We start from the raw sequence: 43,500 nt of genomic DNA on the forward strand, positions 1-43,500 counted from the left end.
CCGAACGGGTGACCGTTCGGCGCTTTTGCATTTCTGCTGTCTATCAGCCGTTCTGCGCACGCCGCCGGACGCTGTATTTCTGGCGTCAAACCCTTGATTTCATTGGGGTGGCAGCGTGCCACTAAAAAAATTCGCAAAACCCCCTAAAGCAAACCGCCACGACGACGATAACCATTACGAAGGTTCTCTAGGCCACACACCCGGCAAACGCCAGGGCCGGAAGCCGCAGTACCCAATCCAACGAGGAATTCGTCATGGCTTTGACCGTTAACACCAACACCACCTCTCTGGGCGTTCAGAAAAACCTGAGCCGTGCTTCCGACGCTCTGAGCACCTCGATGACCCGTCTGTCGTCCGGCCTGAAAATCAACAGCGCCAAAGACGACGCCGCCGGCCTGCAGATCGCTACCCGCATGACCTCGCAGATCCGCGGTCAGACCATGGCTATCAAGAACGCCAACGACGGTATCTCCATCGCCCAGACCGCTGAAGGCGCGATGCAAGAGCAGACCAACATCCTGCAGCGTATGCGTGAACTGGCCGTCCAGTCCCGAAACGACTCCAACAGCGAGCAAGACCGTGACGCGCTGGACAAAGAGTTCCAGTCGATGCTGTCGGAAATCGACCGTATCGCCGACTCCACCCAGCTGAACGGCAAGAACCTGCTGGACGGTACCGCTGGCGTCATGACCTTCCAGGTCGGCTCCAACACCGGCACCGCCAACCAGATCACCGTGACTCTCAGTGCCGCGATGAAAACCACCGGTACTGGCGCTGCGCTGACCGCCCTGGCTGGCAAGAGCATCACCGGTGCCAACAGCACCGCCGCCGAAGCCACCTTCACCGCCGCCATCAGCGCCATCGACGAGGCCCTGCAGGCAATCAACACCAACCGTGCTGACCTGGGTGCCGCCCAGAACCGTCTGACCAGCACCATCAACAACCTGCAGAACATCAACGAGAACGCCGAAGCTGCTCGTGGCCGTGTACAGGACACCGACTTCGCTGCCGAAACTGCCCAGCTGACCAAGCAGCAGACCCTGCAGCAAGCTTCGACCTCGGTTCTGGCCCAGGCCAACCAGCTGCCGTCGGCAGTTCTGAAGCTGCTGGGCTAATCTGCCTGATAGCTGCTGGCGGGGGAGTGCACTTGCGGCGCTCCCCCGCCTTTTCATTACGAGGTGGTGGACATGGACATGAGCGTCAAGCTGAACCTGTCTTATCCGGCCGCACGCTCGGCCGAGCAGGTTACCGACAAGCCGGTCTCGCGGCCGTTGGAAACATCCGCTGAGGGCGACAAGCAGGGCGCAGTCAAGGTGCACGACACCGACAACGTCAAGAACGCCGTGTCGCAGATCGAGCAATTCCTGAAAGAAACCCGACGTAATCTTGAGTTTTCCACGGATGAAGAATCCGGCAAGATTGTCGTCAAGGTCATCGCCAGCGAAACCGGCGAGCTGATCCGTCAGATTCCCTCCGAGGAGGCCCTGCGGATCGCCGAAAGCCTGCGCGATGTCAAAAGTGTACTGTTCAACGCCAAGGTCTGACCGGCGGCGAGCACTACGCGACACGAATCATGCCGGCCTTGCAGGAGCAGGGCGGGCGCGTTGAAGAGAGGGGCAGGACATGGCGACAATTACTCCTAGCACAGGCGTGGGCTACGGCCTCGAGATCAGCAAGATCGTGGATGCGTTGGTGAAGTCCGATACTTCGGCCAAGTCCAACCAGATTGCTCGGCAGTCGAGCAATAACTCGGCGATCCTCTCGGGCATCGGCTCTCTGCGCAGCGCCCTGACGGCGTTCCAGGATGCCATGAAGAAGCTCAACGACAAGGATGCGCCTTCCTTCAACGCCTTTGCCGGTACTTCCGCCAACGAAAGCGCGGTCAAGATCAAGACCACCAACAGTGCAGTTGCCGGTACCTACGATATCCGTGTAAGCCAACTGGCCACTGGCTCCAAGGTCGCCAGCCAGCAGTTCGCCGGGGGGGGAAGCTCTGCGATTAGCGAAGGTGAGCTGACCATCAGCCAGAACGGCAAGACCTACAAGGTCAATGTTGCTGCCGGTTCCACGCTGCAAAGCGTGCGCGACCAGATCAACAAGGAGCTGGGCAAGGAAGGTATCACCGCCAACGTCGTCAACGAGGCGGGCGGTTCGCGGCTGGTATTCGGCTCTACCACGACTGGCAAGGGCAGTGACATTTCCGTCGGCGGTATCCCTGAGCTCACCATCGATGGCACGCAGAAGATGGTGGGTACGGGGGGCGGCTTTATCGACGCCCTGGCACAGGATGCCGAGTTCTCCGTCGACGGTTTGAAACTGACCAGCTCCAAGAACGTCGTCGACAACGCGGTCAGTGGCCTGAGCCTCGAGCTTACCGGCACCACTTCGCCCACTGCCACGACCGGGGTCAAGGTGAGTGTGACGCTCGATAACGATGGCCTGAAGAAATCGGTTCAGTCGTTTGTCGATGCTTACAACACCCTGCGCAAGGCTGTTACCGCCCTGACGACACCGACCAAGGACTCTTCCGGTAACGTGACCAGCCTGGGCCCGTTGACCAACGATCCGACCACGCGCTCGTTGCTGAGCGACATCGGCAAGGTGATCGCCGAAGCCGGTTCGGGCACCCAGCTCAATACCCTCAGCCAGCTGGGTATCAACACCCAGAAAGACGGCACGCTTGAGTTCAACAGCACCAAGTTCACCGCTGCACTGAACGACAAGAAGCTTGGCTCGGAGATTCAGGGGCTGTTCACTGCCGACGGTGGCGTTTTCGACCGGATGACCAAGGCCCTCGATCCCTACGTCAAGACCGGCGGTTCGCTGGATTCGCGCAAGACGGCGCTCGACAAGGTGACCAAGAACCTGCAGGACCAGCAGGCTGCGCTGGACCGCCGTACCGAGCTGCTGACCACCTCGCTGACCAAGAAGTACGCAGCGCTCGACACCGTCCTGGGCCTGATGAAGAAGCAGGGCGAGCAGATCGTCTCGATCTTCGATGCGATGAATGCCCAGGCCAAGAAAGGCTGATCGCTAAGCGGCGACAAAAGCCCGGTGACACCTTGCAGGTGTCCCGGGCTTTGTGTTTCATGGCTAAAGTTTTTTGACGAGCTGGCGATACAGCAGGTATACGCAACCTTTTCGCTGCAATGAGGTAGTTCCATGAACCCGATGTTGGCCCTTCGGCAGTACCAGAAAGTCAACGGTGCTGCACAGACTTCCGAAGCCAGTCCGCACCGTCTGGTGCAGATGCTGATGCAGGGCGGTCTTGACCGGATGGCCCAGGCCAAGGGCGCCATAGCGCGCAAGGACGTCGCCCAGAAGGGCATTCTGATCGGCAAGGCCATCGACATCATTGGTGGCCTGCGCGAAGGGCTGGATCTGGAGAATCACGCCGACAGCCTGACCGACCTCGACAACCTGTACCAGTACATGAGCCGTCGCCTGATCGAAGCCAACGTCCACAGCGACCCGGAGATCATCGACGAAGTGGCGCGCCTGCTGATCACGGTCAAGGAAGGCTGGGACGCCATCGGCGAACAAGTGCCGGCAGAGTAATTTCAGGAGGCGCACATGAGCGAAGTGATTGCACGTATCGAAGAGACCCGCGATGCCTTGCTGGCAGCGTTCGCTGAACGCGACTGGGATGCGGTGGGCAAGCTCGACCTGGCATGTCGCGTGTGCGTCGAGGATATCCTGGCCGAAGCGCGGGAAAACGATGCGCAGGTCAGGAGCAGCCTGGATGAATTGCTGACGGTCTATCGCCAATTGATTGAAGTTGCAAGTGGTGAACGTCAATCAATAGTCGACGAGATGGCGCAGATCCGTCAGGCAAAAAACGCGACAAAGGTATACCATTTGTTCAGCTGATCGCTGGGCAATGCAAGAAGCTGCGCGCCATAAATTTGACTGTGTGCTGTTTTTTGACTTAACTAGTGGCTGTTTTCGAAATTTCAGACGTCCGAACACTGACCATTCAGTCGGAATGATGTCGAGCACGCCCTCGGGCGCCGATATGACTAGGGAAGTTAGTATTGAATGTGGCGTGAAACCAAGATCCTCCTGATCGATGACGACAGCGAACGCCGCCGCGATCTGGCGGTGGTCCTGAATTTTCTCGGCGAAGAGAACCTTTCCTGCTCCAGTGCGGACTGGCAGCAGTCGGTAGAGGCGTTGTCTTCGAGCAGGGAAGTCCTGTGTGTGCTGATCGGGGCGGTAAATGCTCCGGCAAGTGTCCTGGGCCTGCTTAAGACAGTGGCTGCGTGGGATGAGTTCCTTCCGGTTCTGCTTCTGGGCGAAATTTCTTCCGCCGAGTTCCCTGAAGACTTGCGCCGGCGCGTGCTGTCCAACCTGGAGATGCCGCCGAGCTACAGCCAGTTGCTCGACTCGCTGCACCGCGCCCAGGTCTATCGTGAAATGTACGACCAGGCCCGCGAGCGCGGTCGTCAGCGCGAACCCAACCTGTTCCGCAGCCTGGTTGGAACCAGCCGGGCGATCCAGCATGTGCGGCAGATGATGCAGCAGGTGGCCGACACCGATGCCAGCGTGCTGATCCTCGGTGAGTCCGGCACGGGCAAGGAAGTGGTGGCGCGCAACCTGCACTACCACTCCAAGCGCCGTGAAGCGCCGTTCGTGCCGGTCAATTGCGGGGCGATTCCGGCCGAGTTGCTCGAAAGCGAGCTGTTCGGGCATGAGAAGGGCGCCTTCACCGGGGCGATCACCAGCCGTGCGGGGCGTTTCGAGCTGGCCAACGGCGGCACCCTGTTCCTCGACGAGATCGGCGACATGCCGTTGCCGATGCAGGTCAAGCTGTTGCGCGTACTGCAGGAGCGCACTTTCGAGCGGGTTGGCAGCAACAAGACCCAGAGCATCGATGTGCGCATTATCGCGGCGACCCACAAGAACCTCGAGAGCATGATCGAGGAGGGGACCTTCCGCGAAGACCTGTACTATCGCCTGAACGTCTTCCCTATCGAAATGGCACCGCTGCGCGAGCGTGTCGAGGACATCCCGCTGCTGATGAACGAGCTGATCTCGCGCATGGAGCACGAGAAGCGCGGCTCTATCCGTTTCAACTCGGCCTCGATCATGTCGCTGTGCCGGCATGGCTGGCCGGGCAACGTCCGTGAGCTGGCCAACCTGGTCGAGCGCATGGCGATCATGCACCCGTACGGGGTGATCGGTGTTGCCGAGCTGCCGAAGAAATTCCGCTACGTCGATGACGAAGACGAGCAGTTGGTCGACAGTCTGCGCAGCGATCTCGAAGAGCGCGTGGCGATCAACGGTCATGCGCCGAACTTCTCCAGCCACGCCATGCTGCCGCCGGAAGGCCTGGACCTGAAGGACTACCTCGGCAGCCTTGAGCAGGGGCTGATCCAGCAAGCCCTGGACGATGCCAACGGTATCGTTGCTCGTGCCGCCGAACGCCTGCGCATCCGTCGAACCACGCTTGTGGAGAAGATGCGCAAGTACGGCATGAGCCGCCAGGGCGGCGAAGACCAGGCCGAAGACTGAAGGCCCGGCCCCTTGCAGGTGCAACCTCGTGTCGCGCCTGCAAGGGGCCGGCGTTCGTTCAGAAACCCCATCCCCGGCACGGCTATTGCTACACCGCAGGCAAAGTACCGTTTTTATGACGGTCAGCCATGCGAGAGAGCACGATGCCCCAGGCCGCCCACATCTCCCGAGCCCCTGAGCAGCAGGGACGCACCCCGGTCGAACAGGAAAGTCGACAAGGGCTCGAGCAGGCGTTCGCCCTGTTCAACCAGGTTTCCTCCCAGCTCAGCGAGTCGTACAACATGCTCGAGGCGCGCGTCAGCGAGCTCAAGGGCGAGTTGGAAGTGGTCAGCGCGCAGCGTATGGCCGAGCTGGGTGAAAAGGAACGTCTGGCCAACCGTTTGCAGCATTTGCTGGATTTGCTGCCTGGCGGGGTGATAGTCATCGATGGCCAGGGCCATGTGCGCGAAGCCAACCCTGCCGCCTGTGAGTTGCTCGGTGCGCCGTTGGTCGGTGAGCTGTGGCGCCAGGTCATCGCCCGCAGCTTCGCGCCGCGAGAAGATGACGGCCATGAGGTGTCGCTGCGTGACGGTCGACGCCTGTCCATTGCCACCCGTTCGCTGGATGCCGAGCCCGGCCAGTTGGTGTTGCTCAACGACCTGACTGAAACCCGTCGCCTGCAGGGGCAACTGGCGCGTCACGAGCGTCTGTCGTCGTTGGGGCGCATGGTCGCGTCGCTGGCCCACCAGATTCGTACGCCGCTGTCGGCGGCGCTGCTCTATGCCAGCCACCTGGCAGACGATGAGGGGGAGCTGGCGCTGGCAACCCGGCAGCGCTTTGCCGGCAGCCTCAAGGAGCGCTTGCACGAGCTCGAGCATCAGGTGCGCGACATGCTGGTGTTCGCTCGCGGCGAGCTGCCGCTGAGTGATCGGCTGACCCCCAAGGCGTTGTTCCAGGTGCTGCAGCAGGCTGCGCAGTCGCATGTGCAGGGGCATGCGGTGCGCTGGCAGTGTGACACGCACCTGGGCGAGTTGCTGTGCAATCGCGACACCTTGGTCGGCGCCTTGCTCAACCTGATCGAAAACGCGCTGCAGGCAAGCCCTGAGCCTGCGCGCCTGAAGGTTCACCTGTTCCGGCGCGGGCTGAGCCTGCATCTGTGCGTCAGTGACGCTGGCAGCGGAATCGACGCGCAACTGCTGGCGCGTCTGGGTGAGCCGTTTCTGACCACCAAGGCCACCGGCACCGGCCTGGGCCTGGCGGTGGTCAAGGCGGTGGTCAAGGCGCATCAGGGTAGCCTGGAGTTGCGTTCGAAGGTCGGCCGCGGCACCTGCGTGCGGGTGGTGCTGCCGCTGATCGGCGGGCAATCGACGGAGGTGTTGTGATGGTCAAGGTGTTGCTGGTCGAGGATGACCGTGTCCTGCGTCAGGCGCTGGGCGATACCCTGGAGATCGGCGGCTTCGACTACCGCGCCGTGGGCAGCGCCGAGGAAGCGCTGGATGCCGTGGCCGAGGACGCCTACGGCCTGGTGGTCAGCGATGTGAACATGCCGGGCATGGACGGCCATCAGTTGCTGGCCAGGTTGCGTCGCCATCATCCACAACTTCCGGTGCTACTGATGACCGCTCATGCTGCGGTCGAGCGTGCCGTGGAGGCGATGCGCCAAGGGGCTGCCGACTATCTGGTCAAGCCGTTCGAGCCCAAGGCACTGCTGAGCCTGGTCGAGCGGCATGCGGCGGGTCGCCTTGATGCCGAGGAAGAAGGGCCGGTGGCTAGCGAGCCGGCCAGCAGGCAGTTGCTCGAACTGGCCGCCCGTGTTGCCCGCAGTGACTCCACGGTGCTGATCTCGGGCGAGTCGGGTACCGGCAAGGAAGTGCTGGCGCGCTACATTCACCAGCAGTCGGGGCGTGCAGCGCAGCCGTTCGTGGCGATCAACTGTGCGGCGATTCCGGACAACATGCTCGAAGCCACGCTGTTCGGTCACGAAAAAGGCGCGTTCACCGGTGCTATCGCGGCCCAAGCGGGCAAGTTCGAGCAGGCCGAAGGCGGCACCCTGTTGCTCGACGAAATTTCCGAAATGCCACTTGGCCTGCAGGCCAAGCTGTTGCGCGTGCTGCAGGAGCGGGAAGTCGAGCGGGTCGGCGGGCGCAAGCCGATCACCCTGGACATCCGCGTGCTGGCCACCACCAACCGTGACCTGGCGGGCGAGGTGGCGGCGGGGCGCTTCCGCGAAGACCTGTACTACCGTCTTTCGGTCTTCCCGCTGGCCTGGCGCCCACTGCGCGAGCGCAGCGCCGATATCCTGCCGCTGGCCGAGCGCCTGCTGGCCAAGCATGTCGGCAAGATGAAGCATGCGCCGGTTCGTCTGTCGGCCGAGGCGCGGGCATGCCTGCAAGCGCACGCATGGCCTGGCAACGTGCGCGAGCTGGACAACGCGCTGCAGCGAGCGCTGATCCTGCAGCAAGGTGGGGTGATCGAGGCGGCGGATTTCTGTCTGGCGGGCGCCATTCCCTTGTCGCCAGTGAGGGATGATATTACTGAGCCATCATCGCTCGAATCGTCCTCGGAGTCCAGTGGCCTGGGCGACGATATGCGTCGTCATGAGTTCCAGATGATCATTGATACCTTGCGCGCCGAACGTGGGCGTCGCAAGGAGGCCGCCGAGCGTCTGGGCATCAGCCCGCGCACGCTGCGCTACAAGCTGGCGCAGATGCGCGATGCGGGGATGGATGTCGAGGCCAGCCTGTACGGGTGAGCGCCTCTGCGGAGTGACTTTGCGAAGGCTGGCACCTTTGTTGCTTTAACCGTTTTACCCGCTGCATCAGTGTCAAAAAAATGCGGCCGCCGGAGAGAGAAGGTCATGAGCCAAGGTGTTGAATTCAATCGTCTGATGTTGGACATGCGCGCGATGCAGGCCGATGCCATGTCGCTGCCCAAGGTCGCCGCTGCGCCTGAGCTCGCCCCGGGCCAGAGCAGCTTCGCCGACATGCTCGGCCAGGCCATCAACAAGGTCAGCGATACCCAGCAGGCATCCAGCCAGTTGGCCAACGCCTTCGAGATCGGCAAGAGCGGCGTCGACCTCACCGACGTGATGATCGCCTCGCAGAAGGCCAGTGTGTCGTTCCAGGCCCTGACCCAGGTGCGCAACAAGCTGGTCCAGGCGTACCAGGACATCATGCAGATGCCGGTTTGAGGACGTATTGAGTCATGGCCGAAGCAGTCGTCGATAACGCCCCCGCCAAGAGTGGCCCGCCCGTGGCCAAGCCGCCGCTGTTCGGCATGGCGTTCCTGGAAAACATCTCGCAGATGCCCGTGCTGCGTCAGGTCGGCCTGCTGGTCGGGCTGGCCGCCAGCGTGGCTATCGGCTTTGCCGTGGTGCTCTGGTCGCAGCAGCCGGATTACCGTCCGCTGTATGGCAGCCTGGCCGGCATGGACACCAAGCAGGTCATGGAAACCCTGGCCGCCGCTGATATTCCCTACACCGTCGAGCCGAATTCCGGTGCACTGCTGGTCAAGGCCGATGACCTCTCCCGTGCCCGCATGAAACTGGCCGCCGCCGGCGTGGCGCCGAGCGACGGCAACATCGGGTTCGAGATCCTCGACAAGGACCAGGGCCTGGGCACCAGCCAGTTCATGGAGGCGACCCGTTACCGTCGCGGCCTGGAAGGCGAATTGGCGCGGACCATCTCCAGCCTGAACAACATCAAGGCTGCACGGGTGCACCTGGCCATTCCGAAAAGCTCGGTATTCGTGCGTGACGAGCGCCGCCCGAGCGCTTCGGTACTGGTCGAGATGTTCCCGGGGCGCAACCTGGAAGCCGGTCAGGTGATGGCGATCGTCAACCTGGTTGCCACCAGCGTGCCGGAGCTGGACAAGTCGCAAGTCACCGTGGTCGACCAGAAGGGCAACCTGCTCTCCGACCAGTTGCAAGACACCTCGCTGACCGTGGCCGGCAAGCAGTTCGATTACACCCGGCGTATGGAAGGCCTGCTCACCCAGCGTGTGCACAATATCCTGCAGCCTGTGCTGGGCAACGACCGCTACAAGGCCGAGGTGTCCGCCGACGTCGACTTCAACGCAGTCGAGTCCACCTCTGAACAGTTCAACCCCGATCAACCTGCCCTGCGCAGCGAGCAGTCGGTGAATGAGCAGCGTGCCAGCAGCCAGGGCCCGCAGGGTGTGCCCGGTGCGCTGAGCAACCAGCCGCCGGCGGGTGCCGCCGCCCCGGAAAACGCCGCTGGCGGTGGTACGCCAGCCGGTGCCATTGCGCCGGGCCAGCCGCTGGTCGATGCCAACGGCCAGCAGATCATGGACCCGGCCACCGGCCAGCCGATGCTCGCGCCATATCCGTCCGACAAGCGTCAGCAGAGCACCAAGAACTTCGAGCTGGACCGCTCCATCAGCCATACCCGCCAGCAGCAAGGTCGCCTGACCCGCCTGTCGGTGGCCGTGGTGGTGGACGACCAGGTCAAGGTCGATGCCAATGGCGAGACCACTCGCGCGCCCTGGGGCGCCGAGGACCTGTCGCGCTTCACTCGCCTGGTGCAGGATGCGGTCGGCTTCGACGCCAGCCGTGGCGACAGCGTGACCGTGATGAACGTGCCGTTCTCCGCCGACCGCGGTGAAGTGCTCGCCGACATTCCGTTCTACTCGCAGCCGTGGTTCTGGGACATCATCAAGCAAGTGCTGGGCGTGGTGTTCATCCTGGTGCTGGTGTTCGGCGTGCTGCGCCCTGTGCTCAACAACATCACCGGTGGCGGCAAGAGTGCGGCCACCGACAGCGACATGGAACTGGGCGGCATGATCGGCCTGGACGGCGAGCTCGGCAACGACCGCGTCAGCCTCGGCGGCCCGAGCAGTATCCTGTTGCCAAGCCCGAGCGAAGGCTACGAGGCGCAACTGAACGCAATCAAGGGCCTGGTGGCCGAAGACCCGGGCCGTGTCGCCCAGGTCGTGAAAGAGTGGATCAACGCCGATGAGTGACAACCGAGCCGTTACCGCCAAGCTGAGCCGCGTCGACAAGGCGGCGATTCTCCTGCTGTCCCTGGGCGAGACCGATGCAGCCCAGGTCCTGCGCCACATGGGGCCCAAGGAAGTGCAGCGGGTCGGCGTCGCCATGGCGCAGATGGGCAATGTGCACCGCGAGCAGGTCGAGCAGGTCATGAGCGAGTTCGTCGAGATCGTCGGCGACCAGACCAGCCTGGGCGTCGGCTCCGACGGCTATATCCGCAAGATGCTCAACCAGGCGCTCGGCGAGGACAAGGCCAACGGCCTGATCGACCGCATCCTGCTCGGCGGCAACACCAGCGGCCTGGACAGCCTGAAGTGGATGGAGCCGCGTGCCGTGGCCGATGTCATCCGCTATGAGCACCCGCAGATCCAGGCCATCGTGGTCGCCTACCTTGATCCCGACCAGGCCGGTGAAGTGTTGAGCAATTTCGACCACAAGGTGCGCCTGGACATCGTCCTGCGCGTTTCGTCGTTGAACACCGTGCAACCGGCGGCACTCAAGGAACTGAACCAGATCCTCGAGAAACAGTTCTCGGGCAACTCCAATGCCGCGCGCACCACCCTGGGTGGCATCAAGCGCGCTGCCGACATCATGAACTTCCTCGACAGTTCCGTGGAAGGCCAGCTGATGGATGCGATCCGCGATATCGACAGCGACCTGTCGGAGCAGATCGAAGACCTGATGTTCGTCTTCAACAACCTGGCCGACGTCGACGACCGTGGTATCCAGGCGCTGCTGCGCGAGGTGTCCTCGGACGTGCTGGTGGTGTCGCTCAAGGGCGCGGACGAGAAGGTCAAGGACAAGATCTTCAAGAACATGTCCAAGCGTGCTTCGGAACTGCTGCGCGACGACCTGGAGGCCAAGGGGCCGGTGCGGGTCAGCGATGTGGAGGCGGCGCAGAAGGAAATCCTCACCATCGCTCGACGCATGGCCGAGGCCGGCGAGATCGTGCTCGGTGGCAAGGGTGCCGAGGAAATGATCTAAGCGATTTCGCGCACCGTGCTGACTGGCGCTGACCCTGTGGGCGCGGGCTTGCCCGCGAAGGCGCCAGGCCAGGCAACGCGTTGCCCCTGCTGACGCATTCGCGGGCAAGCCCGCTCCCACGGGGATCGCGTTGGCCGAACATGGTTTTGAGAACATGACAGCATGTCCACCAAAGAACATCCCAGCGACCTGATCCGCGCCCGCGACCTCGAGGGTGTCGATGTGTGGGCACTGCCCAGCTTCGATCCGCAACCCGAGTTCGAGCCTGAGCCTGAACCCGAGGTGGTCGAGGAAGTCGAGGAAGTGCCGCTGGAGGAAGTCCAGCCGTTGACCCTCGAAGAGCTCGAGGCGATCCGTCAGGAGGCCTACAACGAAGGCTTCGCCACTGGCGAGCGCGAGGGTTTCCACAGCACGCAGCTCAAGGTGCGCCAGGAAGCCGAGGAGGCACTGACGGCCAAGCTGGCAGGCCTGGAGCAACTGATGGCGAACCTGCTCGAGCCCATTGCCGAGCAGGACACCCAGATCGAGAAGTCCCTCGTGCACCTGGTCGTCCATGTCGCCCGTCAGGTGATCGGCCGCGAGCTGCGCAGCGACTCCGGGCAGATCACCCATGTGCTGCGTGAGGCCCTCAAGTTGCTGCCAATGGGCGCCGACAATATTCGCATCCACCTCAATCCCCAGGACTTCGAGCTGGCCAAGGCCTTGCGCGAGCGTCACGAGGAGAGCTGGAAGCTGCTCGAAGACGAGTCCTTGCTGCCGGGTGGTTGCCGCATCGAGACGGCCCACAGCCGCATCGATGCCACCATGGAAACCCGCATGGATAAGGCCGTGGCGCAACTGTTCGAGCAGTCCCACGATCAATCCCTGCATCCGGCGGCACCGGATCTGTCCATTGAGCTGGATGCGCCCGATGCGCCTTGATCGCACCAGTTTCGCCAAGCGCTTGAGTGGTTATGCCGAGGCGGTGAGCCTGCCCGAGCAGCCGGTGGTCGAGGGGCGCCTGCTGCGTATGGTCGGCCTTACCCTCGAAGCCGAAGGCTTGCGCGGGGCGGTAGGCAGCCGCTGCATGGTGATCAACGACGACAGCTACCACCCGGTGCAGGTCGAGGCCGAGGTGATGGGCTTTGCCGGCAGCAAGGTCTTCCTCATGCCGGTCGGCAGTATCGCCGGTATCGCCCCGGGGGCGCGGGTGGTGCCGCTGGATGACAGTGGCCGCCTGCCGATGGGCATGAGCATGCTTGGGCGGGTGCTCGATGGCGCTGGCCGTGCCCTCGATGGCAAGGGCGGGATGAAGGCCGAGGACTGGGTGCCGCTGGATGGTCCGGTGATCAACCCGCTCAACCGCGATCCGATCAGTCAGCCGCTCGACGTGGGCATCCGAAGCATCAACGGCCTGTTGACCGTCGGTCGCGGCCAGCGCCTGGGCCTGTTCGCCGGTACCGGTGTCGGTAAGTCGGTGCTGCTGGGCATGATGACCCGCTTCACCAAGGCCGACATCATCGTCGTCGGGCTGATCGGCGAGCGGGGCCGCGAGGTGAAGGAGTTCATCGAGCACATCCTCGGCGAAGAAGGGCTCAAGCGTTCGGTGGTGGTCGCCTCACCGGCCGACGATGCGCCGCTGATGCGCCTGCGCGCAGCCATGTATTGCACGCGCATCGCCGAGTATTTCCGCGACAAGGGCAAGAATGTCCTGCTGTTGATGGATTCGCTGACCCGTTTTGCCCAGGCGCAGCGGGAAATCGCCTTGGCCATCGGCGAGCCGCCCGCCACCCGTGGCTACCCGCCGTCGGTGTTCGCCAAGTTGCCCAAGCTGGTCGAACGCGCGGGCAATGGCGAGGCCGGCGGGGGTTCGATCACCGCGTTCTATACCGTGCTTTCCGAGGGTGATGACCAGCAGGATCCGATCGCCGACTCGGCGCGTGGCGTGCTGGACGGTCACTTCGTGCTGTCCCGGCGTCTGGCCGAGGAAGGGCATTATCCGGCGATCGACATCGAGGCCTCGATCAGCCGGGTGATGCCGCAGGTGGTGGATGCCGACCATCTGCGCCAGGCGCAGAAATTCAAGCAGTTGTGGTCGCGTTTGTCGCAGAGTCGCGACCTGATCAGCGTCGGTGCCTACGTGGCCGGTGGCGATCCGGAAACCGACCTGGCCATTGCCTTGCAGTCCAAGCTGGTGGCGTTCTTGCGCCAAGGGCTGGACGAGAGTGTCGGCATGGCCGAGAGCGGCGAGCAGTTGGGCGCGGTGTTCGCCCCGCCGGCGGGCGGCTGATAGGCCATGGCCCTGCCCAGTCGTGCCGCGCGCCTGTCGCCGGTGGTGGAGATGGCCGAGGAGGCCGAGCGCAAGGCCGTCCAGCGCATGGGCCATTTCCAGCAATTGGTGGCCCAGGCCCAGGCCAAGCTCGCCGAGCTTGAGCGTTTTCGCGAGGACTACCAGTTGCAGTGGATCAACCGCGGCAGCCAGGGCGTTGGCGGCAGCTGGTTGGTTAACTACCAGCGCTTTCTGGGGCAGTTGGAAACGGCCATGACCCAGCAGCGTCAGAGCCTGACCTGGCACCAGAACAACCTCAAGAACGCCCGTGATGCCTGGCAACAGGCCTATGCCCGGGTCGAGGGCCTGCGCAAGCTGGTGCAGCGATACCTGGACGAGGCTCGTCGGGCAGAAGACAAGCGCGAGCAGAAGTTGCTCGACGAGCTATCGCAGCGGTTGCCGCGGCAGAATCATTTCTAGCTCGACGTTGCTTCAACCCGCTGCGCTTGCGGCCTGGCTGGGCGACTGCTAAACCTTCCTGAGTCGTAGCCATCTCGAAGGAATCGCACGCATGGCAGTCGAATCTGATTTTTCACCGGACGAAAAGCAGTTGACGATCAAGGTCAAGGGCCGTTTCGATTTTGGCAAGCATCAGGAATTTCGTGACGCCTACGAGCGCTTGGATCCGACCCCGAATTCGGTAGTGGTGGATCTCAAGGACGCGACGTATCTGGACAGCTCCGCGCTGGGCATGCTGCTGCTGTTGCGCGATCACGCCGGTGGCGAGCGCTCGGATATCAAAGTGATCAATACCAGTTCGGACGTGCGCAAGATTCTCGCCATTTCCAATTTCGAAAAACTGTTCGACGTCAGCTGAGCCGACCATGCCCGCCGAACAGGGATTGAGGGTGCTGATCGCCGAGGACGGTGCGGCGGATCGCTTGCTGCTCGCGCAGATCGTGCGGCGCCAGGGGCACGAGGTGGTCACTGCCGAAAATGGCGAGCAGGCCGTGGCACTGTTCGCCGAAGAGCGGCCGGACCTGGTGCTGCTCGATGCCTTGATGCCGGTGATGGATGGCTTCGAGGCGGCGCGACGGATCAAGGCCATGGCCGGTGAAGCGCTGGTGCCGATCATCTTCCTCACCTCGATGAACGAGGAGCAGGGGCTGGTGCGTTGCCTGGAGGCCGGCGGCGACGATTTCATGGCCAAACCCTACAGCGCGGTGATTCTGGCCGCCAAGATCGGCGCGATGGATCGCCTGCGCCGGCTGCAGGCCACGGTGCTGGAGCAGCGCGACGAACTGGCCCGTCACCACCATCACCTGCTCAACGAGCAGCGCGTGGCCAAAGCCGTGTTCGACAAGGTCGCCCATTCCGGTTGCCTGAGAAGCAGCAATATCCGCTACCTGCAGTCGCCCTACGCATTGTTCAACGGCGACCTGCTGCTGGCTGCGTTCACACCTTCGGGCGACATGCATGTACTGCTGGGTGATTTCACTGGACACGGCCTGCCGGCGGCTGTTGGGGCGATGCCCCTGGCCGAGGTGTTCTATGGCATGACCGCCAAGGGCTATGGCCTGGTCGAGACGCTGCGCGAGATGAACGCCAAGCTCAAGCGCATCCTGCCGGTGGACATGTTCTGTTGCGCGCTGCTGCTGAACCTGAGTTTCGAGCGTGGCACGGTCGAGGTGTGGAACGGCGGCATGCCCGATGGCTATCGCTTGTCGGCCGCCGGCGAGGTGCTGTCGGTGCTGCAATCGCGGCATTTGCCGCTGGGTATCCTTGCGCCCGAGCAGTTCGACGACCGCACCGACATACTGCCGCTGACGGCGGGGGAGCGAGTGTTCCTGCTCTCCGATGGCGTGGTCGATACCGGCGATGCAAAGGATCGATTGTTTGGCGTGGAGCGTTTGCGTGAGGTGTTGGCGGCCAACCGAGACCCTGGGCAACTGTTCGATGAAGTGATGCAGGCACTGGAGCGTTTTGGCGGTGTGCCGCGAGACGATATCAGCTTGTGCGATATCCGCATGGCTGAGCCAGGTGGCCTGGCACCCGTGGCGCCGGTGTATTCCGACAGCGGTCGTTCCAGCCCACTGGACTGGTCGTTGTCGCTGGTGCTACATGCCGACAGCCTGAAGCGGTTCAATCCGGTTCCCTATCTGTTGCAGTTTCTTCAGGAAATCCACGGTCTGCGCCCGAGCAGTGCGGTGTTGCACAGTGTGCTCGGTGAGCTTTACTCCAACGCACTGGAGCACGGAGTCTTGGGCCTGGACTCGCGGCTCAAGCAGGATGCCGCGGGATTTGCCGAGTACTACCGCGAGCGCGGCCGGCGTCTGACAGCTTTGTCCGAGGGCTTCGTGCGAATAGCGCTGAGAGTGGAACCGATGGCGGCAGGTGGGCGTCTCACAGTGGAAATCAGCGACAGTGGCACGGGTTTTGATATCGAGAAGGTGTTGGCACGCCCGGCGTCGGAAAAAGGTTTGAGTGGGCGTGGGCTGCATCTGGTACAGCGCTTGGGCGTCCGGGCTCAATGGCTCGACCAGGGGCGGCGGGCGCGGGTTGAGTTCGGCTGGTGAGCGGCCCCGGCGATTGAGGCATAATCAAGCTTGATCAAGGAGTGAGCAAGTGACAGACGAGCATATCGATCACAAGGTCCTGAGCGACCTGCGGGAGGTCATGGAAGATGGCTACCTGCAGTTGCTGGAAACCTTCCTGGAAGACTCCGTGTGTCGACTCAGCATGTTGCACGAGGCCAAGGATGCCCACGAGCTGGGTATGGCCGCCCACAGCTTCAAGGGCAGCAGCAGCAACATGGGCGCAGTGGGCTTGGCAGGTCTGTGCCAACAGCTTGAGGAGCGTGTGCGGCAACAGCCTCTGTACGGCATCGAAGACCTGATCAATCAGATTGACCAGGAATTTGTCGAGGTCCAGCGCTTCTACCGCAGCGAGCGTGAGCGGGTTTCTGCAGGCTGATGGCAAAACTGGCGCGAGTTTTGCCTGTCTTCACCCAGATACTATTTCGGTTCACTGGCGTGGAGAGTTTCAATGCCTGTCGCATCCAATCCCTTGTTGCAAGCCGGCCTCGCCAATGCGAACTCGCGGGCGACCAGTTCCGCGACGGACAAAACCTCGCAGGCAGCAGGCAATCAGGGCGGCGGCTTCGATCAGTTGATGGCGCGCCAGCAGCGTGACACGACGCCGGTGCGCAACGACAAGGCCTCGCAACTTGCATTCAAGGATAAGCCTGACTTCAGCGCCGGCGGCAAAGTCGGCAATGACAAATCCCCGTCGGTTGCCGCCAATGGCAAGAATTTGCCAGCCAGCAGCAACAAGGCCGCGCCAACCAGTGACAAGAACACGCCGAGCGACAGCGCCCAGCAGGCTGTTGGCGATGATCTACAGGTTTCCACGCCTGGCGACAGTGCGCCGTCAGGCGACTCGAACTCGCTGGATGCCAACCTGGTCGCAGGGCAGGTGACCGATGCCCTGGCGGGCGCGCAGCTGATCCAGGCTCAGGCCGAGGCCGTGGCGCCCGTGCTGCAGGCCGCGATCCAGCAGCCTGCAGCGCAGGCCGAACCCTTACCCCCTGCGCTCACCGAAGAGGCCGCCAGCGACAGCGACTTCGATCCCGAAGCCGATGCCTTGGCAAACATGCCGACACTGCGCCTGGCCCTGGAGCAGAACGCCCAGGCCAAAGGGACCACTTCGGCCCATGCGTCCGCTTCGGGCGACAAGGCCGCGGCCCAGGATGACAGTGCCCAGGCCAACGTCAATACCTTGGCGAGCCTGGCGGTCAAGCCTGAGGGCGAATCCGAGCGTGGCCAATCACAGCCTGGCGAAAAAGGCTTCTCCGAGCTGTTGTCCAGTGGCCTGAAGGACGTCAAGCATGCTGACAGTGACACCCGTGTGGACGATTTCGCCAATCGCCTGGCCAACCTGACCCAGGCCGTCACACCCAAGACCGCCCACGCCGTGCCGCCGACCAACCCGCTGCACCAGCCGCTGGCGATGAACCAGGGCGCCTGGACGGAGGGCCTGGTCAACCGGGTCATGTATCTGTCCAGCCAGAACCTCAAGTCGGCCGATATCCAGCTCGAACCTGCCGAGCTCGGCCGCCTGGACATTCGTGTCAATGTCGCGGCGGACCAGGCTACCCAGGTCACCTTCATCAGTGGTCACGCCGGCGTGCGCGATGCACTGGACAGCCAGCTGTACCGCCTGCGCGAACTGTTCGCCCAGCAGGGGCTGGCCCAGCCTGACGTCAACGTCGCCGATCAGTCGCGCCAGCAGCAACAGCAAGCCCAGCAGGGTGGGTCGAACCTGTCCGGTGTCGCAGCGCGTCGGGCCGGGGAGGCGGGGGAGGACGGTGAGCTGGCCGATGCTTCACGGCCGGTGGAGCAGCAGGTGGTGATCGGCGACAGTGCGGTCGATTACTACGCCTGATCGTTCGGGGGTCGCGTCTGACACCGGTGCGGGCTTTTGTGAGCAACTGTCTTGCTCAAAATCTAGAAGCCAGCCCAAATCCCTGTGGGAGCGAGCTTGCCCGCGAAAAATACACCGCGCTGCCTAGCACGGGCTACGCCCGTGTTCGCGGGCAAGGCCCGCTCTACCACCTCCTCAAGCCCCCTCGGCCAAATCTGGCATAACACTTGCTCTGCCACGTCATCCTTTCTTGAAACCCCGATGGACGACGGATTATTGGCATGGCGAAGAGCGACGCAGTCAAAGACCCCGCCACTAAAGGCAAACTGAAGCTGATCCTGCTGCTGGTGCTGGCCCTGCTGCTGGCCGTGGGCCTGTCGGTTGGCGCCACCTGGTTCATCATGCACAAGAGCGAGCCTGCGCCTGCAGCCGATCCTGCCGTGGCCAGCGTCAAGCAAGCGGCGATCTACGAGCCCCTGGCGCCGGCCTTCGTGGTCAATTTCAACCAGAACGGCCGCCAGCGCTACATGCAGGTGAGTATCACCCTGCAGGGCCGCAACCAGGCTGACCTCGATGCGCTGAAGGTGCACATGCCGGTGATTCGCAACAATCTGGTGATGATGTTCTCCGGGCAAGGTTTCGACAGTCTGGCCAGCAGTGCCGTGGGCCAGGAAATGCTGCGCCAGAAGGCCACTGCGGTGGTCCAGGAAGTGGCGCAGAAGGAAGTCGGCAAGCCGGTCATCGACCAGTTGCTGTTCACCAATTTCGTATTGCAGTAGGAGCACACTCGATGGCCGTGCAGGACCTGCTGTCCCAGGATGAGATCGATGCCCTGCTGCATGGGGTCGACGATGGGCTGGTACAGACCGAGAGCGCTGCCGAGCCCGGTGGCGTCAAGAGCTACGACCTGACCAGCCAGGACCGGATCGTCCGCGGTCGCATGCCGACCCTGGAGATGATCAACGAGCGCTTCGCCCGTTACACCCGCATCAGCATGTTCAACCTGCTGCGTCGCTCCGCCGACGTGGCGGTGGGCGGTGTGCAGGTGATGAAGTTCGGCGAGTACGTGCATTCGCTGTACGTGCCGACCAGCCTCAACCTGGTCAAGATCAAGCCGCTGCGCGGCACCTCGCTGTTCATCCTCGACGCCAAGCTGGTGTTCAAGCTGGTGGACAACTTCTTCGGTGGCGACGGCCGTCACGCCAAGATCGAAGGCCGAGAGTTCACGCCGACCGAGCTGCGCGTGGTGCGCATGGTCCTGGACCAGTGCTTCGTCGACCTCAAGGAAGCCTGGCAAGCGATCATGCCGGTGAACTTCGAGTACATGAACTCCGAGGTCAACCCGGCCATGGCCAACATCGTCGGGCCCAGCGAGGCGGTGGTGGTCTCGACCTTCCACATCGAGCTCGATGGCGGCGGCGGCGACCTGCACGTGACCATGCCGTACTCGATGATCGAGCCGGTGCGCGAGATGCTCGATGCCGGTTTCCAGTCCGACCTGGACGATCAGGACGAGCGTTGGGTCAAGGCCCTGCGCGAGGACGTGCTGGACGTCAATGTGCCGCTCTCGGCCACCGTTGCCCGTCGTCAGCTCAAGCTGCGCGACATCCTGCACATGCAGCCGGGCGATGTGATTCCGGTAGAGCTGCCCGAACACCTGGTACTGCGCGCCAATGGCGTGCCGTCGTTCAAGGCGCGTCTGGGCTCGCACAAGGGCACCCTGTCGCTGCAGATCATCGACCCGATCGAGCGCCGCTGACGGCGAGCCGGTCGCACTAAGAATTGAAAGCCTGTCGAGGACTTTATGGCTAACGAAAACGAGATCACCTCCCCAGAGGAACAGGCCCTGGCCGATGAGTGGGCGGCAGCCCTGGAAGAAACCGGTGATGCGGGCCAGGCGGACATCGATGCGCTGCTGGCAGCCGACAGTGGCCGCTCCTCCGGCGCAGGTCGCCTGCCTATGGAAGAGTTCGCCAGTTCCCCGCGGCCGAGCGAGAACGTCGGCCTGGAAGGTCCGAACCTGGACGTGATCCTGGACATTCCAGTGAGCATCTCCATGGAAGTGGGCGCCACGGAAATCAGCATTCGCAACCTGCTGCAACTGAACCAGGGTTCGGTCATCGAGCTCGATCGCCTGGCCGGCGAGCCCCTGGACGTACTGGTCAATGGCACGCTGATCGCCCATGGCGAAGTGGTGGTGGTCAACGAGAAGTTCGGCATCCGCCTGACCGACGTGATCAGCCCCAGCGAACGCATCAAGAAGCTGCGCTGAGTGAAGGGCCTGATACGCGGCGTCGCCGCCCTGGGCACATTGCTCGCCAGCGAGGTGGTGATCGCCGCGGCTGATCCCGCGCCGGTGCCGGCCAGCACGGCGACGCCGGGCGGCATGGGCGGGCAACTGGCGCAGATGGTCTTTGGCCTGCTCGTGGTAGTGGGCGCCATCTTCCTGCTCGCCTGGCTGTTGCGCCGCCTGCAGGTGGCGCAGCCGCGCGGCGGGCAGGTGATCGAGATCGTCGGCAGCCGTGCCCTCGGCCCGCGCGACCGCCTGCTGCTGGTGCAGGTGGGCAAGGAGCAGATCCTGATCGGCCACAGCCCTGGCAGCATCGAAGCATTGCACGTCATGGCCGAGCCCGTGGAAGTGCCTGCCGGCGCGCGCCAGGCGGCACCGGAATTCGCCCAGCGGCTGCTCGAGCTGATGGGCAAGGACCAGAAGGACAAGAAGTGATGAGCGGCGCGCTGCGCTTACTGTTGACCCTGGCGCTGTTGCTGGCCGCGCCCGTGGCCCTGGCCGCCGATCCGTTGTCGATCCCGGCCATCACCCTGTCCAATGGGCCGAACGGCCAGCAGGAATATTCGGTCAGCCTGCAGATCCTGCTGATCATGACGGCGCTGAGCTTCATTCCGGCGTTCGTCATCCTGATGACCAGCTTCACCCGCATCATCATCGTCTTCTCCATCCTGCGCCAGGCCCTGGGCCTGCAGCAGACACCGTCGAACCAGTTGCTCACCGGCATGGCGCTGTTCCTGACCATGTTCATCATGGCGCCGGTGTTCGATCGGGTGAATCGTGACGCCTTGCAGCCCTACCTGAACGAACAGATGACCGCCCAGCAGGCGATCGACAAGGCCCAGGGGCCGCTGAAGGACTTCATGCTGGCGCAGACCCGGCAAAGCGACCTGGACCTGTTCATGCGCCTGTCCAAGCGTACCGACATCGCCGGTCCCGACCAGGTGCCGCTGACCATTCTGGTGCCAGCCTTCGTCACCTCCGAGCTCAAGACCGCGTTCCAGATCGGTTTCATGATCTTCATCCCGTTCCTGATCATCGACATGGTGGTCGCCAGTGTGCTGATGGCGATGGGTATGATGATGCTGTCGCCGCTGATCATCTCGCTGCCGTTCAAGATCATGCTGTTCGTCCTGGTCGATGGCTGGGCGTTGATCATGGGTACGCTGGCCGGCAGTTTCGGCGGCGTCTGAGGCCGCTCAAGGAGAATTTTCGATGACCCCGGAAGTAGCCGTCGACCTGTTTCGCGATGCGCTCTGGCTGACGGCCCTCATGGTGGCGGTGCTGGTGGTGCCCAGCCTGCTGGTCGGCCTGCTGGTGGCGATCTTCCAGGCGGCCACGCAGATCAACGAACAGACCCTGAGCTTCCTGCCGCGTCTGCTGGTGATGCTGATCACTCTGATCGTGGTCGGTCCGTGGCTGGTGCAGAAGTTCATGGAATACATGACCGGCCTGTACAGCGGCATTCCGCAGTTGATCGGATGATGAACCCATGCTTGAGCTGAGCGCCGCGCAGATCGGCACCTGGGTCGCCACTTTCATCCTGCCGCTGTTTCGCGTGGCAGCGGTGCTGATGACCATGCCGGTGTTCGGTACGCGCATGCTGCCGGCGCGGATCCGCCTGTACGTGGCGGTGGCGATCACCGTGGTGATCGTGCCGGGCCTGCCGCCGCTGCCCGAGTTCGAGCCGTTGAGCGTGCGCGGCGTGCTGCTGTGCGCCGAGCAGATCATCGTCGGTGCGCTGTTCGGGTTTTCGCTGCAGATGCTGTTCCAGGCCTTCGTCGTTGCCGGGCAGATCGTCGCGATCCAGCTGGGTATGGCGATGGCCTCGATGGTCGATCCGGCCAACGGCGTCAACGTAGCGGTGGTCGGGCAGTTCCTGACCATGCTGGTGAGTGTGCTGTTCCTGCTGATGAACGGCCACTTGGTGGTGATCGAGGTACTGACCGAAAGTTTCACCACGCTGCCGGTGGGCAATGCCCTGGTGGTCGCGCATTTCTGGGAGATCGCCGGGCGTCTGGGCTGGGTGCTGGGTGCGGGCCTGGTGTTGATCCTGCCGGTCATCGCAGCGCTGCTGGTGATCAACATTGCCTTCGGTGTGATGACCCGCGCCGCACCTCAGTTGAACATCTTCTCCATTGGTTTCCCGCTGACCCTGGTGTTGGGGCTGGCCATCTTCTGGGTCGGCCTTGCCGACATCCTCTCGCATTATCAGCAGCTGGCCAGCGAGGCCTTGCAGTGGCTGCGTGAACTGGCACGGGCGCCCTGAGCATGGCAGAGAGCGAGAGCGGTCAGGACAAGACAGAGGAACCCACCGAGAAGCGCAAGCGCGACGCACGGGAAAAGGGTGACATCGCCCGTTCCAAAGAGCTCAACACCTTCGCTGTGACCCTGGGCGGTGCCGGTGCCTTGTTGGCCTTCGGTGGCCACCTTGCCGAAACCCTGATGACGCTGATGCGCGTGAACTTCACCCTGTCGCGCGAAGTGATAGTCGACGAGCGGGCCATGGGTGCCTTCCTGATGGCCTCGGGCAAGATGGCCATCTGGGCCACCCAGCCGGTGCTGGTGTTGCTGTTCGTCGTATCGTTCGTGGCCCCGATCGCCTTGGGAGGCTTTCTGTTTTCCGGCTCCTTGCTGCAGCCCAAGTTCAGCCGGATGAACCCGCTGTCTGGGATCAAGCGCATGTTCTCGCTGAACTCGCTGACCGAACTGCTCAAGGCCGTGGCCAAGTTCTTCCTGGTGCTGGTGGTGGCGCTGGTGGTGCTGGCCAACGACCGCGAGGCGCTGATGGCGATTGCCAAGGAGCCGCTCGAGCAGGCGATCATCCACAGCGTGCAGGTGGTGGGCTGGAGCGCCTTGTGGATGGCGGCGGGTCTACTGCTGATCGCCATCGTCGATGTGCCGTTCCAGCTCTGGCAGACGCACAAGAAGCTGAAGATGACCAAGCAGGAAGTGCGCGACGAATACAAGGATACCGAGGGCAAGCCGGAGGTGAAGCAGCGCATTCGCCAACTGCAGCGCGAGGCGTCGCAGCGCAGGATGATGGCGGCGGTGCCCGAGGCCGATGTGATCATCACCAACCCGACGCACTATGCCGTGGCGCTCAAGTACGACCCGGAGAAGGGCGGTGCGGCGCCGTTGCTGTTGGCCAAGGGCACTGACTTTTTGGCTTTGAAGATCCGCGAGATCGGCCAGGAGCACAAGGTACAGATCCTCGAATCGCCGGCGCTGGCGCGGGCGATCTACTACTCCACGGAGCTTGAGCACGAAATTCCGGCCGGGCTGTACCTGGCAGTGGCGCAGGTGCTGGCGTACGTGTTCCAGATTCGCCAGTACCGCTCGGGCAAGGGCAAGCCGCCCGAGCCGCTGAAGAAGGATTTGCCGATTCCGCCGGACCTGCAGCGCGACAATTGATTCTGCAGGCGCGGGCTTGCCCGCGAAAAGAACACCGCGGTGGACCGCGAAAACACCGCAACAGAGCGCCTGGCCCCGCACCCAGGCAAAGTTGGAAAGCTTCTTGCAAAGCCACGCCCAAGCGCCGTCCAGGCGTCAAAGTTTTGCTTGAAGAGGATACCCGGTGGATCGCGCTCAGTTAATCAGCAACGCCCGTAACAACCTGGCCGGTCTCGGTCGGGGGAACCTGGGTGTGCCGCTGTTGCTGCTGGTGATGCTGGCAATGATGATGTTGCCCATCCCGCCGTTCCTGCTCGATGTGTTCTTCACCTTCAACATCGCGCTGTCGATCGTGGTCCTGCTGGTCTGCGTCTACGCCCTGCGCCCACTGGATTTCGCCGCCTTCCCGACCATCCTGCTGGTGGCGACGCTGCTGCGCCTGGCGCTCAACGTCGCCTCGACTCGAGTGGTCATGCTCCACGGCCAGGAGGGCCACGGAGCGGCGGGCAAGGTGATCCAGGCCTTCGGTGAGGTGGTGATCGGCGGCAACTACGTGGTCGGTGCGGTGGTGTTCGCCATCCTCATGATCATCAACTTCGTCGTGGTGACCAAGGGTGCCGGGCGTATCTCCGAGGTGAGCGCGCGTTTCACCCTCGACGCCATGCCCGGCAAGCAGATGGCGATCGACGCCGACCTCAACGCCGGCTTGATCGACCAGGCCCAGGCCAAGGCGCGTCGCGCCGAGGTGGCCCAGGAGGCCGAGTTCTACGGCTCGATGGACGGTGCCAGCAAGTTCGTGCGTGGCGACGCCATCGCCGGCCTGCTGATCCTGTTCATCAACCTTATCGGCGGCATGCTCATCGGCATGCTGCAGCATGGCATGACCTTCAGCGACGCCGGCAAGGTGTACGCTTTGTTGACCATCGGTGACGGTTTGGTGGCGCAGTTGCCCTCGCTGCTGCTGTCCACTGCGGCCGCGATCATGGTCACCCGCGCCTCGGGCTCCGAGGACATGGGCAAGCTTATCAACCGGCAGATGTTCGATTCGCCCAAGGCGCTGGCTGTTTCCGGCGCGCTGATGGTGGTGATGGGGCTGGTGCCGGGGATGCCGCACATCGCCTTCCTCAGCCTCGGCCTGATGGCCGGTGGTGGCGCCTACCTGGTGTGGAAGAAACAGCAGAAGGCCAAGCTCCTGGCCGTGCAGGAAGCGCAGCGCCAACAGGATCTGCTGCCATCGCCGCAGCGCGCCATGGAAACCAAGGAGCTGGGCTGGGACGACGTGACCCCGATCGACATGATCGGCCTGGAAGTCGGCTATCGCCTGATTCCGCTGGTCGACCGCAACCAGGGCGGCCAGTTGCTGGCGCGGATCAAGGGCGTGCGCAAGAAGCTCTCGCAAGACCTGGGCTTTCTCATGCCCACCGTGCACATTCGCGACAACCTCGACCTGCAGCCCAGTGCCTATCGCCTGACGCTGATGGGGGTGATCCTGGCCGAGGCCGAGATCTACCCGGACCGCGAGCTTGCGATCAACCCTGGGCAGGTGTTCGGCACCCTCAATGGTATCGCCGCGCGCGACCCGGCCTTTGGCCTGGAGGCGGTGTGGATCGATGTGGCCCAGCGCGCCCAGGCGCAGTCCTTGGGTTACACGGTGGTCGATGCCAGCACCGTGGTCGCCACTCACCTCAACCAGATTCTGCAGAAGCACTGCCACGAGCTGATCGGCCATGAAGAGGTTCAGCAGTTGCTGCAGGTGCTGTCCAAGGCATCGCCGAAACTTGCCGAGGAATTGGTGCCGGGTGTCATTTCCTTGTCGGGGTTGCTCAAGGTCCTGCAGGCCCTGCTTGCCGAGCAGGTGCCCGTGCGTGACATCCGCAGCATTGCCGAGGCCATCGCCAACAATGCCGCCAAGAGTCAAGATACCGCCGCGTTGGTGGCTTCGGTGCGGGTCGGCTTGTCCCGCGCCATCGTGCAAAGCATTGTCGGCGTTGAGTCCGAGCTGCCTGTGATCACCCTTGAACCAAGGTTGGAACAGATCTTGCTCAATAGTTTGCAAAGGGCCGGGCAGGGTCAGGAAGACGGTGTTCTTCTTGAACCGAGCATGGCCGAGAAGTTGCAGCGTTCGCTGATCGAGGCGGCGCAGCGCCAGGAGATGCAAGGCCAGCCGGCCATTCTCCTGGTCGCCGGCCCGATCCGTGCCATGCTGTCGAGATTCGGTCGTCTGGCCGTGCCCAACCTGCATGTGCTGGCGTACCAGGAAATACCGGACAACAAGCAAGTCACCATCGTTGCCACCGTGGGCCCTAATGGCTGAGGTAGTGGGTTATGCAAGTTAAGCGTTTTTTCGCCGCCGATATGCGTCAGGCCATGAAACTGGTCCGTGATGAGCTTGGCGCCGATGCCGCGATCATCGGCAACCGGCGTATCGCCGGCGGTGTCGAACTGACGGCCGCGCTGGACTACAAACTGTCCGCCCTGGCCCCACGCGTGCCGAATGTCGAGCTCGAGGACGAGCTGCGCAAGACCCATTCGCGCATCGCCACCGCCCAGGCCGAGCTGGACGGGCGTGGTGACGCCGAGCTCGGCAACCGGCAACTGTTTGCCGGCCTGTCGCTGACCGCGTCCGAGCCACTGGTCGAGCCGCATGTGGAAGCGCCGGTGCCTGCGCCGCCCCCGGCAGCTCCGGCGGTGGACAAGCGCGTATTCGATGCCATGCGTTCGGAGCTTTCGGGCCTGCGCGAGCTGCTCGAAGTGCAGCTCGGCTCGCTTGCCTGGGGCCAGCTGCAGGGCAGCAAGCCGCAGCAGGCCAACCTCTGGCGTCGCTTGCAGCGCCTGGGCCTGTCTGGCCCGATCGCCCGTGAACTGCTCGACCTGGCCGGTGAAATCGAAGACCCGCGCCAGGCCTGGCGCATGGTCCTGGCGCACCTGGCGCGCCTGATCGAGGTGCCTGAGGTCGAGCCGATCGAGGAGGGCGGGGTCATCGCCATGGTCGGCCCGGCCGGCATGGGCAAGACCACCACCCTGGCCAAGCTTGCGGCACGCTACGTGCTCAAGTACGGCTCGCAGCACCTGGCGCTGGTGAGCATGGACAGCTATCGCATCGGTGCCCAGGAGCAGCTCAAGACCCTCGGGCGCATCCTCAATGTGCCGGTGACCTATGTCGATCCGGGCCAGTCGCTGGCCCAGGCCCTGGAACCACTGCTGCGCAAGCGCGTGGTGCTGATCGACACCGCGGGCCTTCAGGCCAGCGATCCGGCCCTGCGCATGCAGCTCGAGTCGCTCGCCAGTCGCGGCATCGCCGCCAAGAACTACCTGGTACTGGCCACCACCAGCCAGAAGCAGGTGCTGACCGCCGCCTATCACAGCTACAAGCGCTGTGGCTTGGCCGGTTGCATCCTGACCAAGCTCGATGAAACGGGCAGCCTCGGCGAAGTGCTGAGCCTGGCCATCAGTCACGAACTGCCCGTGGCCTATCTCACCGATGGTCCGCGCATTCCGGACGACCTGCAGTTGCCGCGCAAGCACCAGTTGGTGAGCCGTGCGGTCAGCGTGCAGTTGCAGGAAGAGCCCAGCGAAGAGGCCATGGCCGACATGTTCGCTGATCTCTACCACAATCCCGATAAGCGCGCGGGTTGAAGATGAACGGCGCAGGGGGTCGACAGCGGCCCTTCAAGTGGGCGGGTCCCACGCGAGACAAGGTAAAGAACAGACATGGGTAGCATGCATCCCGTACAGGTGATCGCCGTCACCGGTGGCAAAGGTGGCGTCGGCAAGACCAACGTTTCAGTGAACCTGTCCCTGGCGCTGGCCGAACTCGGCCGCCGGGTCATGCTGCTGGACGCCGACCTGGGTCTGGCTAACGTCGACGTGCTGCTGGGGCTGACCCCCAAACGTACCCTGGCCGACGTCATCGAAGGACGCTGCGAGCTGCGCGACGTGCTGCTGCAGGGGCCGGGCGGCGTACGCATCGTGCCGGCGGCTTCGGGCACCCAGAGCATGGTGCACCTGGCGCCGGCCCAGCATGCCGGGCTAATCCAGGCGTTCAGCGAGATCGGCGACAACCTCGACGTATTGGTGATCGACACCGCTGCGGGTATCGGTGACTCGGTGGTCAGTTTTGTCCGCGCCGCGCAGGAGGTGCTGCTGGTGGTGTGCGACGAGCCTACCTCGATCACCGATGCCTACGCCCTGATCAAGTTGCTCAACCGCGATTACGGCATGAATCGCTTCCGCGTCCTGGCCAACATGGCGCAGAGCCCGCAGGAAGGGCGCAACCTGTTTGCCAAGCTGACCAAGGTCACTGACCGCTTCCTCGACGTGGCCCTGCAGTACGTCGGCGCCGTGCCCTACGACGAGTGCGTGCGCAAGGCGGTGCAGAAGCAGCGCGCAGTGTACGAGGCCTTCCCGCGCTCCAAGTGCGCCCTGGCCTTCAAGGCCATTGCGCAGAAGGTCGACAGCTGGCCGCTGCCGGCCAACCCGCGTGGGCACCTGGAGTTCTTCGTCGAGCGCCTGGTGCAGCCTACCAGTGCGGGGCCGGTGCTATGAACGCGAGCGGATTCAAGATGTACAGCAAGGCGTCCAAAGACGCCCAGTACGAGCTGGTCGAGCGCTATGCCCCGCTGGTCAAGCGCATCGCCTACCACCTGTTGGCGCGCCTGCCGGCCAACGTGCAGGTCGAGGATCTGATCCAGGCCGGCATGATCGGCCTGCTGGAAGTGGCCAACAAGTACGACGCCAGCAAGGGGGCGAGCTTCGAGACCTATGCCGGCATCCGCATCCGTGGCGCCATGCTCGACGAGGTGCGCAAGGGCGATTGGGCGCCGCGTTCGGTGCACCGCAACACGCGCATGGTCAGTGACGCGATTCGCGCCGTCGAAGCAAGAACCGGTCGTGACGCTAAAGATCACGAGGTTGCTGCCGAACTCCAATTGAGTCTCGACGATTATTACGGGATTCTGAACGATACCTTGGGCAGCCGCCTGTTCAGTTTCGACGACCTGCTGCAGGACGGCGAACACGAAGGGCTGCACGAGGACGGTGCCAGCGGCCAGGTCGAGCCGTGGCGGGATCTGGAAGACGAACGCTTCCAGGCCGCACTGACCGACGCGATCGCCAACCTGCCGGAGCGCGAGCGCCTGGTCCTGGCGCTGTACTACGACGAAGAGTTGAACCTCAAGGAAATCGGGGAAGTGCTGGGGGTCAGCGAGTCGCGTGTCAGCCAGTTGCACAGCCAGTGCGCAGCGCGTCTGCGCAGCCGGTTGGGTGAATGGCGGGCACGGTGAACCCGGGTTCGATGCAGTCGTTTTCCGTGGTGCCGAATTGATTGAGCGCGCGCTTGCCAGACGAGCGCGTTTAAGACTGCTTGGAGGTCTAATTGAACAAAGATATGAAAATCCTCATCGTTGACGACTTCTCGACGATGCGGCGGATCATCAAGAACCTGTTGCGTGATCTGGGCTTCACCAACACCGACGAGGCCGACGATGGCACCACGGCCCTGCCGATGCTCGAAAGCGGTCATTACGACTTCCTGGTGACTGACTGGAACATGCCCGGCATGTCCGGTATCGATCTGCTGCGCAAGGTACGTGCCCACGACCGTCTCAAGGGCATGCCGGTGCTGATGGTGACCGCCGAGGCCAAGCGCGACCAGATCATCGAAGCGGCCCAGGCCGGCGTCAACGGCTACGTGGTCAAGCCTTTCACCGCGCAGGTACTCAAAGAAAAGATCGAGAAGATCTTCGAACGCGTCAACGGCTGAGCCATGTCTGGGGGCGCTATGGAATCAAGAAACGATTCTCTGGGGGAGTTCGAGTCGACCCTGAAGAAGCACGCCGAGCAGCTGGTGCAAAGCCTGGAGCGCGGCCAGTTCGGCGAGGCGGTGCAGCTGATCCACCAGCTCAACCAGACCCGTGACCGTGGCCTTTACCAGGAGGTCGGCAAGCTCACCCGCGAGCTGCACAGCGCCATCGTCAGTTTCCAGATCGATCCGCGCATGCCGCAGGCCGAGGAAGTGTCGCAGATCACCGACGCCACCGAACGGCTGTCCTACGTGGTCCGGCTGACCGAGAACGCGGCCAATCGCACCATGGACCTGGTCGAGCAGAGCACGCCGGTGCTCAACGACCTGGCGAGCGAGGCCCAGACCTTGTCCGTCGACTGGCAGCGCTTCATGCGTCGCGAGGTGGCGGCGCCGGAGTTTCGTGAGCTGGTCAAGCGCGTCGACAGTTTCCTGACGCACAGCGCCGAAGGTAACCGCAAGGTGGCCGGCCACCTCAACGATATTCTCCTCGCTCAGGACTATCAGGACCTGACCGGGCAGGTGATCAAGCGGGTGACCGCACTGGTCACCGAAGTCGAAAGCAATCTGCTCAAGCTCGTGTTGATGGCCAGTCAAGTCGACCGCTTTGCCGGTATCGAACATGACCACGATCAATTGCGTGCTGAAAAAGATGAAGAAAAACATCCAACTCGGGGTGAAGGTCCGCAGATTCATGCCGATAAGCGTGAAGACGTCGTGTCCGGTCAGGACGATGTCGATGATCTGCTGTCCAGCCTGGGTTTTTAGGGAGCACGTTTAATGAGCTTCGGCGCCGATGAAGAAATCCTTCAGGATTTCCTGGTAGAAGCCGGCGAAATCCTCGAGCAACTGTCCGAGCAACTGGTCGAGCTGGAAAGCCGACCTGACGATGCGGACCTGCTCAATGCGATCTTTCGCGGTTTTCACACTGTAAAAGGGGGCGCCGGCTTCCTTCAGCTCAATGAGTTGGTGGAGTGCTGCCACATTGCCGAGAACGTCTTCGACATCCTGCGCAAGGGAGAGCGCAGGGTCGATGCCGAACTGATGGATGTGGTGCTCGAAGCGCTGGATACGGTCAACAGCATGTTTGGCCAGGTTCGCGAGCGCAGCGACATCACCCCGGCCACGCCAGAGCTGCTCGCCGCGCTGTCGCGCCTGGCTGAACCGGCCAGCGCCGATGCCGTGGCACCGGTTGCCGTGGCCGCGGCCGTCGTCGAGGCACCGGCTGCCGAGGCGGACGTCACCGATACCGAATTCGAACAACTGCTCGATTCCCTCGACGCGGTCAAGGCCCAGGCCGAGGCGGCCGAGCAGTCGCAGGGCGAAGCCGTTTCCGGCAGCGCTGACGAGATCACCGACGCCGAGTTCGAATCGCTGCTCGACCAGTTGCATGGCAAGGGTCAGTTCTCGCCGGAAGTCGCGGCGAGCGAGCCGGAGGCTGCAGTCGCGGCGCCGGCCGGTGACGAGATCACCGACGAAGAGTTCGAGGCGCTGCTCGACCAGTTGCATGGCAAGGGCGCTTTTGCCGCCGATGCACTGCCGAGCGTCGAAGCCACCGCCAGCACTGCCACTGCACCGGCGGCCGAACCTGTCGGCGACCATATCACCGACAACGAGTTCGAGGCCCTGCTGGACCAACTGCATGGCAAGGGCAAGTTCAGTGGCGATGCCGTTGCGGCTGAAGCGCCTGCCGTTGCCGTGGCGGCCGCACCTGCTGCCAAGGCTGAAAGCAAACCCGTCGCCAAACCGGCGCCTGCACCCGCGCCAGCCGCCAAGCCTGCCGCCGCTGCGGCGCCTGCACGCGCTGCAGCCCCGGCTGCCGACAAGCACGGCGCCAGCGAGGCGGAAACCACGGTGCGGGTCGATACCGCGCGCCTGGATGAAATCATGAACATGGTCGGCGAACTGGTGTTGGTGCGTAACCGCCTGGTGCGCCTGGGCCTGAACAGCGGCGACGAGGCCATGTCCAAGGCCGTGTCCAACCTGGACGTGGTCACCGCCGACTTGCAGACCGCGGTCATGAAGACCCGCATGCAGCCCATCAAGAAGGTCTTCGGCCGCTTCCCGCGCCTGGTGCGCGACCTGGCCCGCCAGCTCAAGAAAGAAATCAACCTGGAGCTGGTCGGCGAAGAGACCGACCTGGACAAGAACCTGGTCGAGGCCCTGGCCGACCCGCTGGTGCACTTGGTGCGCAACGCGGTCGACCATGGCGTCGAGACCCCCGAAGAGCGCGAGGCCTCCGGCAAGGCGCGCACCGGTCGGGTGGTCCTGTCGGCGGAGCAGGAGGGTGACCACATCCTGCTGTCGATCTCCGACGACGGCAAGGGCATGGACCCGAACGTCCTGCGCGCCAAGGCGGTCGAGAAGGGCCTGATGGACAAGGATGCAGCCGACCGCCTGAGTGAGTCGGATTGCTACAACCTGATCTTCGCCCCGGGCTTCTCGACCAAGACCGAGATTTCCGACGTGTCCGGCCGCGGTGTGGGCATGGATGTGGTGAAGACCAAGATTTCCCAGCTCAACGGCTCGATCAACATCTTCTCGGCCAAGGGCCAGGGCTCGAAGATCATCATCAAGGTGCCACTGACGCTGGCAATCATGCCGACGCTGATGGTGATGCTGGGCAACCAGGCGTTCGCGTTCCCGCTGGTCAACGTCAACGAGATCTTCCACCTCGACCTGTCGCGCACCAACGTGGTCGATGGCCAGGAAGTGGTGATCGTGCGCGACAAGGCGCTGCCGCTGTTCTACCTCAAGCGCTGGCTGGTCCAGGACCAGCAGCATGAGGAGCAGCTCGAAGGGCATGTGGTGATCCTGTCGGTCGGCACTCAGCGTATCGGCTTCGTGGTCGACCAGCTGGTGGGCCAGGAAGAGGTGGTGATCAAGCCGCTGGGCAAGATGCTGCAGGGCACCCCGGGCATGTCCGGCGCCACCATCACCGGTGACGGTCGTATCGCGCTGATCCTCGACGTCCCGAGCATGCTCAAGCGTTACGCCGCCCGGCGTATTTGATTTCGGCGGCGCGACCTGGCGGTTGCGCCGCCTAATGGAGTGTTTATGGCAGTCAAGGTCCTGGTGGTGGATGATTCCGGTTTCTTCCGCCGCCGTGTCTCGGAAATCCTCTCGGCGGACCCGACCATCCAGGTGGTCGGCACCGCGACCAACGGCAAGGAAGCGATCGACCAGGCGCTGGCGCTCAAGCCTGATGTGATCACCATGGACTACGAGATGCCGATGATGGACGGCATTACCGCCGTGCGGCACATCATGCAGCGCTGCCCGACGCCGGTCCTGATGTTCTCTTCGCTCACCCACGAAGGCGCGCGTGTCACCCTCGATGCGCTGGACGCAGGGGCGGTCGATTACCTGCCGAAGAACTTCGAGGATATTTCGCGTAACCCCGAGAAGGTCAAGCAGATGCTGTGCGAGAAGGTCCACACCATCTCGCGCAGCAATCGCCGTTTCAGCAGTTTCGCCAGTCACGCGCCAAGCCCGGTTGCCAGTGCCGCGCCCAGCACCAGCCATGCTCCGGCCAGCACCCTGGGCAGCACTGCCCCGGTTCGTGCTGCGGCACCGGTGCGCGCCGCAGCCAGCCATTCGCCGACGCCCAAGCGCAAGCCCTACAAGCTGGTGGCGATCGGGACCTCCACAGGTGGCCCGGTGGCCCTGCAGCGGGTGCTGACGCAACTGCCCGCCAGCTTCCCGGCACCCATCGTGCTGATCCAGCACATGCCGGCGGCGTTCACCAAGGCCTTTGCCGAGCGCCTCGACAAGCTGTGCAAGATCAGCGTCAAGGAGGCCGAGGACGGTGATGTGCTGCGTCCAGGCCTTGCACTGCTGGCCCCGGGAGGCAAGCAGATGATGGTCGATGGCCGTGGCACGGTGAAGATCCTGCCGGGTGACGAACGCCTGAACTACAAACCCTGCGTAGACATCACCTTCGGCTCGGCGGCCAAGACCTACGGTGACAAGGTGCTTTCGGTCGTGCTGACCGGCATGGGCGCCGACGGACGCGAAGGTGCTCGCCTGCTCAAGCAGGGCGGCAGCACCGTATGGGCCCAGGACGAGGCGAGCTGCGTGATCTACGGCATGCCCATGGCCATCGTCAAGGCCAACCTGGCTGACGCCGTGTACAGCCTGGACGAGATCGGCAAGCACCTCGTAGAGGCCTGTGTCTGATGGATGTTCTCAGCGTTATCGGCCTGATCCTGGCGTTCGTCGCCATCGTCGGTGGCAACTTCCTTGAAGGCGGGCATGTCGGCGCGCTGCTCAACGGCCCGGCCGGGCTGATCGTGATCGGCGGCACCCTGGCCGCAGCGCTGCTGCAGTCGCCGCTGTCGGCGTTCAAGCGTGCGTTGCAGATCCTGCGCTGGATCTTCTTCCCGCCACGGGTCGATCTGGCCGGCGGTATCGACCGTGTCGTCAACTGGAGCCTGACCGCGCGCAAGGAAGGCCTGCTGGGGCTGGAGGGCGTCGCCGATGCCGAACCGGACCCGTACGCACGCAAAGGTTTGCAGCTGCTGGTCGATGGCGCTGAGCCTGAGTCGATCCGCAGCATTCTGGAGGTCGATTTCCTCACCCAGGAGAGCCGTGACATCCAGGCGGCCAAGGTCTTCGAGAGCATGGGCGGCTACGCGCCGACCATCGGCATCATCGGTGCGGTGATGGGCTTGATCCATGTGATGGGCAACCTGGCAGACCCGTCGCAACTGGGTAACGGCATTGCCGTGGCCTTCGTCGCCACCATCTATGGTGTGGCCAGTGCCAACCTGATCCTGCTGCCGGTGGCCAACAAGCTCAAGGCCATCGTCATGCGCCAGTCGCGTTATCGCGAGATGCTGCTCGAGGGGCTGCTGTCGATCGCCGAAGGCGAGAACCCACGCTCGATCGAGCTGAAGCTGCAAGGCTTCATGGAGTAAGCCATGCGTCGTCGTCGCCATACCGAGGAGCACGAGAACCACGAGCGCTGGCTGGTCTCGTACGCTGACTTCATCACCTTGCTGTTCGCCTTTTTCGTGGTGATGTACTCGATCTCCTCGATCAACGAGGGCAAGTACAAGGTCATTTCCCAGGCGCTGATCGGGGTGTTCAACGACCCCGAGCGCAGCCTCAAGCCGATCCCGATCGGCGATGAACGTCCGCTGACGATCAAGCCGGCAGAACCCTTGATCAAGGACAGTGACCAGGTCGATGCGGGCCTGGGGCAGACCAGCGTCGATCCGCTCAAGACCATCACCGACCAGGTGGACGATGCCTTCGGCGACCTGATCAAGTCGAACCAGATGACCGTGCGTGGCAATGAGCTGTGGGTGGAGATCGAACTCAACTCGGCCTTGTTGTTCGGCAGCGGCGACGCCATGCCCAGCGATATCGCCTTCGAGATCATCGAGAAGGTGGCCAGGATTCTCAAACCCTTCGCCAACCCGGTGCATGTCGAAGGCTTCACCGACAATCTGCCGATCCGTACCGCCCAGTACCCGACCAACTGGGAACTGTCCTCGGCGCGGGCCGCGAGCATCGTGCGGCTGCTGGCGATGGAAGGGGTGAACCCGGCGCGCATGGCCTCGGTGGGTTACGGCGAGTATCAGCCGGTCGCCAGCAACGATACCGCTGACGGCCGGGCGCGCAACCGCCGGGTCGTGCTGGTGATTTCGCGCAACCTCGAGGTGCGCCGCAGCCTGACTGGCTCCGGCAGTGCCAATGCCACCCCGGACGCGGCGTTGCGCCGTGCTGGCACACAAAGTGCACCAGCTACGCCAGCCACGACGGTCGGGAGCAATCCCGTCAAATCTCCGTCACCGAATCTATAAAACCGTTCCCGGCGGGACATTTCGCCCATGCTGGGAGGAAGCAACGCACGATGAGAGTCTGGGCAGTAGCCAATCAAAAAGGTGGCGTCGGCAAGACCACCACTACCATCGCCCTGGCCGGCCTGCTGGCCGAGGCGGGCAAGCGCGTGGTCGTCGTCGACCTCGACCCGCACGGCTCGATGACCAGCTATTTCGGGCACAATCCCGACGCTCTGGAGCACAGCTGCTACGACCTGTTCCTGCACAAGGGCGTGGTGCCCGAAGGGCTGCCGGGGCAATTGCTGCTGCCGACCAGCCATGAGCGCATTTCGCTGCTGCCTTCGAGCACTGCACTGGCGGTGCTGGAGCGCCAGTCGCCGGGCCAGAATGGCCTGGGCCTGGTAATCGCCAAGAGTCTGGCGCAGCTATGGCAGGATTTCGACTTTGCCCTGATCGACAGCCCGCCCTTGCTGGGCGTACTGATGGTCAACGCCCTGGCGGCCAGCCAGCAACTGGTGATCCCGGTGCAGACCGAGTTCCTCGCGGTCAAGGGCCTGGAGCGCATGGTCGGCACCCTGGCGATGATCAACCGTTCACGCAAGCAGGCACTGCCCTTCCAGATCGTCCCGACCTTGTTCGACCGCCGCACCCAGGCCTCGCTCGGCACGCTCAAAGTGCTGCGCGACACCTACGGCGAGCAGGTCTGGCAAGGTTATATTCCGGTCGACACGCGCCTGCGCGATGCCAGCCGCAACGGTGTCACGCCCTCGCAGTTCGACGGCAAGAGCCGCGGTGTGACCGCCTACCGGGCGCTGCTCAAGCACCTGCTGACGTACCGCAACGCATTGCAGGTGGCCTGATGAACCGCGCTCCGCAGATCACCAGCAAGCCGCAACTCGCCCTGCAGTCCTACCTCGACGGTCTGTTGCAGGAAGCCACTGAACCGGCCTCGGTGCCCGAGGCGCCGCTGCCGGTTGCGCAGGCAGAGGCACCTGAGCCCAGCGACGAATTCGCCGCGGCCGTGCGCGAAGAGCAGGCCCGTGATGCGCGCCGCGAACCCGCTCCGGTGGTAGCGCTCAAGCCGTTCGCCGAGCCTGTGGCCAATGTACTGCCCACGGTGTTGCCGCCGGTGCAGCCGGTGGTCAGCGTGGTCGACGACCAGGTGCTGGCCGAGGCGGCCATCCCGGTGCTGACCGAAGCACAGGCCATCGAGCCGGTCGCACCGCTGGTCGAAGTTCACCTGCCGGCGCCTGCTGCACCGGTTCCACCGGCCACCGCCGATGGTCGTCCGGCCTGGGCAGCGGAGCCTTTCGAATGCCTGCTGTTCGACGTGGCCGGGCTGACCCTGGCGGTGCCGCTGGTGTGCCTGGGCTCGATCTACAGCCTGGCCGGCCAGGAGCTCACGCCGCTGTTCGGCCAACCGGACTGGTTCCTCGGCATCCTCAGTTGCCAGGCCGGCAACCTGAAGGTGCTGGACACCGCGCGTTGGGTCATGCCAGACCGCTACCGTGACGATTTCCGTCAAGGCCTGCAGTACGTGATTTCCGTGCAGGGCTACGAGTGGGGGCTGGCGGTGCATCAGGTCAGCCGCTCGCTGCGCCTGGATCCGGCCGAGATCAAGTGGCGCAGCCAGCGTGGCCAGCGCCCGTGGTTGGCCGGTACGGTGATCGAACACATGTGTGCCTTGCTCGACGTTGCCGAGCTGGCCGAATTGATCGCCAGCGGTGCGGTCAAGCAGATGAATACCAAACACAACTGAATCGGCGCCGCAGCTGCCGCGGCGACAACGAGCACACCGCCAACGGCGGATTGAGAGGGCTAGGGGAATGAAAAAGTCGTCTGCACAGGGTTCCGAAGATCCGATCCTGCAGTGGGTCACCTTCCGTCTGGACAACGAGTCCTACGGCATCAACGTCATGCAGGTGCAGGAAGTCCTGCGCTATACCGAGATCGCTCCGGTGCCGGGTGCGCCGAGCTATGTGCTCGGTATCATCAACCTGCGCGGCAACGTGGTCACCGTGATCGACACCCGTCAGCGTTTCGGCCTGATGCCGTCCGATGTCACCGACAATACCCGTATCGTGATCATCGAGGCGGACAAACAGGTCGTCGGCATCCTGGTCGACAGCGTGGCCGAAGTGGTCTATCTGCGCCAGTCGGAGATCGAGACGGCGCCGAATGTCGGTAACGAAGAGTCGGCCAAGTTCATCCAGGGCGTCTGCAACAAGAACGGCGAGCTGCTGATCCTGGTCGAGCTGGACAAGATGATGACCGAGGAAGAGTGGTCGGAGCTGGAGAACATCTGAGGTGATCTTCGAGGCTGCGGTAATCCTTCTGGCGCTGCTGTGGGCGCTGAGCCTGTGGTTTTTCCTCAACTACAGCAAGCGCCAGCGCGAGATGGCCAGCCAGCAGGCCCAGGGCGATGCGCTGCGTGACCAGCGCATCAAGGACCTGGCCAAACGTCTGGATGATTACCAGAACGTCACCGTGCGCATGGGCGAGGCCATTCACGAACTGCGCGCGGCGGTCTCGCCGCTGCCTGACAGGCTGCTGCAACTGGAGCAGCGCGATCCCAACAATGTCACCTTCTCCCAGGCCGCCAAGCTGGTGGGGATGGGCGCGAGCGTTTCCGAACTCACCGAAAGCTGCGGGCTGACCCAGGCGGAGGCTGAGTTGATGAGCAAGTTGCATCGTCGGGAATAACGGTAAAACAAGGCGATCAATCGATCGCCTTGTTTCATTTCACGTTCGTGCCCACGAGTTGCTGCCTCCCACCTTCGCCACACGACCCAGTGGCAGCAGTTCGTCGGTCAGTTTCTGAGCCTGCGGCAGGTCGACGAACAGGTACGAGTTGACCCGCGGGATACCGCACAAGTTGTTGATCTGGCGCAAGGTTGCCAATCCCGGTAGGCGTTGGTCGACGACTTGGGTGAGCAGGGCGGGGCCGGTGAGCTCGCTCAACTGCTGGGCGTAGCGGTAAAAGCCGAGAGGGTCTTCGGCCACGCTGGGTTTGCTGTCGTAGAAATCGGGGCGGGCCAGGTAGCGGGTGTGCATCTCTTCGCTGATCGCTTCCAGCGTCGGGTTGCCCGGATGGCTGCCGATCAAGCTGTTGTTGAAGAGGCAGTTCATGCCCATCTTTTCGTTGGACATCGCAGGTGCCAGCAACAGGCCGTCGGGGGTGGTGCGCAGCTCGACTTGATCGACGGCTGGTGCAGGCTTGCCATCGACGATCTCGCCGGGCGTGAATAGCGTATCGTCCACGTCAATGTATACGCCACCTTCGTGATAGAGCATCTGGTAGCGCAGCACATCTGCGGCCGAGGCATAGTTGCGCGCCACGCCGCCATTGCCGTCGAGGGCAGCCTGGTACTGCGCGTGGTACTTGCTCTGGCTGAAGCTGCGGAAGAACGCTTGCTCTTCCAGCGGCAGAACCTGTACGCCGGGAGCTTGTTCGTTGAGCAGGCGCAGATTTTCCTCGAAGGCCGCAGGGGACGCATTGGACAGGAACAGGCGTAGCCGATATTCGCTGTTCTGCAGGTGGCTGGCGTTGTTGGCCAGGTTGCGAATCAGGTCCTGGTCCATCACGTTGCCGCCGACCCATAGTGAAGAGAAGGTCTTGGGAATGGGCAGGCGATTCTCGGCAAGGGTCGGAAGTTGCACCGGCAAGGGAAGGTCGATACCCAGTGCGCGCAAGGTGCTGGTGCGCATGGCGTCGGTGACCTCGCGCGGACCTTCGACGGGCTCCAGGTCTTTGCTGTGGGGCAGGGCAACATGGCGGATCGGTTCAATGCTGTTCTCATCGCCTTCGATGATGAAGGCATTCTTTTCCATGTCATAGATCATGCGCACGTTGTAGCCGCCTATGCTGGCGTCCAGGTCGTCCAGCGAACCGTCGTACTTGGGGACGCGGATCACCGAGTCGGCGACGGTCTGATCGGCCCCCGGCAGTGGCGTGACCGAGCTGTGGTTGTGGAAGTAGGGGGCGGCATCCAGTTCCGGCAGGCGTGGCGGGCTGATCGGGCTCAGTGGGTAGCCGATCTGCTCGTTCAGGCGCCGAGGAGGGACGAAGCTTTCGCTCTTGACCTCGAACAAGGTCGTGCTCTTGGCCACCCCCTGGGCAACCAGCGGCAGGGCATTGAACAGGCCCCAGGCAAGGTTGCTAACGCCTGCTTGCTGGTCCTGAAGATGCTTGCCGTTGATGACCTGGTCCAGGCCCAACCCTGCCTGTGCCAGCCCGCCGATGGCGATCAAAGGTGCCAGTCCGGGAACCACCAGGGTCAGGGGGGCGACCAGATTCAGGGTGGTGTTCAGATAGCCTTGCCACCTTTTCTTCGTCACCTCGCTGTCGCTGGTGATGAGGAAGTCCGCATCGTCGTAGGTACGCTGGCGTTGGCGCTTGGCCAGGGCCTGGAACAGGTCGCCCTTGATCTTGGGATTGTACTTGCCGGGTCGGTAGTTGACGTAGGTCCGTGGCGGCCAGGTTCCGTCGTCGTTGAAAAAACCATGCTCCGGTGGCAGGTTGTGTCTGGCGGGGTAGGCGCCAAGCCCTTCCAGGGCAGTGTCCAGACCGCTGAAATCAATGCCCTGAGGGCCATCGGCGAGGCGGAAGTGGCGCTTGAGTGCGTTACGTTTACCGGCGTCCTTGCACTGTTCGCCGATCCAGTCCTTCATCGCCTCTTCGCTGGCGAATTCGAGCAGCGGCGAGCTGTTGCCAGGCATGTACAGCACGGTGAGGTCGCTTGCCACATCATTGATGTACAACAGGTCGGTGGAAGCATAGCCATAGATGCTCAGGGCGCTCAGGCGCAGCCTGCCGCGCGGTAGCAACTTGGCTGCGCGCCAGATCAGCCGCCTTGCCGGATCGCTTAGGCTGCCTTCGCTGACCTGCTTGTTGCAGGCGGCGATGAAGTTGAGCTTGCAGGATTGGCCATAGGTTTGCAGATGGGCGGCCCAATAGGTGTCGAGCAATGCCTTGTACTGCGTGTGGTAATCCAGGGCCTCGATATGGCTTTGCAGGGTTTCGGCGGAGATTGTCAGCAGCGTCGTGGAGTCGAAGCGCGAATCATCGGTGCGGCGGAACAGGCCATTGAAGACGCGGTACCAGTCACCGTTGTGGCCAATCGGTGGAGAAGGCAAGGTGTCGACGATGCGGATCTTGCCTGCAGGCAAGGTTCCGGCCCATGGGTGCTCGAACAGCGCGTCGAACACATTGTTGTTTGACTCACCCTGCCAATTCATCAGCACCGCTTCGATCAGACTGACGCGCTGGATCACCTGCGCCAGGGGTATGCCGGAACCTGGTTCACGGACATGCAGGGTCACGACCTCGATCTGATCGGGCGCCAGTTGCACGCCTTGGGCGCGCAGCCAGGTCTGTATGCTGCGGCCGACTTCATGGTCGGGACGCGGAAGGTTAGCCAGATGGTCGCGTACGTACTGCACGCCGGCGGGGTTGATTCGAGTCGAAAGCATGACATCACCTTTTGGGCAGGGGGAGACCCAGCGTGGCGCTTTCGTGGCGACGGCAGTGGTAGATATCTGCGACCCTGCCTGTGGACGGGCATGCCATCCGCAGGTGGGCAGCGCTTTGGCGCCAACGGTTGCAGGGCGAGGGCCTCGCTGGCTTCTTCCACGGGCTGCAGCATCTGGCCAAAGGTGACGAAGCCTGGCCGACAGTAGCTGAACAGTGCATCGGGCCGGAAACGGGCGTTGCCCAGCAATGGCAGCGCATTGAACAGACCAAAGGCTTGCGCCGTCACGCCAGCGGCCTTGTCCGCGAGCGTGTTGCCGTTGATTGCCTTGTCCAGCCCCAGGCCGAACTGGGCCAGCCCTCCTGCGGCCAGCAGCGGGGTGAGTGCTGGAACCACCATGGCCACGGGGGCGAGCAGGGTCATGGCGGCATTGAGGTAGCTGCTCCAGCGCGCCTTGTCGATCTGGTGATTGCTGACGATCTGGCTGTCGGCATCGGCGTATGACCTTTGCTGCTGGCGCTTGGCAAGTTCATCGAACAGCGGTTCGGTAATGGGCGGGGTGTTAGATACTGCTGGCGTCGGGAAGGGGCAGGTGCGGTCCGGGGGTGATATCGCGCTCGCCTGGGGGCGTGTCGTCGAAATTCGCCGGTAGTTTGCCGCGCAACTGCCAGGCGAAGGCGATGATCTCGGCGATGGTCAGGTACAGGGCCTCGGGGATCTGTTCGCCCAGTTCCAGCCGGGCCAGCAGGCGCACCAGTTCGGCGTTTTCGTAGATCGGCACTTCATGTTCGCGGGCCAGGGCGAGAATCGCCTCGGCCAGTTCATCCTCGCCTTTGGCGCTCAAGGTCGGTGCCTGTGCACCGTCGTAACTCAGGGCGATGGCCTGGCGGGGGGCTTTGTTGTTCATGCGGTTTCGTCCACCCAGCGTTGTTCCAGTCGTGTGCGCGGGCCTTGCGGCGGGGTGCCGGGGTGACAGGCCAGGTCACCCACATCGAGGCCACGGGCGAGCAGGCGTTCGCGCAGGCTGCCGAGCTGGCTGTCGATCAGTTGTGCGGTCTGTGGACGCTCGGCCCACAGCTGGCCGCTGAGGCGGCCCTGGCTCAGTTGTGCCTGTACTTGCAGCGGGCCCAGTGGTGGCAGGTCGAAGGCCAGTTCGATGCGCCACAGCGACTGCAGCGGATCACGCTGCTCGCGCTGCGGGTCGGCCTGCTGCTGTGGGGTGTCCTCGCGTTGCAGCTTGGCCTGCAGCGGGATGAACTCCTGGCCGTGGCGCAAGGGGATCTCGGTTTGCCAGGTGGTCTGCTGGTTGCCGCTCTCGGTGGTGCCGGTCTGCTGCAGGCTGGCCAGTTGATGGCTTTGTACGCGCGAGATGGCGGCGGCGGCCAGGCGCAGCAATTGCTGCAGGTCGCCTTTTTCTTCCAGGCTCTGCAGCAGTCGCGAGGGCAGGGGGAAGGCACCAGGTTGAGGTCGGCTGCTGACCTGGTCGAGCATGCCCAGGGCACTGCGGGCCATGCCCGGCAGGACCTGAGCCAGGGCGGTGGCGGCCAGGGCCGGGTTGAAGGTCGGGTTGCTCGGAACACCTGGCAGGATCTGCGCCACCAGGCGCACCAGTTGTGCCTTGAGGTCCGGCGTGACAGCGGCGCCCAGCCCGCCGAGCAGCTTGGCTTCGAGAAACGCACCGCTGTTGTTCAGCGCCTGGGCGATGCTCTTGGCATCGCCCAGTTGCGTAGGGTCAGGCAGGCTGGCCAGCAGGCGTGCCGCCGTGGCACTCAGCTCGCTGTTGCCGGCAGGGGCACTGGCGATCTGCTGCAAGGCATTGAGCAAGGTTGGCAGCGAAGCCTGGCGGCTTTGTTGGGTCAGCAGTTGTTGGGCGATGGTCAGTTGATCCTGACGGCCACTCAGGGGCACGAAGCGCAGCGACTGGTCGCCTTGCACCAGCGCGCTGAGCAGGCTGCCGACCGCCAACGGGCGTGGGCTGTCGAGGGTCAGGGTGGCGCCGGCCTGGCTGCTGTTGAGCAGGCTCACCAATGAGCGGAACGCTGTGGCGCCCGGCAGCGCCTGGCTGGTCAGGACCTTGCCCTGCAGCAGGGTGCCGATCGGTATCTTGCCGGTGTCGAGCTGCGTGAGGGTAGCGATGTTGCTGGCGCTGGCCTGCTGCAAGACGACCGCCAGGCGGTTGCCGTCGGCTTGGCCGAGGGTGATCTGGCTGCCAGGGGGCAGCGGCTGGTTGGCGCTGGCCTGCACCTGGGCCTGGTTGCCGTTGGGCAGGCTCAGGCGCAACAGCATCATGAAGTCCTGGCCCACCTGGCGCAGGTTCAGCACTTCGGCCTGGGCAGTCTGGCCCGGGGGGATCAGGCCGGGTTGCGGTTGACTCAGGCGCAGCAGCTCACCGGTCAGGCTGGCCTTGGCCACCTGCGCCGCGAATGCGCTTTGTGCGCCGAGACTATTGATTTCCGTCATGATTGTATACAACCTGTCGAGCCAGCCCTCTTGGCAGCGGGGTGGCACATGTAATAATGCCGGGCGCGCTGCCACTGCCAGTATAACGGCCAGGGGCGGGGCGACTTGAGACAAGGGTGTTGATCTGCGGTGTTTCATTCGCGGG

General features: G+C 63.5%; 44 protein-coding genes. 41 read left to right on the plus strand and 3 right to left on the minus strand.

What is annotated here, in order from left to right:
• The first annotated feature begins 254 nt into the window (after nt 1-254).
• The 40 genes from HU729_RS09905 to HU729_RS10100 all read left to right on the plus strand — a co-directional run bounded on the left by HU729_RS09905 (nt 255) and on the right by HU729_RS10100 (nt 38,127).
• A complete protein-coding gene (locus HU729_RS09905; protein WP_186666440.1) occupies nt 255-1,115 on the plus strand; it encodes a flagellin domain-containing protein in 861 nt (286 codons plus the stop codon).
• 72 nt (nt 1,116-1,187) lie between these two features.
• The gene (locus HU729_RS09910) at nt 1,188-1,544 is read left to right on the plus strand and encodes a flagellar protein FlaG (protein ID WP_186666439.1); all 357 of its coding nucleotides are present in this window, start codon (nt 1,188-1,190) and stop codon (nt 1,542-1,544) included.
• Nucleotides 1,545-1,623: 79 nt separating this feature from the next.
• The gene (fliD, locus tag HU729_RS09915; RefSeq protein ID WP_186709791.1) at nt 1,624-3,030 is read left to right on the plus strand and encodes a flagellar filament capping protein FliD; all 1,407 of its coding nucleotides are present in this window, start codon (nt 1,624-1,626) and stop codon (nt 3,028-3,030) included.
• 132 nt (nt 3,031-3,162) lie between these two features.
• Nucleotides 3,163-3,558, plus strand: a complete 396-nt coding sequence (gene fliS / locus HU729_RS09920; protein WP_186709793.1) for a flagellar export chaperone FliS — start codon at nt 3,163-3,165, stop codon at nt 3,556-3,558.
• A 15-nt stretch (nt 3,559-3,573) separates the two neighbouring features.
• Nucleotides 3,574-3,870, plus strand: coding sequence for a flagellar protein FliT (gene fliT, locus HU729_RS09925; RefSeq protein ID WP_186666437.1), 297 nt, complete (start codon nt 3,574-3,576; stop codon nt 3,868-3,870).
• 168 nt (nt 3,871-4,038) lie between these two features.
• Nucleotides 4,039-5,514, plus strand: a complete 1,476-nt coding sequence (gene fleQ / locus HU729_RS09930) for a transcriptional regulator FleQ (RefSeq protein ID WP_186666436.1) — start codon at nt 4,039-4,041, stop codon at nt 5,512-5,514.
• Between the two features lie 143 nt (nt 5,515-5,657).
• Entirely contained in the window at nt 5,658-6,875 is a 1,218-nt protein-coding gene (locus HU729_RS09935; protein WP_186666434.1) for an ATP-binding protein, read from the plus strand.
• Nucleotides 6,872-8,245: a sigma 54-interacting transcriptional regulator gene (locus tag HU729_RS09940; RefSeq protein ID WP_186709794.1), complete on the plus strand. Its 1,374-nt coding sequence runs from the start codon at nt 6,872-6,874 to the stop codon at nt 8,243-8,245. Before HU729_RS09935 ends, HU729_RS09940 begins: the two co-directional genes overlap by 4 nt.
• A gap of 105 nt (nt 8,246-8,350) precedes the next feature.
• Nucleotides 8,351-8,683, plus strand: a complete 333-nt coding sequence (gene fliE / locus HU729_RS09945; RefSeq protein WP_054891884.1) for a flagellar hook-basal body complex protein FliE — start codon at nt 8,351-8,353, stop codon at nt 8,681-8,683.
• Between the two features lie 14 nt (nt 8,684-8,697).
• Nucleotides 8,698-10,473 carry a flagellar basal-body MS-ring/collar protein FliF gene (fliF, locus tag HU729_RS09950; RefSeq protein ID WP_186709795.1) on the plus strand — a complete coding sequence of 592 codons (1,776 nt, stop codon included), beginning with the start codon at nt 8,698-8,700 and terminating at the stop codon, nt 10,471-10,473.
• Nucleotides 10,466-11,485 carry a flagellar motor switch protein FliG gene (gene fliG, locus HU729_RS09955; protein WP_186666427.1) on the plus strand — a complete coding sequence of 340 codons (1,020 nt, stop codon included), beginning with the start codon at nt 10,466-10,468 and terminating at the stop codon, nt 11,483-11,485. The genes fliF and fliG overlap by 8 nt, the downstream gene beginning before the upstream one ends.
• Nucleotides 11,486-11,647: 162 nt before the next feature.
• Nucleotides 11,648-12,406: a flagellar assembly protein FliH gene (fliH, locus tag HU729_RS09960; RefSeq protein ID WP_186709796.1), complete on the plus strand. Its 759-nt coding sequence runs from the start codon at nt 11,648-11,650 to the stop codon at nt 12,404-12,406.
• Entirely contained in the window at nt 12,396-13,754 is a 1,359-nt protein-coding gene (gene fliI / locus HU729_RS09965) for a flagellar protein export ATPase FliI (protein WP_186666424.1), read from the plus strand. Before fliH ends, fliI begins: the two co-directional genes overlap by 11 nt.
• A gap of 6 nt (nt 13,755-13,760) precedes the next feature.
• A complete protein-coding gene (fliJ, locus tag HU729_RS09970) occupies nt 13,761-14,213 on the plus strand; it encodes a flagellar export protein FliJ (protein WP_186666423.1) in 453 nt (150 codons plus the stop codon).
• A gap of 91 nt (nt 14,214-14,304) precedes the next feature.
• Complete coding sequence (locus tag HU729_RS09975; protein ID WP_186666422.1) at nt 14,305-14,610, plus strand: STAS domain-containing protein; 306 nt, start codon at nt 14,305-14,307, stop codon at nt 14,608-14,610.
• A gap of 7 nt (nt 14,611-14,617) precedes the next feature.
• Nucleotides 14,618-16,309 carry a fused response regulator/phosphatase gene (locus HU729_RS09980; protein ID WP_186666421.1) on the plus strand — a complete coding sequence of 564 codons (1,692 nt, stop codon included), beginning with the start codon at nt 14,618-14,620 and terminating at the stop codon, nt 16,307-16,309.
• 49 nt (nt 16,310-16,358) lie between these two features.
• The gene (locus tag HU729_RS09985; RefSeq protein ID WP_186709797.1) at nt 16,359-16,706 is read left to right on the plus strand and encodes an Hpt domain-containing protein; all 348 of its coding nucleotides are present in this window, start codon (nt 16,359-16,361) and stop codon (nt 16,704-16,706) included.
• Between the two features lie 72 nt (nt 16,707-16,778).
• Complete coding sequence (locus HU729_RS09990) at nt 16,779-18,176, plus strand: flagellar hook-length control protein FliK (protein ID WP_186709798.1); 1,398 nt, start codon at nt 16,779-16,781, stop codon at nt 18,174-18,176.
• Between the two features lie 260 nt (nt 18,177-18,436).
• Entirely contained in the window at nt 18,437-18,934 is a 498-nt protein-coding gene (gene fliL, locus HU729_RS09995; RefSeq protein WP_054891874.1) for a flagellar basal body-associated protein FliL, read from the plus strand.
• 11 nt (nt 18,935-18,945) lie between these two features.
• On the plus strand, nt 18,946-19,914 hold the full coding sequence (gene fliM, locus HU729_RS10000) for a flagellar motor switch protein FliM (RefSeq protein WP_054891873.1): 969 nt from the start codon (nt 18,946-18,948) through the stop codon (nt 19,912-19,914).
• A 45-nt stretch (nt 19,915-19,959) separates the two neighbouring features.
• A complete protein-coding gene (gene fliN, locus HU729_RS10005) occupies nt 19,960-20,427 on the plus strand; it encodes a flagellar motor switch protein FliN (RefSeq protein ID WP_186666415.1) in 468 nt (155 codons plus the stop codon).
• Nucleotides 20,428-20,880, plus strand: coding sequence for a flagellar biosynthetic protein FliO (gene fliO, locus HU729_RS10010; RefSeq protein WP_186709799.1), 453 nt, complete (start codon nt 20,428-20,430; stop codon nt 20,878-20,880). It abuts the gene before it with no gap.
• Nucleotides 20,880-21,635 (plus strand): flagellar type III secretion system pore protein FliP, encoded by a 756-nt coding sequence (fliP, locus tag HU729_RS10015; protein ID WP_186666411.1) that lies wholly within the window; start codon nt 20,880-20,882, stop codon nt 21,633-21,635. Before fliO ends, fliP begins: the two co-directional genes overlap by 1 nt.
• A gap of 22 nt (nt 21,636-21,657) precedes the next feature.
• Nucleotides 21,658-21,927, plus strand: a complete 270-nt coding sequence (gene fliQ / locus HU729_RS10020) for a flagellar biosynthesis protein FliQ (protein ID WP_054891869.1) — start codon at nt 21,658-21,660, stop codon at nt 21,925-21,927.
• 7 nt (nt 21,928-21,934) lie between these two features.
• Nucleotides 21,935-22,711 carry a flagellar biosynthetic protein FliR gene (fliR, locus tag HU729_RS10025; RefSeq protein ID WP_186666409.1) on the plus strand — a complete coding sequence of 259 codons (777 nt, stop codon included), beginning with the start codon at nt 21,935-21,937 and terminating at the stop codon, nt 22,709-22,711.
• A 2-nt stretch (nt 22,712-22,713) separates the two neighbouring features.
• Nucleotides 22,714-23,856 carry a flagellar biosynthesis protein FlhB gene (gene flhB, locus HU729_RS10030; protein WP_065862046.1) on the plus strand — a complete coding sequence of 381 codons (1,143 nt, stop codon included), beginning with the start codon at nt 22,714-22,716 and terminating at the stop codon, nt 23,854-23,856.
• Nucleotides 23,857-24,019: 163 nt separating this feature from the next.
• Nucleotides 24,020-26,149, plus strand: a complete 2,130-nt coding sequence (flhA, locus tag HU729_RS10035; protein WP_186666407.1) for a flagellar biosynthesis protein FlhA — start codon at nt 24,020-24,022, stop codon at nt 26,147-26,149.
• Nucleotides 26,150-26,160: 11 nt separating this feature from the next.
• The gene (gene flhF / locus HU729_RS10040) at nt 26,161-27,471 is read left to right on the plus strand and encodes a flagellar biosynthesis protein FlhF (protein WP_186666406.1); all 1,311 of its coding nucleotides are present in this window, start codon (nt 26,161-26,163) and stop codon (nt 27,469-27,471) included.
• A gap of 75 nt (nt 27,472-27,546) precedes the next feature.
• A complete protein-coding gene (gene fleN, locus HU729_RS10045; protein ID WP_016393812.1) occupies nt 27,547-28,380 on the plus strand; it encodes a flagellar synthesis regulator FleN in 834 nt (277 codons plus the stop codon).
• On the plus strand, nt 28,377-29,117 hold the full coding sequence (gene fliA / locus HU729_RS10050; RefSeq protein WP_186666405.1) for an RNA polymerase sigma factor FliA: 741 nt from the start codon (nt 28,377-28,379) through the stop codon (nt 29,115-29,117). Before fleN ends, fliA begins: the two co-directional genes overlap by 4 nt.
• Before the next feature lie 104 nt (nt 29,118-29,221).
• Complete coding sequence (locus HU729_RS10055) at nt 29,222-29,596, plus strand: chemotaxis response regulator CheY (protein WP_104881405.1); 375 nt, start codon at nt 29,222-29,224, stop codon at nt 29,594-29,596.
• A gap of 18 nt (nt 29,597-29,614) precedes the next feature.
• A complete protein-coding gene (locus HU729_RS10060; RefSeq protein WP_186666404.1) occupies nt 29,615-30,403 on the plus strand; it encodes a protein phosphatase CheZ in 789 nt (262 codons plus the stop codon).
• A 12-nt stretch (nt 30,404-30,415) separates the two neighbouring features.
• On the plus strand, nt 30,416-32,647 hold the full coding sequence (locus HU729_RS10065; protein ID WP_186709800.1) for a chemotaxis protein CheA: 2,232 nt from the start codon (nt 30,416-30,418) through the stop codon (nt 32,645-32,647).
• Between the two features lie 45 nt (nt 32,648-32,692).
• Complete coding sequence (locus tag HU729_RS10070) at nt 32,693-33,814, plus strand: chemotaxis response regulator protein-glutamate methylesterase (RefSeq protein ID WP_186709801.1); 1,122 nt, start codon at nt 32,693-32,695, stop codon at nt 33,812-33,814.
• Nucleotides 33,814-34,554 (plus strand): flagellar motor protein, encoded by a 741-nt coding sequence (locus HU729_RS10075; RefSeq protein ID WP_186666401.1) that lies wholly within the window; start codon nt 33,814-33,816, stop codon nt 34,552-34,554. The genes HU729_RS10070 and HU729_RS10075 overlap by 1 nt, the downstream gene beginning before the upstream one ends.
• Nucleotides 34,555-34,557: 3 nt before the next feature.
• A complete protein-coding gene (gene motD, locus HU729_RS10080; RefSeq protein ID WP_186666400.1) occupies nt 34,558-35,445 on the plus strand; it encodes a flagellar motor protein MotD in 888 nt (295 codons plus the stop codon).
• A gap of 50 nt (nt 35,446-35,495) precedes the next feature.
• Nucleotides 35,496-36,284, plus strand: coding sequence for a ParA family protein (locus tag HU729_RS10085; protein ID WP_186666398.1), 789 nt, complete (start codon nt 35,496-35,498; stop codon nt 36,282-36,284).
• Nucleotides 36,284-37,183 carry a CheW domain-containing protein gene (locus HU729_RS10090; protein WP_186709802.1) on the plus strand — a complete coding sequence of 300 codons (900 nt, stop codon included), beginning with the start codon at nt 36,284-36,286 and terminating at the stop codon, nt 37,181-37,183. The genes HU729_RS10085 and HU729_RS10090 overlap by 1 nt, the downstream gene beginning before the upstream one ends.
• Before the next feature lie 67 nt (nt 37,184-37,250).
• Nucleotides 37,251-37,730, plus strand: a complete 480-nt coding sequence (locus tag HU729_RS10095; protein WP_016393802.1) for a chemotaxis protein CheW — start codon at nt 37,251-37,253, stop codon at nt 37,728-37,730.
• A gap of 1 nt (nt 37,731) precedes the next feature.
• Complete coding sequence (locus tag HU729_RS10100; protein ID WP_186709803.1) at nt 37,732-38,127, plus strand: DUF2802 domain-containing protein; 396 nt, start codon at nt 37,732-37,734, stop codon at nt 38,125-38,127.
• 39 nt (nt 38,128-38,166) lie between these two features.
• On the opposite strand, the gene HU729_RS10105 is transcribed toward HU729_RS10100, so the two are convergent.
• Nucleotides 38,167-40,896 (minus strand): DUF6543 domain-containing protein, encoded by a 2,730-nt coding sequence (locus HU729_RS10105; RefSeq protein WP_186709804.1) that lies wholly within the window; start codon nt 40,894-40,896, stop codon nt 38,167-38,169.
• A 128-nt stretch (nt 40,897-41,024) separates the two neighbouring features.
• On the opposite strand from HU729_RS10105, the gene HU729_RS10110 reads away from it, so the two are divergent.
• Nucleotides 41,025-41,399: a hypothetical protein gene (locus HU729_RS10110; RefSeq protein ID WP_186666390.1), complete on the plus strand. Its 375-nt coding sequence runs from the start codon at nt 41,025-41,027 to the stop codon at nt 41,397-41,399.
• Between the two features lie 58 nt (nt 41,400-41,457).
• Here the strand turns inward: HU729_RS10110 and HU729_RS10115 are convergent, their stop codons facing one another.
• Nucleotides 41,458-41,802 carry an EscU/YscU/HrcU family type III secretion system export apparatus switch protein gene (locus HU729_RS10115; protein ID WP_186666388.1) on the minus strand — a complete coding sequence of 115 codons (345 nt, stop codon included), beginning with the start codon at nt 41,800-41,802 and terminating at the stop codon, nt 41,458-41,460.
• The gene (locus HU729_RS10120; RefSeq protein WP_186709806.1) at nt 41,799-43,355 is read right to left on the minus strand and encodes a flagellar hook-length control protein FliK; all 1,557 of its coding nucleotides are present in this window, start codon (nt 43,353-43,355) and stop codon (nt 41,799-41,801) included. Before HU729_RS10120 ends, HU729_RS10115 begins: the two co-directional genes overlap by 4 nt.
• Nucleotides 43,356-43,500 lie beyond the last annotated feature (145 nt).

The organism is Pseudomonas sp. RW10S2 (assembly GCF_014268985.1).
Classification (GTDB): domain Bacteria; phylum Pseudomonadota; class Gammaproteobacteria; order Pseudomonadales; family Pseudomonadaceae; genus Aquipseudomonas; species Aquipseudomonas wayambapalatensis.

Bases quoted from the DNA above. Each gene is read 5' to 3' on its own strand.
- HU729_RS09905 (WP_186666440.1), top strand. From the start codon at position 255: ATGGCTTTGACCGTTAACACCAACACCACCTCTCTGGGCGTTCAGAAA.
- HU729_RS09910 (WP_186666439.1), top strand. From the start codon at position 1,188: ATGGACATGAGCGTCAAGCTGAACCTGTCTTATCCGGCCGCACGCTCG.
- fliD (WP_186709791.1), top strand. From the start codon at position 1,624: ATGGCGACAATTACTCCTAGCACAGGCGTGGGCTACGGCCTCGAGATC.
- fliS (WP_186709793.1), top strand. From the start codon at position 3,163: ATGAACCCGATGTTGGCCCTTCGGCAGTACCAGAAAGTCAACGGTGCT.
- fliT (WP_186666437.1), top strand. From the start codon at position 3,574: ATGAGCGAAGTGATTGCACGTATCGAAGAGACCCGCGATGCCTTGCTG.
- fleQ (WP_186666436.1), top strand. From the start codon at position 4,039: ATGTGGCGTGAAACCAAGATCCTCCTGATCGATGACGACAGCGAACGC.
- HU729_RS09935 (WP_186666434.1), top strand. From the start codon at position 5,658: ATGCCCCAGGCCGCCCACATCTCCCGAGCCCCTGAGCAGCAGGGACGC.
- fliE (WP_054891884.1), top strand. From the start codon at position 8,351: ATGAGCCAAGGTGTTGAATTCAATCGTCTGATGTTGGACATGCGCGCG.
- fliF (WP_186709795.1), top strand. From the start codon at position 8,698: ATGGCCGAAGCAGTCGTCGATAACGCCCCCGCCAAGAGTGGCCCGCCC.
- fliG (WP_186666427.1), top strand. From the start codon at position 10,466: ATGAGTGACAACCGAGCCGTTACCGCCAAGCTGAGCCGCGTCGACAAG.
- fliH (WP_186709796.1), top strand. From the start codon at position 11,648: ATGTCCACCAAAGAACATCCCAGCGACCTGATCCGCGCCCGCGACCTC.
- fliI (WP_186666424.1), top strand. From the start codon at position 12,396: ATGCGCCTTGATCGCACCAGTTTCGCCAAGCGCTTGAGTGGTTATGCC.
- fliJ (WP_186666423.1), top strand. From the start codon at position 13,761: ATGGCCCTGCCCAGTCGTGCCGCGCGCCTGTCGCCGGTGGTGGAGATG.
- HU729_RS09975 (WP_186666422.1), top strand. From the start codon at position 14,305: ATGGCAGTCGAATCTGATTTTTCACCGGACGAAAAGCAGTTGACGATC.
- HU729_RS09980 (WP_186666421.1), top strand. From the start codon at position 14,618: ATGCCCGCCGAACAGGGATTGAGGGTGCTGATCGCCGAGGACGGTGCG.
- HU729_RS09990 (WP_186709798.1), top strand. From the start codon at position 16,779: ATGCCTGTCGCATCCAATCCCTTGTTGCAAGCCGGCCTCGCCAATGCG.
- fliL (WP_054891874.1), top strand. From the start codon at position 18,437: ATGGCGAAGAGCGACGCAGTCAAAGACCCCGCCACTAAAGGCAAACTG.
- fliM (WP_054891873.1), top strand. From the start codon at position 18,946: ATGGCCGTGCAGGACCTGCTGTCCCAGGATGAGATCGATGCCCTGCTG.
- fliN (WP_186666415.1), top strand. From the start codon at position 19,960: ATGGCTAACGAAAACGAGATCACCTCCCCAGAGGAACAGGCCCTGGCC.
- fliP (WP_186666411.1), top strand. From the start codon at position 20,880: ATGAGCGGCGCGCTGCGCTTACTGTTGACCCTGGCGCTGTTGCTGGCC.
- fliQ (WP_054891869.1), top strand. From the start codon at position 21,658: ATGACCCCGGAAGTAGCCGTCGACCTGTTTCGCGATGCGCTCTGGCTG.
- fliR (WP_186666409.1), top strand. From the start codon at position 21,935: ATGCTTGAGCTGAGCGCCGCGCAGATCGGCACCTGGGTCGCCACTTTC.
- flhB (WP_065862046.1), top strand. From the start codon at position 22,714: ATGGCAGAGAGCGAGAGCGGTCAGGACAAGACAGAGGAACCCACCGAG.
- flhF (WP_186666406.1), top strand. From the start codon at position 26,161: ATGCAAGTTAAGCGTTTTTTCGCCGCCGATATGCGTCAGGCCATGAAA.
- fleN (WP_016393812.1), top strand. From the start codon at position 27,547: ATGGGTAGCATGCATCCCGTACAGGTGATCGCCGTCACCGGTGGCAAA.
- fliA (WP_186666405.1), top strand. From the start codon at position 28,377: ATGAACGCGAGCGGATTCAAGATGTACAGCAAGGCGTCCAAAGACGCC.
- HU729_RS10055 (WP_104881405.1), top strand. From the start codon at position 29,222: ATGAAAATCCTCATCGTTGACGACTTCTCGACGATGCGGCGGATCATC.
- HU729_RS10060 (WP_186666404.1), top strand. From the start codon at position 29,615: ATGGAATCAAGAAACGATTCTCTGGGGGAGTTCGAGTCGACCCTGAAG.
- HU729_RS10065 (WP_186709800.1), top strand. From the start codon at position 30,416: ATGAGCTTCGGCGCCGATGAAGAAATCCTTCAGGATTTCCTGGTAGAA.
- HU729_RS10070 (WP_186709801.1), top strand. From the start codon at position 32,693: ATGGCAGTCAAGGTCCTGGTGGTGGATGATTCCGGTTTCTTCCGCCGC.
- HU729_RS10075 (WP_186666401.1), top strand. From the start codon at position 33,814: ATGGATGTTCTCAGCGTTATCGGCCTGATCCTGGCGTTCGTCGCCATC.
- motD (WP_186666400.1), top strand. From the start codon at position 34,558: ATGCGTCGTCGTCGCCATACCGAGGAGCACGAGAACCACGAGCGCTGG.
- HU729_RS10085 (WP_186666398.1), top strand. From the start codon at position 35,496: ATGAGAGTCTGGGCAGTAGCCAATCAAAAAGGTGGCGTCGGCAAGACC.
- HU729_RS10090 (WP_186709802.1), top strand. From the start codon at position 36,284: ATGAACCGCGCTCCGCAGATCACCAGCAAGCCGCAACTCGCCCTGCAG.
- HU729_RS10095 (WP_016393802.1), top strand. From the start codon at position 37,251: ATGAAAAAGTCGTCTGCACAGGGTTCCGAAGATCCGATCCTGCAGTGG.
- HU729_RS10105 (WP_186709804.1), bottom strand. From the start codon at position 40,896: ATGCTTTCGACTCGAATCAACCCCGCCGGCGTGCAGTACGTACGCGAC.
- HU729_RS10115 (WP_186666388.1), bottom strand. From the start codon at position 41,802: ATGAACAACAAAGCCCCCCGCCAGGCCATCGCCCTGAGTTACGACGGT.
- HU729_RS10120 (WP_186709806.1), bottom strand. From the start codon at position 43,355: ATGACGGAAATCAATAGTCTCGGCGCACAAAGCGCATTCGCGGCGCAG.